Raw genomic sequence first — 53,553 nt, 5'->3', positions numbered from 1 at the left:
GGTGCGGCGCCGTTGCCGGGGCTCCGCCCCGGACCCCGCGCCTCAAACGCCGGCGGGGCTGAAGATCGGGGCTCCGCCCCGGACCCCGCGCCTCAAACGCCGGCGGGGCTGAAGGTGCCCCCGGCGGAGCTGAGGGTGCCGCGGCCGGGCTGAGGGTGCCCCGGGGGCTGAGGGTGCCCCCCCGGTGGGGCTGAAGGTGCGCCCGGCGGGGCTGAGGGTGCCCCCGGTGGGTCGGTGGTGAGTGTAGGGGGTTGGGACTAGTGCAGGGGGATGGGCGGATGAGCGGTGTGGAGAGGGTGGGCGGGGCTGTGGAGCCGGCGGGTGGCGAGCGGTTGCGGCGGTGGCGGATGGTGTTGGGCGGGGGAGAGGGGGACGGTACGGGCTGTGCCCTGGCCGGGCGGGACGCGGAGATGGACGCGGCGCTCGGGGCGCTGTACGGCGGGGGCGCGGGCGGCTCGCGGAAGGGGGCCGGGGCGCGCTCCGCCGGGCTCGGCGGGTCCGCGCCGAACGTGGCGCGCTGGCTCGGGGACATCCGTACGTACTTCCCCAGCTCGGTGGTCCAGGTCATGCAGCGCGACGCCATCGAGCGCCTCGGCCTGTCCGCGCTGCTCCTGGAGCCGGAGATGCTGGAGGCCGTCGAGCCCGACGTGCACCTGGTCGGCACGCTGCTCTCGCTGAACAAGGCCATGCCCGACACCACGAAGGAGACGGCCCGGGCCGTGGTCCGCAAGGTGGTCGAGCAACTGGAGAAGAAGCTCGGGGCGCGCACCCGGGCCACGCTCACCGGCGCGCTGGACCGCTCGGCCCGCGTCAGCCGACCCCGTCACCACGACATCGACTGGAACCGTACGATCCGGGCCAATCTGAAGAACTACCTGCCCGAATACCGCACGGTCGTCCCCGAACGGCTCATCGGCTACGGCCGGGCGGCGCAATCGGTGAAGAAGGAGGTGATCCTCTGCATCGACCAGTCGGGTTCGATGGCGGCCTCGGTCGTCTACGCCTCCGTCTTCGGCGCCGTCCTCGCCTCCATGCGCTCGATCGCCACCCGCCTCGTCGTCTTCGACACCGCCGTCGTGGACCTCACGGACCAGCTCGACGATCCCGTCGACGTCCTGTTCGGCACCCAGCTCGGCGGCGGCACCGACATCAACCGCGCGCTCGCCTACTGCCAGTCCAAGATCACCCGGCCCGCCGACACCGTCGTGGTCCTGATCAGCGATCTCTACGAGGGCGGCATACGCAACGAGATGCTGAAGCGGGTCGCCGCGATGAAGGCCTCCGGGGTCGAGTTCGTGACCCTGCTCGCGCTGTCCGACGAGGGCGCCCCGGCATACGACCGCGAGCACGCCGCAGCCCTGGCGGCCCTCGGCGCGCCCGCCTTCGCCTGCACCCCCGACCTGTTCCCGGACGTGATGGCCGCGGCCCTCGAGAAGCGGCCGCTGCCGGTGCCCTGAGGGGGCGCGGGAGTCCCGCGGGGAATGGGCCGATCGCACGAAGTTCCAGCTCAACCGTGAGGCGATCTGTGACAGGTATCACCGCTCAGGTGTGATCTGTGATTTAGGGACCTACGGCCCACGGGGATAACCTGCGGGACGGACATGCCGCGTCCACGGTCACCGTGTGCGCCTTCCTTGTGACAGCGCCGTCACGTTGCCCTCCGCGGCACGCCCACGCAGATAGCAGACAACCGCGAATCACTGCGAATCTTTAAAAAGACAAGGGACGGACGCGCGTGGACCTGTTCGAGTACCAGGCGAGGGACCTCTTCGCCAAGCACGGTGTACCGGTGCTGGCCGGTGAAGTCATCGACACGCCTGAGGCGGCTCGCGAGGCCACCGAGCGGCTGGGCGGCAAGTCGGTCGTCAAGGCGCAGGTGAAGGTCGGCGGCCGCGGCAAGGCCGGCGGCGTGAAGCTGGCCGCCACCCCGGACGAGGCTGTCGCCCGGGCGACGGACATCCTCGGCATGGACATCAAGGGCCACACGGTCCACAAGGTGATGATCGCCGAGACTGCTCCCGAGATCCTCGAGGAGTACTACGTCTCGTACCTCCTCGACCGGACCAACCGCACCTTCCTCGCCATGGCGTCGGTCGCGGGCGGCATGGACATCGAGCAGGTCGCCGAGGAGACCCCGGAGAAGCTCGCCAAGGTCCCGGTGAACGCCAACGAGGGCGTGACCATCGAGAAGGCCCGCGAGATCGTCGCGCTGGCGCAGTTCCCGGCCGAGGTCGCCGAGAAGGTCGCCGAGGTCCTCGTGACCCTGTGGGCGACCTTCATCGCCGAGGACGCGCTCCTCGTCGAGGTCAACCCGCTCGCGAAGGTCGCCAACGGCGACGTCATCGCGCTCGACGGCAAGGTCTCGCTCGACGAGAACGCCGAGTTCCGCCAGCCGGGTCACGAGGAGTTCGTGGACCACGCGGCCGCGAACCCGCTCGAGGCCGCCGCCAAGGCGAAGAACCTCAACTACGTCAAGCTCGACGGTGAGGTCGGCATCATCGGCAACGGCGCGGGTCTCGTCATGAGCACCCTCGACGTCGTCGCGTACGCCGGCGAGAACCACGGTGGCGTCAAGCCCGCCAACTTCCTGGACATCGGCGGTGGCGCCTCCGCCGCCGTCATGGCCAACGGTCTCGAGATCATCCTCGGCGACCCGGACGTCAAGTCCGTCTTCGTCAACGTCTTCGGCGGCATCACCGCCTGCGACGAGGTCGCCAACGGCATCGTCCAGGCGCTCCAGCTGCTGAAGGACAAGGGCGAAGAGGTCACCAAGCCCCTCGTCGTCCGCCTCGACGGCAACAACGCCGAGCTGGGTCGCAAGATCCTCTCGGACGCCAACCACCCGCTGGTGCAGCGCGTGGACACCATGGACGGCGCGGCCGACAAGGCCGCCGAGCTCGCGGCTGCGAAGTAAGGGCAGAGGTCACAGACTCACATGGCTATCTTCCTCAACAAGGACAGCAAGGTCATCGTCCAGGGCATGACCGGTGCCACGGGCATGAAGCACACCAAGCTGATGCTGGCTGACGGCACCAACATCGTCGGCGGCGTGAACCCGCGCAAGGCCGGCACCACCGTCGACTTCGACGGCACCGAGGTCCCGGTCTTCGGCTCCGTCGCCGAGGCGATGGAGAAGACGGGCGCCAACGTCTCCGTCCTCTTCGTCCCGCCGGCCTTCGCCAAGGCCGCCGTCGTCGAGGCCATCGACGCCGAGATCCCGCTGGCCGTCGTCATCACCGAGGGCATCGCGGTGCACGACTCCGCCGCCTTCTGGGCGTACGCGACCGCCAAGGGCAACAAGACCCGGATCATCGGCCCGAACTGCCCGGGTCTGATCACCCCCGGCCAGTCCAACGCCGGCATCATCCCGGGCGACATCACCAAGCCCGGCCGCATCGGTCTCGTGTCCAAGTCCGGCACGCTGACCTACCAGATGATGTACGAGCTCCGTGACATCGGCTTCTCCTCGGCCGTCGGCATCGGTGGCGACCCGGTCATCGGCACCACGCACATCGACGCCCTCGAGGCGTTCGAGGCCGACCCCGACACCGACCTGATCGTCATGATCGGCGAGATCGGCGGCGACGCCGAGGAGCGTGCGGCGGACTTCATCGCGAAGCACGTCACCAAGCCGGTCGTCGGCTACGTCGCGGGCTTCACCGCCCCCGAGGGCAAGACCATGGGCCACGCCGGCGCCATCGTCTCCGGCTCCTCCGGCACCGCGCAGGCCAAGAAGGAGGCCCTCGAGGCCGCCGGCGTGAAGGTCGGCAAGACGCCGACCGAGACTGCCAAGCTGGCGCGCGAGATCCTGAGCGCCGCCCAGTAGGCGCGCACGCGCACAAGGGCGTGGCCCGCACCCTCCGGGGTGCGGGCCACGCCCTTTCTCGTCTGGTCCCGGTGCGTCCCGCCGCTCACTCGATCCGCGGGGCGATCCGGGCCGGGCCGGCCTCCGGGTCGGCGCGCAGCTTGTCGTGGAGCAGCCGGCTCCGCTCGGTGAGCTGCTGGGGGCCGCTGAGTGGGGGTACGCCCGAGACGCTCTCGCCGGGCGCCCGCGGGGGCTCGTAGCGGGTGGGCGCGGTCGAGGCCGTGTAGGCCGTCGCGGCGGCGATCACGGCGGTGAGGCTGAGGGTCGCGCGGGTCCACTGCCGGGTCCGGCGCTCCCCGTGGCCGCGTACGGCCGAAGCCGGGCGCGGGTCGAGCACCACGGCCGGCCGCAGCGCGTCGAACAGGTCGCGCAGCAGCGCGGACTGCTCCTCGGGCGGTACGCCGGCCAGTTCCGGGATCCGGTCGGCGAGGTCGGCGTGCGCGTTGAGGAGGCGGTTCCCGGTCGCGGGCGTGCTGGCCTCGGTCTCGGCGGCGGTGTCGGGCAGGTCCAGGCCGACGCCGTCGTAGAGCAGGACCGTACGGCGGTGGACGGTCGGCAGGGCGAGCATCGCGTCGAGGAGGATCCGGTCGGCGGGCTCGGCGGGGGGCTTGTCCGGGTGGCGGTGGGCGCGCCGGAAGCGGTGCCAGGGGGAGAGGGCGTACTCGTACGCGGCCGCGCGCACCCAGCCCACCGGGTCCGGGTCGGCGGCCACGTCCGGCCACTGGGCCCAGGCCTGGCGGAACGCCCGCTCCACGGACTCCAGGGCGAGGCGGCGGCGGCCGGTGAGCAGGTAGGTCTGGCGGGCGAGGCCGGGGGCGGCCAGCGCGTACAGGGCGTCGAAGGCCTCGGCCGGGCCCCGGGGCGGTGCCGGTGCCCCTGCGGGGAGCCCGGCCGCGGCTTCGGCTTCGGCCTCCGCTTCGGCCGCGGGCTCGGCCATTCCGGTGGACTCGTCCGGGGCGGAGGTGTCCGTGGGCCCGTCCGGGGCGGCCGTTCGGGTCGGCTCGGCGGGGGTTGCCGCCCCCGTCGGCTCCGGCGGCTCCGTCCGGGCGGTGGCCCGCGGCTCCTCGGGTGTCGTGGCGATCGCCCGTCGCGCTGGTTCGGGCCCCGGCCCGTCCGCTGCCGCCGTCACCGCCACCGCGGCGGGTTCGGGGGCGTCCGGCCGGGGCGCGAGGCCGGCCAGGAAGTCCGCGTACAGCTCGCGCTTGCGCCCACGGGGGTGGGTGCGGCCCGATTCCCAGGAGCGGACCGTGCTCGTGGTGACGCCCATGGCCGAAGCGACCTGTTCGGGCGTCAGCTCCGCGGCTTCGCGCAGTCTTCGGCGCTCTTTCGGTGCGGGCAGGCCCTCGACGCGTTGTGTCATGCCACACTCCCCGCGACCCGGCAGCCCTGGGCGAAAAAGTACATAAGCGTATATTGAGCGACACCACGGGCATTCGCCTGTTACCCGCTCATAGCGCGTGTCGTTGGCACCATGGCGGGGTGACCCAAGTGACCGAACGCGGGACCCCGTTGTCCGTGGCCCCGCGAGCCGCCGGGCGGCGCCGCTCCCCGGCGGCGGCCGCGTGCGTGGTGGGCGGCGCCGTGGCCGCCGGACTCGGGCTCGGCTTCCTCGCCGTGCTCGTCATCGTGCTGTGGATCAGCTCCCCCTATCCCGACAGCGGCCCCGGCGGGGCCCTGCACCTCGCCGCCGGGCTGTGGCTGCTCGCCCACGGGACCGAGCTGGTGCGGTACGAGACCCTCTCCGGCGTGCCCGCGCCCGTCGGAGTGACCCCCCTGCTGCTCGTCGCGCTGCCCGTGCTGCTCATGCGGCGGGCCGCCCGGCTGGGCAGCGCCTCCGACGAGGAGCGGGAGGAGGTGCTGCCGGCCAGCGCCGTCTTCTCGGCCGTGCTCTGCGGCTATCTGGCCGTCGGGGCGCTGGCCACGGTGTACGCGGCGGGCGGGCCCATGCCGGCCGATCCGATCAGCGCGGCCTGGCACGTGCCGATGGTCGCCGTGCTCGCCGCCGCGGGCGGGGTGTGGGCGGTACGGGGCCGGCCGCTCGGGCCGCTGCCGGACTGGGTGCCGGGGGGCGTACGGAGGGCCTTCGCGCGCCCTCGGTACGCGCTGGCGCTGCGGGCCGGTGCGGGCGGGGCGCTCGTCCTGCTGGGCGGTGGGGCGCTGCTCGTCGGCGGCTCCCTCGCGTGGCACGGTGCCGAGGTCCAGGGGTCCTTCCTGGCGCTGACCGGGGTGTGGTCGGGGCGCTTCGCGGTGCTGTTGCTCGCGGTCGCGCTGATCCCCAACGCCATGGTGTGGGGGGCGGCGTATGCGCTCGGGCCCGGGTTCGCGCTGGGCGCCGGGGTGACCGCCACCCCGCTCGGGTTCACGGGCTCGCCCGCGCTGCCCCGGTTCCCGCTGCTGGCGGCGCTGCCGCCGGAGGGGCCGGGGACGCCGCTGACCTGGGCGGTCGCCGGGGTGCCGGTGGTGGCCGGGCTGGCGGTGGGCTGGTTCGCGGTGCGCCGGGCGAGGGAGGTCTCGTACGGGGAGACCGCGCTGACGGCGGCGCTGGGCGCGCTGGTGTGCGGGCTGGCCATGGCCGGGCTGGCGGCGGCTTCGGCGGGGCCGATGGGGTCGCGGGCGCTGGCCGACTTCGGGCCGGTGTGGTGGGCGACTGGGGCGGCGGCCTTCGCGTGGACGCTGGTGCCGGCCGTGCCGGTGGCGGTGGCGGTGCATGCGTGGCGGAACCGGCCTGCCGGTGCCGTCGATGACGGCTGGCACGACAGTGGGGTGCGGGAGCTTCGGTGGGCGGCGCTTCGCCATGCGGCCGGTGCGCTGGTGCCTGATATCGCCCCGGCGCCGCTTCCCCGGGCCCCGGCCGAAGCCCCGGCGGCGGTCCCGGGCCCGGGCCTGGCCCCGGTTCTGCCATCAGCCAAGGCCTCGGGGCAAGCCCCGGCCCCGGTGAGGCCGCCTCGGCAGGTGACCGTCGTGCCCGGGCTGCGCGTGGACCTGCTCGCGCCGAAGCCGGGCGTGCCGCCGCTGCCGGGCGTGCCGCCGCTGCCGGTGGCCGGTGGGGCCCGGGTGCTGCCCCGCCGCAAGCCCTCGGCCTAGCCGCGCCTCAATCGCCGGCGGGGCTGGATTTGCCGGTGCGGCTCAAGGATCGGGGCTCCGCCCCGGACCCCGCGCCTCAAACGCCGGCGAGGCTGGAATTGCCGGTGCGGCTGGGATTGCGCCGGCGAGGCCGGGGTTGGGCCGGCGGGGCTGGATTTGCCGGTGCGGCTCAAGGATCGGGGCTCCGCCCCGGGCCCCGCGCCTCAAACGCCGGCGGGGCTGGGTTGCGCCGCCGAGGCTACGGGCGAACCGCCGGGGGCTACTGGCGGACCTTCAGGATGTCGCCCAGGGGGTTGTCCGGGAGGAGGGAGTTGCACTGGAGTTCCGCCGTGTTCGTCAGGGCGTCGTCGCGGCAGACGTAGAAGTCCTTGTAGGCCAGCTGCACGGCGTACGAGCTCAGGGCCAGCAGGATCGCCAGTGAGGCCGTGACCAGGCCGCTCACCGCCGCCGTGCGCTGCGGCCGGGCCGCCTCGCCCAGGGCCGCCAGGCCGCCCGGCTCGTTCTGCCCGGCCTCGCCGGATTCCGGCTTCGCCGGCCGGCCGCGGAGCGCGCTGATGCCCCAGTACAGGGCGAGCGCCCCCAGCAGCAGGCCCACCGACGGGATGCCGAAGATCCCGAAGAAGAAGCCCCACATGCCGGCCAGCAGCGCGTAGCGGGCGCGGCGCTGGACCGGGTCCGTCGGGTCCCAGCGCGCCGGGCCGCCCCGGCCGCCGCCGCCCTGCGGGTCCGGCCGGCCGTCGCCGGGGCCACCGCCGGGGCCGTCGCCGCCACCGCGGCGCGGCTGCCACGGCTGGTCGGGCCGGCCTTCCGGGGGCGCCGCGAAGGGGTTGTCGTCGGTGGGGGAGTCGGGCTGGCGGCGGTCCGGCATCGGGTGTGTTTCTTCCCCTGTGTCATGGACGTCAGGGCGACGTCGCGGCGAAGGCCAGGTGGGTGAGGCCTGTTTGCGGCTTGTACGCCAGACGCTACCGCCCGCCCGTCACCCCGTCCCCCGGGGGCCGTCCGGTGTGCCGGTATCGTTGCAGGCGGTCGGTGGCTTCGTATGGTTCCCCGTATATCGGTACCCCGAAGTTTCGTATGACCACACAAAGACGAACGCCGCATTCCCGTGAGAAAGGGCCTCCCATGGCCGCCTCCCGCCTGGTCGTGCTGGTATCCGGTTCCGGCACCAACCTCCAGGCCCTGCTCGACGCCATCGACGCCCACCCCGGCGGACCCGAGGGCTTCGGCGCCGAAGTCGTCGCCGTGGGGGCCGACCGCGAGAACATCGCCGGTCTGGAGCGGGCCGAGAAGGCCGGGATCCCCACCTTCGTCTGCCCGGTCAAGGCGTACGGCAGCCGAGAGGAGTGGGACACCGCCCTCACCGAGGCGGCCGCGGCCCACGCCCCCGACCTCGTCGTGTCCGCCGGTTTCATGAAGATCGTGGGCAAGGCGTTCATCGACCGCTTCGGCGGCCGGTTCATCAACACCCACCCCGCCCTCCTCCCCGCCTTTCCCGGCGCCCACGGCGTGCGGGACGCGCTCGCCTACGGCGCGAAGGTCACCGGCTGCACCGTCCACTTCGTGGACTCCGGCGTGGACACCGGTCCGATCATCGCCCAGGGTGTCGTCGAGATCCGGGACGAGGACGACGAAGCCGCTCTCCATGAGCGCATCAAGGAAGTCGAGCGCCAGCTGCTCGTCGATGTCGTGGGGCGCCTGGCCCGGCACGGCTACCGCATTGAGGGACGAAAGGTAACAATCCAGTGACCGCCGTAGAGACCGCAGCGAGCAACGACCCGACCACGACCCAGCGGCCGATCCGGCGTGCGCTCATCAGCGTCTACGACAAGACCGGCCTGGAGGAGCTGGCCCGCGGGCTGCACGAGGCGGGCGTCGCGCTCGTCTCCACCGGCTCCACCGCCTCGAAGATCGCCGCGGCCGGGGTGCCGGTCACCAAGGTCGAGGAGCTCACCGGCTTCCCCGAGTGCCTCGACGGCCGCGTCAAGACGCTGCACCCGCGCGTGCACGCCGGCATCCTCGCCGACCTGCGCCTGGAGGACCACCGCAACCAGCTCGCCGAGCTGGGTGTGGAGCCCTTCGACCTGGTGGTCGTCAACCTCTACCCCTTCCTGGCCACCGTCCAGTCGGGTGCCACCCCGGACGAGTGCGTGGAGCAGATCGACATCGGCGGTCCGTCGATGGTCCGCGCCGCCGCCAAGAACCACCCGTCGGTCGCCGTCGTCACCAGCCCGGCCCGCTACGCCGACGTGATCGCGGCCGCCCAGGGCGGCGGCTTCGACCTCACCGCGCGCAAGCGGCTGGCGGCCGAGGCCTTCCAGCACACCGCCGCCTACGACGTGGCCGTGGCCTCCTGGTTCACGAACGCGTACGCGCCGGAGCCCGAGGCCGTGCTGCCCGAGTTCCTGGCCGGCGCCTGGGAGCGCAAGTCGACCCTGCGCTACGGCGAGAACCCGCACCAGGCCGCCGCGCTCTACACGGACGGCCAGCCCGGCGGGCTCGCCAACGCCGAGCAGCTGCACGGCAAGGAGATGTCCTTCAACAACTACGTGGACACCGAGGCCGCCCGCCGGGCCGCCTACGACCACGAAGAGCCCTGCGTCGCGATCATCAAGCACGCCAACCCGTGCGGCATCGCCGTGGACACGGACGTCGCCGCCGCCCACCGCAAGGCGCACGCCTGCGACCCGCTGTCGGCCTTCGGCGGGGTTATCGCGGTCAACCGCCCGGTGACCGTCGAGCTCGCCAAGCAGGTCGCCGAGATCTTCACCGAGGTCATCGCGGCCCCCGCCTACGAGGACGGCGCCGTCGAGATCCTCGCCAGGAAGAAGAACATCCGCGTCCTGAAGGTGGCCGGCACCCCGCACCAGCCGGGCGACCTCAAGCCGATCTCCGGCGGCGCACTGCTCCAGCAGTCGGACCTCTTCCAGGCCGAGGGCGACGACCCGGCCAACTGGACCCTCGCCACCGGCGACGCCCTCTCCGCGGAGGAGCTCGCCGGGCTCGCCTTCGCGTGGAAGGCCTGCCGCGCCGTCAAGTCCAACGCCATCCTGCTCGCCAAGGACGGCGCCTCCGTCGGCGTCGGCATGGGCCAGGTCAACCGCGTCGACTCGGCGAAGCTCGCCGTCGAGCGGGCGGGCGCCGAGCGCGCGCAGGGCTCGTACGCCGCCTCCGACGCCTTCTTCCCCTTCCCGGACGGGCTGGAGATCCTCACGGCCGCGGGCATCAAGGCCGTGGTCCAGCCGGGCGGTTCGGTCCGTGACGAGCAGGTCGTCGAGGCCGCGAAGAAGGCCGGCGTGACGATGTACTTCACCGGGACCCGGCACTTCTTCCACTGATCCGGGCCCACCCCGACACGGCGAAGGCCGCGACCCGCACTGCGGGTCGCGGCCTTCGCCGTGTACGGAACGCGTGGATCAGAAGCGCGGACGCTTGAACCAGGCGGCACCGGGCGCGGTGACCATGGCGGCGAGGATCAGGCCGCCGATGGCCAGGCTGATGACGCCGGCCGCGGGGCCGCCGCCCTCGGAGGCGGTGTTGGTGAAGTTGGCGAGGCCGCCCAGGATGGACAGCGCGGCGTAGACGATCGTCGTGATGCGCACGCCGTTGCCGCCCTTGGCGAACTTGGCGCCGAGGACGATGGCCAGCACGCCGAGGGCCAGCACGAACAGGCCGAGGGCGATCACGACGCCGCCGACCACGTCACCGGCCGCGCCGCTCTCCGTGGTGGACAGCGCGGCGCCGCCGAGGAGCGCGATGAGGCCGACGATGAGCTGCAGGCCGCCCACGACGAAGAGCAGGACGCGCGCGGTCTTCACCAGACCCGGCATCTGCGCGGGCGCGCCCGGGTAGCCGCCGGGGCCGCCGGGGTAGGCCGGGTAGCCCTGGCCGGCCTGCTGCTGCGGGTAGGCGTAGCCACCCTGGGGCGGGACGCCCTGGGGCGCCTGCTGCGGGTAGCCGTAGCCGGGCTGGCCCTGTGGGGCCGGGGGCTGCTGCTGGCCGTACGGGTTGTTCGGGTCGCCGAAGCTCATCTGGGGTGTTCCTCCGTGGAAGTGCGGGGACGCACGGCACGCACGGAGGAAAGCTGTGTTCTACGGTCCGCCCCCCGGCACTGCCCGCGGCACTCTTTTCCGGTCATCGTCGTCCGACCGGGCCGGACTTGTCCAGCCGGGCGCCGCGGGGCCGCTGACTTGTTGTGCAAGTGCAATGAACCCCGCTAACCCCGAGGGCCCGCGAGCGCCTTGACTGGAACCGGGGGCACTCCATCCGGGAGGATGGGCACATGACCGCCCAGATTCTCGATGGCAAGGCCACCGCCGCCGCGATCAAGTCCGAATTGACCGCCCGTGTGGCGGCCCTGAAGGCCCGGGGCATCACCCCCGGCCTCGGCACCCTGCTGGTCGGTGACGACCCGGGCAGCCGCTGGTACGTCAACGGCAAGCACAAGGACTGTGCCGAGGTCGGCATCGCCTCCATCCAGCGCGAACTTCCCGCGACGGCCTCCCAGGAGGACATCGAGGCGGTCGTACGGGAGCTCAACGCCAATCCGGAATGCACCGGCTACATCGTCCAACTCCCGCTCCCCAAGGGCATCGACACCAACCGGGTCCTGGAGCTGATGGACCCGCTGAAGGACGCCGACGGCCTGCACCCCATGTCGCTCGGCCGGCTGGTGCTGAACGAGCCCGGCCCGCTGCCCTGCACCCCGTACGGCATCGTCGAACTCCTGCGCCACCACGGCGTCGCCATCAACGGCGCGCACGTCGTCGTCCTCGGACGGGGCATCACCGTCGGCCGCTCCATCGGCCTGCTGCTCACCCGCAAGTCCGAGAACGCCACCGTGACGCTCTGCCACACCGGTACGCGCGACCTCTCCGGGCTGCTGCGCCAGGCGGACATCGTCGTCGCCGCGGCCGGCGTCCCGCACCTGGTCAAGCCGGAGGACGTGAAGCCGGGCGCGGCCGTGCTCGACGTGGGCGTCAGCCGCGACGAGAACGGGAAGATCGTCGGCGACGTCCACCCCGGAGTCGCCAACGTGGCGGCCTGGATCTCCCCGAACCCGGGCGGCGTCGGCCCGATGACGCGGGCCCAGCTGCTCGTCAACGTCGTCGAGGCCGCGGAACGGAACGCCAGTGCGGGCTGAGCGGGACGAAGAGCGCGCCGCGCCCGCCGCCGACGGCTCCCGGTCCCGGCGCTTCCCCTCCGTCACCCGGGACACCGCGCGTCCCGAGGGCAGCGGCCGGGCCGTGCCCGGGGCCGTGTCCACGCCCGCCCGCCAGTGGCCGATGCTCAGCGTGCTCACCGCGACCGCGGCCGGGCTGCTGGCCACGGCGATGGGGCAACCGCGCATCGGCTGCCTGGTGATCGGCGTGGCCCTGATCGCGGCCTCGGTCCTGCGGCGCGTACTGCCCTCGGTGGGCATGCTCGCGGTGCGCTCCCGCTTCACCGACATGGTCACGTACGGGCTGCTGGGCGTGGCGATCACGCTGCTCGCGCTGGCGATGGAGCCCAAGCCGCTGCTGAACATCCCGTTCCTGGAGACGGCGGTCCGCTTCACCGTCCGCTGACGCGCCGCACGGCGCTGCCGGAGTCGAACGGGCCCCCGGGGCTCCGGCGGCGCCAGGGTCCGATAGCCTGACCGCGGATGTCTCTTCACGTCAAGATTTACTGGGAAGCGTCGTCCTCCAGCACATGGGGCGGGGACGCCCCACCGCCAGCTGTCTAACGGAGAAGGCCATGACCCGCACTCCCGTGAATGTCACCGTCACCGGCGCCGCCGGCCAGATCGGCTACGCGCTGCTCTTCCGCATCGCCTCCGGCCACCTGCTCGGCGCGGACGTGCCGGTCAAGCTCCGCCTTCTGGAGATCCCCCAGGGCATGAAGGCCGCTGAGGGCACCGCCATGGAGCTCGACGACTGCGCCTTCCCGCTGCTCAAGGGCATCGACATCTTCGACGACCCGAACGCGGGCTTCGAGGGTGCCAACGTCGCGCTGCTCGTCGGCGCCCGCCCGCGCACCAAGGGCATGGAGCGCGGCGACCTGCTCTCCGCCAACGGCGGCATCTTCAAGCCGCAGGGCAAGGCCATCAACGACCACGCCGCGGACGACATCAAGGTCCTGGTCGTGGGCAACCCGGCCAACACCAACGCGCTCATCGCGCAGGCCGCCGCCCCGGACGTACCGGCCGAGCGCTTCACCGCGATGACCCGCCTGGACCACAACCGCGCGATCTCGCAGCTCGCCAAGAAGACCGGCGCCGACGTCACCGACATCAAGCGCCTGACCATCTGGGGCAACCACTCGGCGACCCAGTACCCGGACATCTTCCACGCGGAGATCGCCGGCAAGAACGCCGCCGAGGTCGTCAGCGACGAGCTGTGGCTCGCCGACACCTTCATCCCGACCGTCGCCAAGCGCGGCGCCGCGATCATCGAGGCCCGTGGCGCGTCCTCGGCCGCCTCGGCCGCCAACGCCGCCATCGACCACGTGCACACCTGGGTCAACGGCACCGCCGCGGGCGACTGGACCTCGATGGGCATCCCGTCGGACGGCTCCTACGGCGTCCCGGAGGGCATCATCTCCTCCTTCCCCGTCACCACCAAGGACGGCAAGTACGAGATCGTCCAGGGCCTGGACATCAACGAGTTCTCCCGCGCCCGCATCGACGCCTCCGTCGCGGAGCTCGTCGAGGAGCGCGACGCGGTCCGCGAGCTCGGCCTCATCTGATCGCGGAACCACCCCTTCCAAAGGCCCCGGCGCCCAGCGCGCCGGGGCCTTTTGGCGTGATCCGCCCTGTCCGGGCACCGCCCTGCCCCGTACGGTTTCCTCCCACACCTGAGGGGGGACCCGGTGAGTGGCAGAGATCCGGACGGCAGAACGCCCGTGCACCCGTCGCAGACGGAGGCCGGACGGCTCCTGTGCGCCGGCGTCTACCTCGACCCGGCCTACCGCGACCGGGTGATCGACGAGCTGTACGTCCACGAGGAGCGCTTCGTCGCGCCCTCCTACGGGTTCGACGCGGCCCGCGTCCTCGCCCACGCCCTGCGCGCCCGGCGCGTCGAGATCGCCTGGGCGGCGGCGGTGACGGCGGTCTGGGCCCTCGGCCTGCTGCTGCTCCAGACCTTCATCGTCTTCCTGATCGTCCCCGCGCTGCTGCTCGGCGGCGCGGGCCGGATCAGACGCCGCCGCGAGCGGACCGGCCGCGGCAGCCGGATCGTCGAGTACGTCCTGCGCGGATACGCCCTCTGGATGCTCGGCAACGTCCTGTGGGGCGTGGCCGCCGGATTCGCCGACGACCGCATCCCGCCGCTGCGCTTCGGCGACACGGACTGGTTCTTCCCGTTCCTCGGCGAGATCATCGTCAAGTACCCCTTCGGCTTCTTCCTGGAGTGGCCGCGGCTGGGGCGGATCCACGGCGAGGCCTACTCGTGGGTCGCCGTACTCGTCTTCCTCCTGCTCACGACCGTCGCCGGGCTCCAGCGCGGCCACTTCGCCCGGCTCCTGGACGATTCGCTGGACCGGGAGGGCTACGCCGCCGGCGCGGGCGACCTGGTGGTGACGGGCCGGCGCTTCGGGCGGGCCCGCGCACGGATCCAGCGGATCCAGTACGCGCCCCTGGTCCTGTACGACGTCGGCAACCCGTTCTGCGGCGCGGGCCGGGCCCACCGGCCGTGGCAGCTGACCGTCGAACTGCGCCCGCGCGGCGACGGCGAGGCGGAGGAGCTGGACAACGCGCAGATCGTGGACCGGATCCGGCCACAGCTGGAGGCCCTGCGCGTCCCGTCGCCGCACGGTTCGCCGGAGGCGGAGGCCTCCGTACTGGACCGGCTGCGCGAACTGGTCATCGACGAGTGCGTGTTCCTGCCGGCCGAGGGGCTGCCCGACGTCGACTCCCTGGACCTGTCGGACGAGGCGTTCGCCGAGCACCGCGCCGCCGCCATCGAGGAGGGCGGCGAGCGCCGACGGCACTTCCTGCGCGTGCGGATCGGCGGCTGGGACGAGAACCTCGTCGTCACCGTCTTCATCCGCGTCCACACGCAGGGCGGCATGCTGATGCTGGAGGTCGCGCCGCACGTGCTGCTGCCCGTCCGGCCGGACTTCCAGCGGGCCGACGACACCGTCCGGCGCCAGCAGCTCAACACCCCCTTCGCCAAAGCGGTCTGGGCGGCCGCGAACGGTGCGGGCGCCCTCGGCCCGGCGCTGCTCGCCCTGGTGCGCGCGGTCCGCATCCCGTGGCGGATGGCCACCGCGGGGTACGGGGTGGCCATCCCGGCCGGACCGGCCGTCTCGGTGCGCGAGCTGGCCTCGCAGGCCGACGCCTCGCTGTTCCAGCTGATGGACCTGGACCGGTATCTGAAGACCGTCCAGGAGCGGATCGTCGGCGGGGTGGCCGTGGCCCTGCATGAGGCGGGCTGGCGCACCAGGGAGTTCGCGGAGCGGGCCGTCAACGTGGCGGAGGGGGCGGTCTTCATCCAATCGGTGAACAACAGCGCCTTCGGCATCGGCGGAGTGAGCCACAACAGCGTCACCGGCCGCCAGGACCCCGACACGGGCAGGGAGAAGAAGGGGAGAAGCGGTGGCAACGAGCGGTGGTAGCGGCGCGGAGCAGCCCGCGGTACGGATCGGCGAGATCCACGGCAGCAGCTTCAGCATCGGCGGCGCCCACAACACCAACACCGTCCACGAGGGCGGCGGGGCGCCGGGTGCCGGTGCGAGTGCCGAGGACCTGCTGGAGGCCGTACGGGAGCTCCGGGCGGCCCTCGTACGGCTGCCCCGCAGCCCGGAACGGGCGGAGCTCGACGGCGAACTGGACGAGGTCGCGGGGGAGCTGGAGCAGGCCGGGGAGGTACGGGCGGGCCTGCCGGCCCGGCTGCGCGGGGCGCTGGAGCGGTGGGCCCCGCTGGTGGACTCGGTGAGCGCGGCCGCCGCCTTGGCCGCCCTGCTGACCTCCCTGGGCGGCTGACGATGCCCACGAACCAGGGCGAACCCCGCTGGAACCCCCGCTCACAACGCTGGGAACGCGCCCCGGGACCGACTGCGGGCCCGGGCCCCGCCCCCTCGGCACCGGGCTCGCCCCCGGGTGCGCAGCCCAGCGGGCCTCCGACCCCGGGCGCGCCTGCGGCCCCGGGCGCGGGCCCGAGCGGGCCTCCGGCGTTGGGTGCGCCTGCGGCCCCGGGCGCGGGCCCGAGCGGGCCTCCGGCCCCCGGCGCGAAGCCGGGTACGCCCTCGGGCGCGGAGTCGAGCGGGCCTTCGGCGTCGGGTGCGCCGTCGGGCGGGTCTCCGGCCCTGGGCGGGAAGCCGGGAGCGCCTGCGACCCCGGGCGCGCAGCCGGGCGGGTCTCCGACCCCGGGCGCGGATCCGGGTACGCCCACGGCCCCGGGCGCGCAGCCGGGCGGGTCTCCGACCCCGGGCGCGGATCCGGGTACGCCCACGGCCCCGGGCGCGGGGCCGAGCGGGCCTTCGGCGTCGGGCGCGGGGGCGGCCACGCCCACGGACGTGCCTCCGGCGGAGACCGCGGCCCCGCCCGCGGCTTCGTCCTCGGAGCCGAGTGGGCCTTCGGCCCCCGGCGCGAAGCCGGGTACGCCCTCGGGTGCAGGGGCGATCGGGCCTTCGGCGTCGGGTGCGCCCTCGGCTTCGAGTCCGGGGCCGGGCGCGGCAGCGGCCTGGGGTCCGGACGCGGCGCCGGCGGCCGGGCCCCGGCCGCCGGCGCCGGGGCCTAATCCGTATGCGTACCCGCCCGGTGGCCCGCACCCGTACGCCTACCCGCCGGGTATTCCGCGGCGCCGGCGAGGGCTGGTCGTGGCAGGTGTGGTGTTCGGGGTGGCCGGGCTGGGGGCCGTTGCCGTGGCCGGGTGGCTTTATCTGGGCGGCAGGGGCCCCGGCTCCTCCGGCCCCGGGCCGCGGCCCGGATCCACGCAGGCGCGCGACACGGCGGCCGGTTTCTCGGTCGGCATTCCCGAGGGCTGGCAGGCCAGTACCGGCGAGGGCGCGTACGGGACCGTCTACCGCCCCGCCGGGGGCGACCGCAGCGCGGGCATCCAGATCGTCCGGGCCACCGAGGACACCCTCACCGCCTGCGAGGTCCTGCGGGACACCACCGCGGAACTCGGCAAGTACTCCGGCTACCGGGAGATCTCCAGGGAGGAGGTCGGCACCGAGGGCTGCGAGCAGGTCTACGAGTTCGACGACCCGGCCACGGCCGAGCCCGCCGCCCACGCCATCGTCCGGCTCGTCGTGGCCGCCGACGACACCCGGTGGGTGGTCCTCGCCTTCGGCCCCGACACGGACGTCCCGCTCGTACGGGAACACCTCACGACGGCCGTCGAGTCCTTCCGGGTGGACTGACGGCCGAGGCGAGCCGACGCGAGTCGTGGCGGCCGACGCGCGCCGGGACGGCGGCGCCGCGCCGGGTCAGCTCTTGTACATGCCCGGCGTGTAGTGCCCCGGCACCATCCGCGTGGTGACGCCGAAGCGGTTCCAGACGTTGATCGTCGCGATGACGGAGATCAGCTGGGCCAGCTCGCGCTCCTCGAAGTGCTTCGCGGCCTTCTCGTAGACCTCGTCCGGCACGAAACCGTCGGTCAGCACCGTCACCGCCTCGGTGAGCTCGATCGCGGCGAGCTCCTTCTCGGTGTAGAAGTGCCGCGACTCCTCCCAGGCGCCCAGCTGCACGATCCGCTCGACGCTCTCACCGGCCGCGATGGCGTCCTTGGTGTGCATGTCGAGACAGAACGCGCAGTGGTTGAGCTGCGAGGCCCTGATCTTGACGAGTTCGACGAGGGCCGGGTCCAGGCCCTTCTTCGCGGCGATCTCCAGGCCCAGGACCGCCTTGTAGACCTCCGGGGCGAGCTTCGCCATGTGCAGGCGGGGGGTGTGCTCGGGGGCGTTCTGTGTGTTCGTCATGGCATCCACACTAGGTCGCAGGCGGCCCGCGACTATGGTCCATATCCATGAAGGAATCGTGGGCCACTTTCGGTGCCGACCTCCACCTCGACCTCTCCGCCGGCCGCGGCCTGCGGGCCGGGCTCACCGAGGCGCTGCGCGAGGCCGCCCGCAGCGGGCGGCTGGCGGCCGGGACGCTCCTGCCGTCCTCCCGTTCGCTCGCCGCCGACCTGGGGATCGCCCGGAACACGGTCGCGGAGGCCTACGCGGAGCTGGTCGCCGAGGGCTGGCTGACGGCCCGCCAGGGCTCCGGCACCAGGGTCGCGGAACGGGCCAGGCCGCGCCGGGCCGCGGCGGCCGTCCCCGTACGCCGCGCCGCGCGCCGGGGGCTCACGTACAGCCTGATCCCCGGCTCCCCGGACCTGAGCGGCTTCCCGCGGGCGGCCTGGCTGACGGCGGCCCGGCGGGCGCTGGCCGCCGCGCCGAACGAGGCCTTCGGCTACGGAGCCGACGGGCGCGGCCGCCCCGAGCTGCGGGAGGCGCTGACCGGGTACCTGGCGAGGGCGCGCGGGGTGTACGCGGACCCGGACCGGATCGTGCTGTGCGCCGGCTTCGGGCACGCGCTGACCTTGCTGGCCCGGGTGCTACGGGCGCGGCGGGTGCGGGAGATGGCGGTGGAGGCGTACGGCCTCGACATCCACCGGGACCTGCTCACGCGGGCGGGCCTGCGGACCCGGCCGCTGGGCGTGGACGGGGACGGGGCGCGCACGGGGGAGCTGACGGCGGGGCCCGGCGCGGTCCTGCTGACCCCGGCCCACCAGTTCCCGACGGGGGCCGCCCTGACCCCGGCCCGCCGGGCGGCGGCGGTGGACTGGGCCCGGTCCACGGGCGGGCTGATCCTGGAGGACGACTACGACGGGGAGTTCCGCTACGACCGCCAGCCGGTGGGCGCCCTGCAAGGGCTGGACCCGGACCGGGTGGTGTACCTCGGCACGGCCAGCAAGTCGCTGGCGCCGGGGCTCCGGATGGGCTGGATGGTGGTCCCGCCCGGGCTGCTGGACGAGGTCATGGCCGCCAAGGGGCCGGGCGACCGGACCTCCAGCGCGCTGGACCAGCTCACACTGGCGGAGTTCATCACCTCGGGGGCGTACGACCGCCACGTGCGCGGCATGCGCCTGCGCTACCGGCGCCGCCGCGACGAGCTCGTCGCGGCCGTCGGCGACCGGGTCGGCGTATCGGGGATCGCGGCGGGCCTGCACGCGGTGCTGGACCTTCCGGCGGGGACGGAGCGCTCGGTGCTCCAGTCGGCGGCCTGGCAGGACCTCTCCCTGGAGGGCCTGTCCGCCTTCCACCACCCGGAGGCGACCTTCCCGCCGCGCGACGCCCTGGTCGTGGGCTACGGCACCCCACCGGACAGCGCCTGGACCCCGACCTTGGCGGCACTCTCGGCGGCGCTGCCGTAGGAGGCGCAAACGCGGAGCCCCGGCCGCCGGCCGTCAGCGCACGGGCTCGGCCGCCGTCTCCGGGGGCTCCCCGAAGCGGGCCAGGGCCAGGGCTCCGGTCACGGCCACCGTGAAGCCGAGGACGGCCAGCCAGGTCAGGCCTTCGCGGGTGCGGTCGCCGAGCCAGGCGACGCCGACCACCGCCGGGCCGATGGTCTCGCCCAGGACCATGCCGGCCGTGGCCGCCGTCACCGAGCCGCGGGCCAGTGCCGAGGTGAGGAGGAGGAAGGCCGCGCCGCCGCCGAGCAGGAGGGCGTACAGGGCGGGGTTGCCCAGGTCCCGTACGGAGTCGATGAGGCGGACCGCGACCTCGACGACGCCGAAGCCGGTGCCCGCCGCCAGGCCGAGGACCAGCGCCCGCGGCCCGTCGGGGAGCCGGCCCGCCACCGCGCCGACCAGCAGGATCAGCCCCGTGACCGCCAGCAGCCCCAGCTTCAGGGCGAGCGAACCGGTGCCCGTGCCCTCCGCCCCGGAGGCCAGCCCCAGCATCAGCAGCCCCGCGCACACCACCGCCACCGCGCCCCACTCCGTGCGCGACAGCCGGACCTTCAGCAGCCGGGCCGCGACCACCGCCGTCACCGCGAGGCTCGCGGCCAGTGCGGCCCCGACCGCGTAGATGGGGATGTGGCGCAGCGCGATGATCTGGAGTACGAAGCCCATCGCGTCCAGCCCCAGGCCGGCCAGATACCGCCACTGCCGCAGCGCCCGCAGCAGCAGCGCGGCGTCCACCCCGGACCCCGTCCCGGGCTCCGCCGCCCGCGCCGCGACGGCCTGCAGAACGGACGCCGTGCCGAAACAGACCGCCGCACCGAGGGCGCAAATCATCCCAATGAGCACGAACTGACTCTAGGTCACGGATCTGAGGACGGCCGGATTCCATCGGCCGGGGGCTCCGCTCTAGTCTGTCGGGAGCACGCCAGGACATAGGGGGAGCAGCAGGTATGGACACCAGCAGCACCAACAAGCGCCGTATGCGCTCGGGCGCCGTCGCGCTCGGCGGTATGGGCCTGCTCGCGGCCACGCTCGTGGCATGCGGCAGCAGCGGCGAGCCGGACAAGCGCTGCGCGTCCCGCTCCACGCTGGACCACCTGAACAACAAGGACTGCAAGAGCGGCGGAACCGGCTCGTACTACTACGGCGGCACCGTCAAGAACGGCAAGGTCACCGGCGGCAGCTTCGACAAGTCCGCCGTCACCCGCGGCGGCATCGGAGGCCACTCCAGCTCCGGCTCCAGCGGCGGCTGAGGAATCCGGAACCCATGCAGCGGCACACCATCGAGCCCCGCCCCGACTGGCAGAAGACCGTCGAGGAACAGGGGCTGATCTACCCCCTGACCCGCTACCCCGACGACTCCCTGCGGCCCTACTGGGACGAGAGCGCGTACTACTCCTTCTCGCTCCCCGAGGTGGAGGCCCTGGAGAACGTGGTGGAGGAGCTGCACGCCATGTGCCTGGCCGCGGCCGCGCACATCGTCGAGCACGACCGCTTCGCGGACCTCGGCATCACCGACCCCAAGCTGGCCGCGCTGATCGCCGAGTCCTGGCGCCGCCGCGCCGAACAGCCCTCCCTCTACGGCCGTTTCGACCTGCGCTACGACGGCACCGGCAGCCCGGCCAAGATGCTGGAGTACAACGCCGACACCCCGACCTCGCTGGTGGAGGCGGCCAGTCCGCAGTGGTTCTGGATGGAGGAGCGGTTCCCCGGCGCCGACCAGTGGAACTCGCTCCACGAACGCCTCGTCGACGCCTGGCGCCGGCAGGCCGAGCTGCTGCCGCCCGGCCCGCTGCACTTCGCGCACTCCGAGACCGACGAGCTCGGCGAGGACCTGATGACGGTCGCCTACCTCCAGGAGACCGCCGAGCAGGCGGGCCTGGACACCCAGGCGCTGTCCGTCGAGCAGATCGGCTGGGACAGCCTGTCCGGCCGCTTCGTCGACGAGAAGCTCCGCTTCATCCGCAGCTGCTTCAAGCTCTATCCGTGGGAGTGGCTGGCCACGGACCAGTTCGGCCCCCAGGTGCTGGGCACCTACGACCACGGCGGCGGCTCCGGCACCACCTGCTGGATCGAGCCGCTGTGGAAGATGCTGCTGTCCAACAAGGCGCTGCTCGCGATCCTGTGGGAGCTCTTCCCGGAGCACCCGAACCTGCTGCCCGCCTACCTCGACGGCCCGCACGAGCTGGCCGAGGAGGGCGGTTACGTCGCCAAGCCGCTGCTCGGCCGGGAGGGCGCCGGGGTCACCCTGCACGAGCCGGGCGGCGAGCCGTTCGTGGCGCGGGACGACGAGAAGTACTGCTTCCAGGGCCTGGCCCCGCTGCCCGACTTCGACGGCAACCGGGTGGTGCTCGGCGCATGGGTCGTCGAGGACGAGGCGGCGGGGCTCGGCATCCGCGAATCGGCGGGGCCGGTCACGGACGAGTACGCCCGCTTCCTGCCCCACGTCATCCTCTAGCCGGTCGGCCCGGTCGGCCCGGTCGGCCCGGCGTGCCCGGCCGGCCCGGCCTGCCGGTCCGAGGCCGGCAGGTCCGAGGCCGGCAGGTCCGCGCGGCCGGCCGTTACGCGGACAGGACCGCGCGGAGCTGCTCCAGCCCCCAGTCCAGGTCCTCCTTGCCGATCACCAGCGGCGGGGCGATCCGGATGGTGGACCCGTGGGTGTCCTTCACCAGGACGCCCCGCTCCATCAGCTTCTCGGAGATCTCCCGGCCGGTCCCGTGCGAGGGCTCGATGTCCACGCCCGCCCACAGCCCCCGCCCCCGTACGGCGGTCACCGCGCCGCCGCCGACCAGCAGGCTCAGCTCCCGGTGCAGGTGGTCGCCGAGCTCGGCGGCGCGCTGCTGGTACTCGCCGGTCTTCAGCATCGCGACGACCTCCAGGCCGACGGCGCAGGCCAGCGGGTTGCCGCCGAAGGTGGACCCGTGCTCGCCCGGCCGGAACACGCCGAGCACGTCCCGGTCCGCGACCACGGCCGAGACGGGCACCACCCCGCCGCCGAGCGCCTTGCCCAGGATGTACACGTCGGGGACGACCTCCTCGTGGTCGCACGCGAAGGTCCGGCCGGTGCGGCCCAGCCCCGACTGGATCTCGTCCGCCATGAACAGGACGTTCCGCTCGCGCGTGAGCTCCCGTACGCCGCTCAGGTACCCGGCGGGCGGCACCAGCACCCCCGACTCGCCCTGGATCGGCTCCAGCAGCACGGCGACCGTGTTCTCGGTGACGGCGTGGGCCAGCGCGGTGAGGTCCCCGTACGGGACGATCTCGAAGCCCGGCGTGTACGGGCCGAAGTGGTCGCGCGCCTCGTGGTCCGTGGAGAAGGAGACGATCGTCGTCGTCCGGCCGTGGAAGTTGTCGGCGGCGACCACGATCTTGGCGTGGCCGTCCGGCACGCCCTTGACCTCGTACCCCCACTTGCGGGCCGTCTTCACGGCCGTCTCCACGGCCTCCGCGCCCGTGTTCATGGGCAGCACCATGTCCTTGCCGCACAGCGCGGCGAGTTCGGTACAGAAGTCGGCGAAGCGGTCGTGGAAGAAGGCGCGCGAGGTGAGCGTGACGCGGTCCAGCTGGGCGCGGGCGGCGTCGAGCAGGCGGCGGTTGCCGTGCCCGAAGTTCAGCGCCGAATAGCCGGCGAGCATGTCCAGGTACCGGCGGCCCTCCACGTCGGTCATCCACGCGCCGTCCGCCGTCGCGACGACGACGGGCAGCGGGTGGTAGTTGTGCGCGCTGTGCGCGTCGGCGGAGCGGATGGCATCAGCAGTTGTCGACACGGGGTCTCCGATCGTCCGTCAGGCCTGTGACGAGGGTGGCGTCACTTTCCATCCTCGCTCGCCGAGGGGACGGAGAAACCTTTCTCGTGGCGCGCCCGCTAAGGTGGGCGGTACGCACGGCGACTGGCGCACGGAGAACGAACTCCGGGGGAGCCGTGCGCGCACGACCGCTGACAGGGCCGCTCGCCTGGGCCTCGCGGGGTACCGATCACATCGACCCCGGAGGAGCCCGCCATGTCCGCGAGCCGCCATCCCGCCCTTTTCGCGACCGACCCCGAACTGGCGTCGTTCGTCGCGGCGGAGGAAAACCTGCAGGCCGAGACCCTGCGTCTGATCCCCAGTGAGAACTACGTGTCCGCCGCCGTCCTCGAGGCGTCCGGCACGGTGCTGCAGAACAAGTACAGCGAGGGCTATCCGGGCCGCCGCTACTACGAGGGCCAGCAGAACATCGACCGGGTCGAGGCGCTGGCCGTCGAGCGGGCCAAGGGCCTGTTCGGGGTGGACCACGCCAACGTCCAGCCGTATTCCGGCTCGCCCGCGAACCTGGCCGTCTACCTGGCCTTCGCCGAGCCGGGCGACACGGTCATGGGCATGGCGCTGCCGATGGGCGGGCACCTGACGCACGGCTGGGGCGTCTCGGCGACGGGGTCCTGGTTCCGGGGCGTGCAGTACGGGGTGCGGGCCGACACCGGCCGGATCGACTACGACGCGGTGCGCGACCTCGCCCTCGCCGAGCGACCGAAGATCATCTTCTGTGGGGGTACGGCCCTGCCGCGCACGATCGACTTCGCGGCGTTCGCGTCGATCGCCGAGGAGGCGGGCTCGATCCTCGTCGCGGACGTGGCCCACATCGCGGGCCTGATCGCGGGCGGGGCGCACCCGTCCCCGGCGGGGCACGTGGACGTGATCTCGACGACCACGCACAAGACGCTGCGGGGGCCGCGCGGGGCGATGCTGATGTGTCGCGAGGAGCACGCGAAGGCCATCGACAAGGCCGTGTTCCCGGGGCTGCAGGGCGGGCCGCACAACCAGACGACGGCCGGTATCGCGGTGGCGCTGCACGAGGCGGCGCAGCCGGCCTTCACCGCGTACGCGCACGCGGTCGTGGCCAACGCCAAGGCCCTGGCCGGGGCGCTGCTGGAGCGGGGCTTCGACCTGGTGTCGGGCGGTACGGACAACCACCTGATCCTGATCGACCTCACCTCGCGGGACGTGCCGGGGAAGGTGGCGGCCAAGGCGCTGGACCGCGCGGGGATCGTGGTGAACTACAACACGGTGCCGTTCGACCCGCGCAAGCCGTTCGACCCGTCGGGGATCCGGATCGGGACGCCGTCGCTGACCTCGCGGGGGCTCGGGGTGGGGCACATGGGGCAGGTCGCGGAGTGGATCGCGCGGGTGGTCGACGCGGCGGGCAAGTCCGACGAGGCCGCGCTGGCGGGGGTCCGGGCCGAGGTCGCGGCCCTGATGTCAGCCCACCCGGCCCCCGGCCTCCCCCTGTCCTGACCCGGGCGCCTCAATCGCCGGCGGGGCTGGATTTGGCTCGGGCCGGCGGTCGGGCGCGGCTGCTCGCCCCGCCGCCCCAAGACCGGGGCTCCGCCGCGGGTGTGGGCGGCGCCCTGCGGAGCCTCGCGCGGCGGCTTCGGGCGGGGGCTACCGTCGGGTATCGGGGCACCGGAAGGATCCGGCCGGCGGCGGGCCCGAGCCCGCCCCCGCACCTGAGAGAATGAAGCCATGGCTTCTGATCGTCCTCGCGCGCTCTCCGGCATCCAGCCCACCTCCGGCTCGTTCCACCTCGGGAACTACCTCGGAGCCATCCGCCAGTACGTCGCCCTCCAGGAGACGCACGACGCGTTCTACATGGTCGTCGACCTGCACGCGATCACCATGCCGCAGGATCCGAAGGAACTGCGCGCGAACACCCGCCTCTCCGCCGCGCAGCTGCTCGCCGCCGGCCTGGACCCCGAGCGCTGCACGCTCTTCATCCAGAGCCACGTGCCCGAGCACGCCCAGCTCGGCTGGGTCATGAACTGCATCACCGGCTTCGGCGAGGCCAGCCGGATGACCCAGTTCAAGGACAAGTCCGCCAAGCAGGGCGCCGGCAACGCCACCGTCGGGCTGTTCACGTACCCGATCCTCCAGGTCGCCGACATCCTGCTCTACCAGGCGAACGCCGTCCCCGTCGGCGAGGACCAGCGCCAGCACATCGAGCTGACCCGCGACCTGGCCGAGCGCTTCAACCAGCGCTTCGGCCAGACCTTCACGCTCCCCGCCGCGCACATCGTCAAGGAGGTCGCGAAGATCTACGACCTCCAGGACCCGGCGATCAAGATGTCGAAGTCCGCGTCCTCCCCCAAGGGCCTGATCAACCTCCTCGACGAGCCCAAGGTCACCGAGAAGAAGATCAAGAGCGCGGTCACCGACACCGAGGCCGAGATCCGCTTCGACACGGAGAACAAGCCCGGCGTCAGCAACCTGCTCACGATCTACTCCACCCTCACCGGCGAGACGGTCCCCGCCCTGGAGGCGCGGTACGAGGGCAAGGGCTACGGCGCGCTCAAGACCGACCTGGCCGCCGTGATGGTCGACTTCGTCACACCCTTCAAGCAGCGCACCCAGGAGTACCTGGACGACCCGGAGACGCTGGACTCGATCCTCGCCAAGGGCGCGGAGAAGGCCCGCGCGGTCGCCGCCGAGACCCTCGCCCAGGCGTACGACCGGCTCGGATTCCTGCCTGCCAAGCACTGACGGAGCGCCGGGGCGGACGCCGGGGGAGAGACGGCCCTGGCGAGACCGGGGGTACTGCCCTCACACTGGCGGCAGCAGTCCATCCAGACACACGGAGGAGAGATACGTGGGGACCGTAACGCTCGGCGTTTCGATCGCGGTCCCGGAGCCGTACGGCAGCCAGCTCCAGCAGCTGCGCGCCGGCTTCGGGGACGCCGCCGCGCACGGTATCCCCACGCATGTCACCCTCGTCCCGCCGACCGAGGTGGAGGCGGACCGGCTCCCGGCGATCCGCGCCCACCTGGCCGCGGTCGCCGCCGCCTTCCGGGCCTTCCGGATGCGGCTGGCCGGGACGGGAACCTTCCGCCCCCTCTCGCCGGTCGTCTTCGTCCAGGTCGTCGAGGGCGGCGAGGGCTGCACCCGCCTCCAGGGCGAGGTCCGCGACCCCGCCGGCCCGCTCGTGCGCGAGCTGGCCTTCCCGTACCACCCGCACGTCACGGTCGCCCACGGGATCTCCGAGGAGGCGATGGACGTGGCGTTCACGGCCCTCGGCGAGTACGCGGCCGAGTGGGTCTGCGCGGGCTTCGCACTCTACGAGCAGGGCTCGGACGGGGTCTGGCGCAAGCTGCGCGAGTACCCGTTCGGCACGGGTCCGGCGGGCGTGCCCGCGCAGCAGGGGTCGCCCGCCGACGAAGCGGCCGGCACGACCGCGCTGCCTTCCTGACGCAGCGGCCGCAGGACCTGATGCGTACGGAACCTGAGCCTGCGCAGGACCAGGGCGTGGAACGGGCGGTCCGTCCGGGGCACCTCGCGAAAAGTCACAGTCGACGACCGTAGTCCCAGAAACCGGCAATCCAGGCTATTTCCGACAGCTCAATTACGGTGACTTCATGGACTGGCTGACGAAACTCCCGGTGATCGGCCCACTGGCGGCCCGTCTGATGCGCACCCACGCGTGGCGTTCGTACGAACGCCTCGACCGCGTGCACTGGAGCCGGCTCGCCGCCGCGATCACCTTCATCAGCTTCCTCGCGCTCTTCCCGCTGATCACCGTGGCCGCCGCGGTCGGAGCCGCGCTGCTCAGCCAGAAGCAGCTGGACACGCTCCAGAAGAACCTCGCCGAACAGGTCCCCGGCATCTCCGACCAGCTCCACCTCGACTCGCTCGTCGCCAACGCCGGCACCGTCGGGCTCGTCGCCGGTGCCCTCCTGCTCTTCACCGGCATCGGCTGGGTCGGCTCCATGCGGGACTGCCTGCGCGCCGTCTGGGAGAAGGACGACGAGGACGAGGGCAACCCGATCCTGCGCAAGGGCAAGGACGGCCTGGTGCTCCTCGGCCTCGGCGGCGTCGGCCTCGCCTCGGCCGCCGCCTCCACCCTCGGCGCCACCGCGGTGGGCAAGTCCGCCGAGTGGCTCGGCATCCCGCGCGAGGGCGCGGGCGGCGCACTGCTGCGCTCGGGCGGCTTCCTCATCGGCGTGCTGGCCGCGTTCCTGCTGCTGCTGTACCTGCTGACCCTGCTCCCCGGCGTCGAACCCCCGCGCCGCCGCCTGATCCAGGCGGCCCTCATCGGCGCGGCGGGCTTCGAGCTGCTGAAGCTCCTGCTCAGCGGCTACATCAGCGGGGTCGCCACGAAGAGCATGTACGGGGCCTTCGGCGTGCCGATCGCCCTGCTGCTGTGGATCAACTTCACGGCGAAGCTGCTGCTCTTCGTCGCGTCCTGGACCGCGACCCGGGACGACGAGGCCGAAGGCGAACCCGAGGAGGGAACCGGGGACGGACCCGGGGACGGACCCGGGGGCGAGGCCGGGGGAGAAGTGCGCGACGGGCAGGCGCCGGCGGGGCCCCGCGCCTAGGCCGGTACTCCTTCGGGTGAATCCAGAGATCGTCCGCATGGGCCTGGGTAGGCCTGCCGCGAGGTTCCGTGCACGATGCAACGGGATCGATGGGAACGATCGTCCTGGCCGCCCCTGGAGGGCTCATGACCGCTTCACGCCGTATGCGCAAGCTCCTCACCACGACCGCCGCCGCCCTGCTCCTCTCCGTCGCCGGAGCCGGCCTCGCCGCCTCTCCGGCATCACCTCCGACCTGAACAACCCGAACAGCCAGGCGACCTGGCGCTCCGACCGGACGTTCTGACTGGACGTGCTGACCGGGACGTGCTGACCGGGGCGTTCTGACCGGGCGGAACGGCCGGAGGCCCCCGTGGACGGGGGCCTCCGGCCATCGGCTCCGACCGGGTCGGACCGGACGGGACCGGACCCTCAGACCAGGTCCTCGCCCCGGCCCCGCCGGCCCCGCGGCCAGCGCCGGTTGACCACGAACGCGCCGCCCGCCAGCACGGCCAGCGCGCCGCCCGCGACCCCGAGCGCGGTACCGATCCCGCCCGAGCCCGCCCCGCCCGCCGACGGGTTGTTCTCGTGGGACTGGGCCGGGGAGCCGTGCGAGGAGGTGTCCGCGCTCTTCGGCGGCACCAGCTCACCCACCGGCTTGACCTTCCCGGCCGCCGCGAAACCCCAGTCGAAGAGCGCGGCGGTCTCCTCGTAGACCGAGTTCGCCCCGCCCGCGCCCGGGTTCATCACCGTGACCAGCAGCTTGCGGTCGCCGTGCTGCGCCGCACCGGTGAAGGTGGAGCCGGCCATCGTCGTGTTGCCGTTCTTCACCCCGGCGATGCCCTTGTACGGGGAGAGGCCGCCCGCGCCCGTCATCAGCCGGTTGGTGTTCGTGATCTCGAAGTGGTCCCGCGGCTTCCCGGGCTCCTGGAGACCCGGGAACTTGGCCTCGACCGTGCCGCAGTACTCCCGGAAGTCCTGCTTCTGCAGCCCGGAGCGGGCGATCAGCGTGAGGTCGTACGCGCTCGACACCTGCTCGGGGGCGTCGTAGCCGTCGGGCGACACCACGTGGGTGTCCAGCGCCTGGAGCTCCTCCGCGTGCGCCTGCATGTCCTTGACGGTCTTCTCGATGCCGCCGTTCATGGCCGACAGCACGTGCACGGCGTCGTTCCCCGACCGCAGGAACACCCCGAGCCACAGGTCGTGGACGCTGTACTCGTGGTCCTCCTTGACCCCGACCAGGCTGCTGCCCGGGCCCACGCCCTCCATGTCCTGGTCGGTGACCTTGTGGACCTGGTCCTTGGGGAGGCCCGGCAGCACGGTGTCCGCGAAGAGCATCTTCATGGTGGAGGCCGGGGGGAGCCGCCAGTGCGCGTTGTGCGAGGCCAGCACCTCGCCGGACTCGGCGTCCGCCACGATCCAGGAGCGCCCCGTCAGGTTCGACGGCAGCGCGGGCGCGCCGGGCAGCAGGTTGACCTGGGTCCCCGGCTGGCCGAGCAGGGCACCGCCGACCGTGGACATCGACGCGGGGGGCGCGGGCGCGGCCGGCGCCTTCGGGGCCTTGGGCGGCTGCCCCTTCCCGTCGGCCGGCGCGGCCGGCGGGGTCGGCGCGGCATGCGCGGGGGCCGCGAGCATCGCGGGCACCAGCAGCGCGGCGGAAAGGACCGTCAGCGCGGTCTTCTTAACAGACACGCAGGTGAAAGTACCTTCCGATCGGCTGGACGGTGGCGCTGACCGGCCAAGTCGGTGCAACCACCGCCGGGACAGCCCACCCCGGCGCGTCCGTCCTGGGGACCGATCCGATACTGGGGCCATGAGACTCAGCCGTACCGCCTCCTGGTTCCTGCTCTCCTTCGGAGTGTGGAGCTGGTTCATCTGGGTGTCTTTCGTCCGGAACCTGTGGAAGAACGGCAGCGGGCAGGCATTCGATGCGGCGGGCGACCCCACGGCCTACTTCTGGGTGCACCTGACGCTCGCGGTGACGTCCTTTCTCCTGGGGACGGCCGTCGGAGTGATCGGGTTGCGCGGTGTCCGGGCGCTGCGGCGTGAATCACGTAAGGAGCAGAACGCATGAGAGCCGCCGTCTTCGCGCTGGTCGCGCTCGCGGTCATCGCCCTCCTGGTGCTGGTCCACCGGTGGCTGTGGACCCGCCTGGTCCGCGACACCACGGCCCCCGGCGGCCTGCCCCGCCGCATCGGCACCGCCTTGGCCATCGCCCTGCCCCTCCTCTCCCTGGCCGCGCTGACCGCGGGCCGCGCGGGCGTTCCCTTCCCGCTCCAGCAGGCCGTGTCCTGGCCCGGGTTCCTCTGGCTCGCGGTACTCCTGTACCTGACCCTGACGATGCTGGTCGCGGAGCCGATCCGCGCGCTGTTGCTCCGCCGACTGGCCCACCGCGTCCCCTCCCGGGTGGCGGAGACGGCCTCCGGGGACGCCCGCCAGGACGGCGCCGGCACGGCCGCGACGACCACCACCGCCGTCGCCCCGCCCGTCGCACCCGTCGTCCCGGACGAGCCCGCCGCGCCCGCCGCGGGCGAGCTGACCCGCCGCCGGTTCGTCGCGCGCACCCTCGGCGGCGCGGCCGCCGCCGTGGCCCTCGGGACCGTCGCGAACGGGGCGTACGGATCGCACGGCGTCCTGCGCGGCCCCAGCGTCCGCCGCGTGCAGGTCCCCCTGGCCAAGCTGCCGCGCGCCGCGCACGGCTTCCGGATCGCCGTCGTCAGCGACGTCCACCTCGGCCCGATCCTGGGCCGTGCCCACACCCAGCGCATCGTCGACACCGTCAACCGGACCCAGCCCGACCTCATCGCCATCGTCGGCGACCTCGTCGACGGCGACGTCCGGGACCTCGGTCCGGCCGCCGAGCCGCTGCGCGGGCTCACCGCCCGCCACGGCACGTACTTCGTGACCGGGAACCACGAGTACTTCTCCGGCGCCCAGCAGTGGGTCGACCACGTCCGCGAGCTCGGCCTGAACCCGCTGGAGAACGCCCGCCACGCCCTCCCGTACTTCGACCTCGCCGGGGTGAACGACATCGCGGGCGAGAGCGAGGGCCACGGCCCCGACTTCGCGGCGGCGCTCGGCGACCGCGACCGCGCCCGTACCGCCGTCCTCCTCGCCCACCAGCCCGTCGTGATCCACGACGCCGTCAAGCACGGCGTCGACCTCCAGCTCTCCGGCCACACCCACGGCGGCCAGCTCTGGCCCGGCAACTACCTTGCCGAGCTCGCCAACCCCACCGTCGCGGGTCTGGAGCGGTACGGCGACACCCAGCTGTGGGTGTCGCGCGGGGCCGGTGCGTGGGGACCGCCGGTGCGGGTCGGCGCGCCGTCCGACATCACGGTCGTCGAACTCGCCTCATATCAGGCCTGACCGCCGCCAACCGCCGCCAACCGCCGGTGACCCGCCTGCTAACCGCCGCCGAAGCGCCGGGAATCAACCTTCCGGACGCCAAAATTCCGTGATGGGATGACCGGTAATCGGACAGTGCGTCGCTGTCAGCGGTACAGGGGTGGGGTTCAGGGATGCGGTCTGTCCGCTCGAAGATCATCGCGGCCGGGCTGGTCCTGGCCGCGGCCGGCGTCGGTGCCTGGCAGCTGCTGCCCGCAGCGGGCAGCGGCGGCGGCGCCATCCGGGTCGGGACGAGCGACGTCGTCTCCTCCCTCGACCCCGCGGGCGCGTACGACGCCGGCTCCTGGGCCCTGTTCGGCAACGTCTACCAGTCCCTGCTGACCCTGAAGTCCGGCTCGTCCACCCCCGTGCCGGACGCCGCCACCTCCTGCGCCTTCGTCGGCCAGAAGCTCACCACCTACCGGTGCGAGCTCCGCCCCGACCTGAAGTTCGCGGGCGGCCGCGCGATCACCGCCGAGGACGTCAAGCACTCCTTCGACCGGATCAAGGCCATCAACTCCGACCAGGGGCCGGCCCCCCTCTTCAACACCCTGGACTCGGTCAAGGCGGAGGGGCTCACGGTCACCTTCAACCTCTCCGCGGGCGACGCCACCTTCCCCTTCAAGATCGCGACGGGCGCCGCCTCCATCGTCGACAAGGACACCTACCCGGCTAAGACCCTGCGCGAGGACGGGAAGATCGCCGGCTCCGGCCCGTACTCCCTGGCTGCGTACAAGGCGGGCACGAGCGCCGAGCTGAGGCCCAACCCCTCCTACAAGGGCCAGGCCAAGCCCGCCCGCGCACCCGTCACCGTCCGCTACTTCAAGGACTCCGCGCAGCTCGACCGGGCCTGGAACGAGCGCGAGGTCGAGGTCGCCCACCGGGAGATGCCCCCGGCCGTGCTCGCCGCCCTCAACCCGGGCCTGAAGGACACCCGCTACCAGGCCTCCGGTGGCTCCGAGACCCGCTCCGTGGTCTTCAACGTCCGCCCCGGCTCGGCCGCCGCGCCCCTCGCCGTCCGCCAGGCCGTGGCCGCCGTGCTCGACCGCTCCAAGCTGGCGAGCGAGGTCTACTCGGGCACCGTCACCCCGCTGTACTCCCTGGTGCCGGCGGGCATCGCCGCGCACGGCACGCCGTTCTTCGACACCTACCCGGCGCCCAGCGGGGCCACCGCCAAGAAGCTGCTCAAGGACGCCGGCATCACCGCCCCCGTCCCGCTCACCGTCGGGGTCAACGCGCGCGGCGCGAACCTCGCCGAGGCCGACGAGCTCAAGCGGCAGTTGGAGTCGACCGGGCTCTTCCAGCTGAACGTCAAGCCGGTGGAGCAGTGGGCCGACTTCCAGAAGGCCTACGCGGCGGGCGAGTTCGACGCCTACACGATCGGCTGGATCGCCGACTTCCCCGACGCGGACAACTTCCTCGCCCCGCTGGTCGGCACCGACTCCTCCATGAACAACGGCTTCTCCGACCAGGCCGTGGACGGCCTGGTCGCCCGTACCCAGTCGCACTCGGACCGGGCCGGGGCGGCCGCCGACTTCCGCGAGCTGCAGAAGCTGGTCGCCCAGCAGGTCCCGATGGTGCCGATCTGGCAGAAGAAGGACTACGTGATGTCCCGCGAGGCCGTCACCGGTGCCCAGTACCTGTCCGACGGGACGGGCGTGTGGCGCCTGTGGGAACTCGACTGGCTGTAGGGGTGTCCAGGGCCTACGCGGACTTCGGGCTCCCGGACTTCGGGCCCCCGGACTTCGAGCGCGCCGACTTCCGGCCCGCCGCCTTCGAGTCCGCGTGGTCCGCCTTCGAGTCCGCGTGGTCCGGCTCCGGGCCGAGGTCCGGCCCGGGCTCCGGGTCCGGGTCCGAGGCCCGCTTGCGGGCGCCCGCCGTGGCCGTCTGCGCCATGCCGGGCAGGAAGTCCGCGAACAGTTCGTGGACCTCGCGCACCAGCGGCCGCAGCACCCTGAACCGGGCCAGCACGATGCCCCGCGTCGTCAGCTGCGCACCGCGCTCGGCCAGCCGCCGCGTCTTCTCGCTGTTCGGCGACCGGTCGAAGACCCAGTACAGGACCAGGCCCATCTGCGAGAGCCACATCAACTCGGGCAGTACGTCGGCCAGCTCGGCCGGCACCTTGGTCTTCGCCCCCGCGAGCACCTCGCGGTGGACGTTGATCGCCGCCTGCCGCGCGTCCTCCGACTCCGGCGAGAACGGGCTGAGCGGACTTTCGGGGTCCGCCGCGTTCTTGAAGAACTGCGAGGCGAACTCGTGGTACGGGGCCGCGATGTCCATCCAACTGGTCAGCACGCCCGCGAGCCGCTTCTGCAGATCGGTCTCGTTGTCCAGGATGGGCCGGACCGCCGCCTGGTGGGCGGCCCCGATCCGGTCGTAGAAGCCCTGGACGAGGTGTTCCTTCGACTCGAAGTAGTAATAGGCGTTGCCGACCGAGACACCGGCCTCCTTCGCGATACCCCGCATCGTCGTCTTGTCGAAGCCGCGCTCCTGGAAGAGACGGAGCGCGGTTTCGAGGATGAGCGTGCGGGTCTGCTCGCTCTTGGGAGCCTTCTGATCAGTCACGGTGCACGAGCCTATCGGGGGACGGAGCACTGGTCGTCACAGGCCGGGTCCTGCGCCCCCTGGGGGTGACCCTCGGTCCGTACCGCAGCCCGCCACTTCGAGGCGGTGTGCATGGCGGCGCGGGCGAACGGCCGCCCGGCGGGGGTGGCGAGCCAGTTGGCCTTCGGCCGGTGTTCGACCAGCGCCCACAGGCACACGATGAAGGCGTCGGTCCCGGTCCACACCTGCCCGGAGTCCCCGATCACGGTGATCTCCCGCAGCGTCGACTCGTGGTCGAGCCCCGGGAACCGGCGCCGCGCCTCGAAGGACGCGGCCGGGACGAGCCGCAGCGGTACCAGCCATCGCTGGGCGAGCAGCCAGTGCCTGATGTGCACGCAGAGCGGACAGTTCGCGTCGTAGAGCACGGTCAGGTGGCGCACCGCCGACCCGGGGGCGGCCATCGGTCAGGCCCCGGCCGGAGCGGTCCACCCCTGCGGGGCGACCGGCGGGGTCTGCTGGCGCTCCATGAGGCCGCGGCGGCGCATCTTGTTCAGGACCCAGACGTTGCCGAGGTGCATGACCCCGAGGACGAGCAGGACGACGCCGAGCTTGACCGAGAGCGCCTCGAAGAGGTGGCGGGCCTCGACTATCTCCTCGCCCGAGCGGAGGTAGAGGGTCACGAAGCCGATGTTCACGAGGTAGAAGCCGACCACCAGGAGCTGGTTGACCGCGTCCGCGAGCTTCTCGTTCCCCTGGAGGACGTCGCCGATGAAGACGCGGCCGTTACGGCTGAGCGTACGGGCGACCCAGACGGTGAGCCCGATGCTGATGAGCAGGTAGATGACGTACGCGATCACGGTGAGGTCCATGCCCTCAGCCCCCTTGAACGTGTTCAACTGCTGACGAGGATCACTGTAGGGCCTTTTTTGAACAGGTTCAAGCAAATGTCGCGGCGGGCCGTCGCGCCCGTGCCGCGGAACGCGAAAGCCGCGCCCCGCGCCTGGGCGGCGGGACGCGGCTCGAAGCCGTGCGGAGGGATGCCGGGCAACCGGGGGCCGGCCGAAGCGGGCCCGGAGGCGGCGGCCGTCAGAGCTTGAACACCACTCCGCGCCAGGTCCATCCGGCGGCGAGGACGGCCTCGCGCAGGGGGTCCTTCAGCTGGGCGGTGTCGAAGTCGAAAATCTCCGTCCGGCGCATCTCGCCGTCCTCCCCGCGCTCGACCGACCACCGCTTGGACACCGTCCTCACCTGGCCGCGGGACTGCTCGGCCGCGATCGCCAGCCGCGGCGTGTTCCCGGCCCACGTGACGTCCCACCGCTCGTCGACGGCGCGGACCTCGTTCTTCTCCGGGACCAGGCGCTTCCGGATCTTGAGGGTGCGGCTCAGCCGGGTCCGCAGGAAGAAGGTGTTCCAGGCCGGCTCCAGGATCAAGCCCGGCACGGTCGTGTTCACCACCGCCGTCATGGCCCGGGCGGTCGTCGACCGGATGAAGGAGACACCGGCCACGACCGGCTGACGCCTGCCCGGACCGGCCGGACCGGCCGGGCCGCACAGGCCGTCCGGGCCCGCCTACACCGCCTGGCGCGGCTGCACCCACAGGGCCTCGGCGAAGGCGCAGAGGTCGCCGTCGGCCGTGGCCAGGGCCGTGCCGACCGTGTACTTGCGGCCCTCCGAGCCGAGCAGCCACGCGTAGGTGACCAGGCCTTCGCCGACCGGAACCGGCCGCAGCAGCCGCGCCGTCAGCGCCGCCGTGACCGCGCCGGCCGCGCGGCCGCCGAGCAGGCGCCCGGCCGCGTTCCCCGGGCAGTCCAGCGACCCCCACACCAGCTCCGGCGGCAACAGCCCGTCAGGACCGGCGAGTTCGGGCGCGGGGGTCCAGGCGGTGGCGACCAGGCCGGCGCCACCGCCGCCCGGCACCAGTCCGCAGTGCTGGCGCAGTCCCGTGGCGGGCGTACGGTCCAGACCGCAGCCGAAGCAGTCCGTCGACCCGTCCGGCGGGGCCGCCCGGTAGGCCTCGGCCGCGGCCGAGGCCGCCGCCCAGGACGGCGCCTCGGGCACGTCGGATGCGTCCGTACCCAGCCCGGCGGGCGTGGCGACGGCCAACAGCAGCTCACCTGAGGTGAGTTCGGCGCCCCCGTCGGCCGTACCGGCCAGCAGGACCGGCACCCCGGTCGGCGCCGGCCGGCGGAAGTCCACCCGTACGGTCTTCGCAGCGGCCCGCCCGGCGAGCAGTCCCGCCACGTAGCCGCCGAAGGCGACGCCCGGGTATCCGCAGAGGTGGTCCGGAACCGTGATCGTCTCGAAGTCGGTCATGGAGCCACTCCATCACAGACCGGCTCCGGCGCCCCGGGGCCCCCGCGAATTCGGTGGACAGCCCACGCACCCCTGTCCGATAGTCCGCCGTATGACTTCTCTCGTACGACACCTCACGTTCGACTGCTCCGACGCCTACGCCCAGGGGCAGTTCTGGGCCGGCGTCCTCGACGGCAAGCTGTCCGACGAGGATTTCCCGGGCGACCCCGAGGCACTGGTCACGACGCCCGGCGCGGACCTGCTGTTCGTGACGGTGCCCGACGCCAAGGCCGTGAAGAACCGCGTGCACGTGGACCTCCAGCCGCAGGACCGCACGCGCGACGAGGAGGTGGAACGCATCATCGCCCTCGGCGCCACCGTCGTCGGCGACCACCGCAACCCCGACGGCACGGGCTGGGTCACCCTGGCCGACCCGGAGGGCAACGAGTTCTGCGTGGAACGCAGCGCGTCCGAACGCAAGCAGTGACCCGGCCCGCCCTGCGCCGGGCGGGATGGACAGACAGTGCGTCTGCCGGCGGTGGCGAACGTACCCGCGTGGTGCCCCTCGGCGACGCCGAAGCAGTCCTGTGACGTGCGAACGGCAGCCCTAGGAGGTCTCCTCCGAGGCCGGCGGAACGGCCTTTTTGCGCGGCTGCGGCCGACCCGTAGCCAGGAGTTCCCCGACATCGAGCGTCACCTTGGCCCCGAGGGAGTCGGGGAGGGTGGCGAGCTCGCCGGCGGCAAGGACGCGGTGGCTGTCGTACGTCCCGCCGGCGGGGTCGGTCAGGACGTGCAGCCGCTGGTGCTTGCGGTTGACGATGACATAGACGGGGACCCGCGCCTGGGCGTAGGCGGCGGCCTTGGCGCGCAGGTCGTTGTTGTAGTTCGACGAGGTGACTTCCAGGACGAGGCGGAAGGCCGCCGGGTCGTAGCAGTTGAACTCGATCAGATGCTCGTCGATGTCGGCGTTGACCACGGAGAGGTCGGGGATCGCGTAGTCCTCCGGACCGTCGGGTAGCCACAGGCCGACGCCCTGTACGACCTGGGACTCGGGTCCGTGCAGGCCGGCGCTCAGGAACGGCAGCATGAGGTCGGTCAGGACTCGCGCGTGCGGGAGGTCCGGGGGCGGGGTCACGGTGAGGATGCCTCCGATGATCTCGACGCGGTAGCCGGGGTTCCGCTCCATGAGCTGGGCGGCCTCTTCGAGGAGGGTCAGAGACTCCTCCCCGCCGGCGTACTCAGGGTGCTCGACGGGCGCTGTGGACATTCCGGACCTCCCGTGGGCTGGGTCGAGAGCATCATCGTAGGACGGTGGCACGCGCGCGTCCCGTAAGCGGGCTGCTCACCGGATCGGGTGAAGGGACTCCGGCGGCCTCCTCCCCCGCCCGCCACCGCGTTTCGGGGCCGGTGTCCTCAGATGCTCAGCGACCGGGCGAAGTTGAGCTGGGACATCACCCACGGGTACGTGTTCTGGTCCTGGGCCGGGATCATCGTGGAGTGGTGGCGGCCGCCGCTGGTCACCGTGATCTGGATGTAGCCGGTGGTCTTCTTCTCCTTCATCAGGAGGAACAGCAGGCCGAGCAGGCAGAACAGGAAGAAGATGACCGCCAGGATGATCGCGTGGGTCGGGATCTTCTCCTCGGTGCGCGAGAAGTCCGTCGCGTTCCACATCGCGCCCCGCAGCGGCATCGTGCCCGACGGGGTGATGATCTGGTCCCCCGCGATGGTGATGTCGCCGAGGGACATGCCCGCACCGCCGCCGCCGGGCGCGGGGACCGGGGCCGGCATGCCGGCGCCCATGGTCGGCTGGTAGGCCGGGGCCGCCGGGTAGGGCTGCGGGTAGCCGTAACCGGCCTCGCCCGGGCCCCACTTGTAGTCGCCGTGGCCGGGCTGACCGGGCTGGCCCGGCTGTCCCGGCCGGCCGGTGTAGCCCGGATCGCCTGCGTACGGATTCGGCTGCTGCTCGCTCATGTGGCCGATCCTTCCACAGCGCGCACCAAGCCTGTACCCCGTAACCGGGTAAGCCGCGGAGCACGCGCGAGGCCCCGTACCCGGAGCAACTCCGGGTACGGGGCCTCGTGTACGGGCCGGGGGCGCCGAGGGGATCAGAAGCGGCGCGTGATCAGCGCACGCTTGACTTCCTGGATCGCCTTCGTGACCTCGATGCCGCGCGGGCACGCGTCGGTGCAGTTGAACGTCGTGCGGCAACGCCACACGCCGTCCTTGTCGTTGAGGATCTCAAGACGCTGCTCGCCCGCCTCGTCACGGCTGTCGAAGATGAAGCGGTGCGCGTTCACGATCGCCGCCGGGCCGAAGTACTGGCCGTCGTTCCAGAACACCGGGCACGAGGACGTGCACGCGGCGCACAGGATGCACTTGGTGGTGTCGTCGAAGCGCTCGCGGTCCTCGGCGGACTGCAGGCGCTCGCGCGTCGGCTCGTTGCCCGTGGTGACCAGGAACGGCATGACGTCCCGGTACGCCTGGAAGAAGGGCTCCATGTCGACGACGAGGTCCTTCATCACCGTGAGGCCCTTGATGGCCTCGACGGTGATCGGCTTCTCCGGGTTGATGTCCTTGATCAGCGTCTTGCAGGCGAGCCTGTTCTTGCCGTTGATCCGCATCGCGTCGGAGCCGCAGATGCCGTGCGCGCACGACCGGCGGAAGGTCAGCGTGCCGTCGAGGTCCCACTTGATCTTGTGGAGACCGTCGAGCACGCGCTCCTTCGGGTCGATCTCGATCTGGAAGTCCTGCCACTGCGCCTCGTCCGAGATCTCGGGGTTGTAGCGGCGGATCCGGAACGTGACCGTGATGTACGGCGAGGCCGCGGCCGCGGCCTCCATCGCGTCCGTCTTGGACAGGGTGGGGGTGGCCATCAGTACTTACGCTCCATCGGCTGGTAGCGGGTGACGACGACGGGCTTGTAGTCCAGCCGGACGGAATCCTTGCCGTCGGCGCCGACCTCGCGGTACGCCATGGTGTGGCGCATGAAGTTGACGTCGTCGCGGTTCGGGTAGTCCTCGCGGTAGTGACCGCCGCGGGACTCCTTGCGCGCCAGCGCGGACACGGCCATGACCTCGGCCAGGTCGAGCAGGTTGCCCAGCTCGATGGCCTCGAGCAGATCCGTGTTGAAGCGCTTGCCCTTGTCCTGCACGGACACGTTCTTGTAGCGCTCGCGCAGCTCGGCGATCTTCTCGACCGCCGTCTTGATGGTCTGCTCCGTACGGAACACCATCACGCACGCGTCCATCGTCTCCTGGAGCTCCAGACGCAGGTCGGCGACCCGCTCGTTGCCCGTGGAGCCGCGCAGCTGCTCGACGAGGTCGACCACCTGCTGCGCCGGGTTCTCCGGCAGCTCGACGTAGTCGTTCTCCTGCGAGTACCTGGCCGCGGCGATGCCCGAGCGCTTGCCGAAGACGTTGATGTCCAGCAGCGAGTTGGTGCCCAGGCGGTTCGCGCCGTGCACCGACACGCAGGCGACCTCGCCGGCCGCGTACAGGCCCGGGACGACGGTGGTGTTGTCGCTGAGGACCTCACCCTCGACGTTGGTCGGGATGCCGCCCATGGCGTAGTGCGCGGTGGGCTGGATCGGGATCGGGTCCGTGTACGGCTCGATGCCCAGGTAGGTGCGCGCGAACTCGGTGATGTCCGGGAGCTTCGCGTCGAGCTGCTCCGGCGGCAGGTGCGTCAGGTCCAGGTACACGTGGTCGCCGGCCGGACCGCAGCCGCGGCCCTCGCGGATCTCGGTGTAGATGGAGCGCGAGACGACGTCACGGGACGCGAGGTCCTTCATGACCGGCGCGTACTTCTCCATGAAGCGCTCGCCGTCCTTGTTGCGGAGGATGCCGCCCTCACCGCGGGCGCCCTCCGTCAGCAGGATGCCCATGCGCCAGATGCCCGTCGGGTGGAACTGGAAGAACTCCATGTCCTCCAGCGGCAGGCCGCGGCGGTAGCAGGCCGCCTGGCCGTCACCCGTGAGGGTGTGCGCGTTGGAGGTCACCTTGAAGAACTTGCCGGTGCCGCCGGAGGCGTAGATGACGGCCTTCGCCTGGAACACGTGGATCTCGCCGGTGGCGAGCTCGTACGCGACCACGCCGGCCGACTTCTTGACGCCGTCCTCCTCGACCAGGAGCTGGTCCAGGACGTAGAACTCGTTGAAGAACTCCACGCCCTCCTTGACGCAGTTCTGGTACAGCGTCTGGAGGATCATGTGGCCGGTGCGGTCCGCGGCGTAGCAGGACCGGCGGACCGGGGCCTCGCCGTGGTTGCGCGAGTGGCCGCCGAAGCGGCGCTGGTCGATGGTGCCGTCCGGGGTGCGGTTGAACGGCAGGCCCATCTTCTCCAGGTCGAGGACCGCGTCGATGGCCTCCTTCGCCAGGATCTCGGCGGCGTCCTGGTCGACCAGGTAGTCACCGCCCTTGACCGTGTCGAAGGTGTGCCACTCCCAGTTGTCCTCTTCCACGTTGGCCAGCGCGGCGGCCATGCCGCCCTGCGCGGCGCCCGTGTGGGAGCGGGTGGGGTAGAGCTTCGTCAGCACGGCGGTGCGGCTGCGCTTCGTCGACTCGATGGCGGCGCGCATGCCCGCGCCGCCCGCGCCGACGATGACGGTGTCGTACTTGTGGATCTTCATTGGTTTCGCCTCAGCCCCGTTGCCTAGCGGATGTTCGGGTCGAAGGTGAAGATCACCAGCGTGCCCAGAAGGATGGTGAACACCGTGGCGGTGTAGAGCAGGCCCTTCAGCCACAGCCGCGTGTTGGCGCGCTCCGCGTAGTCGTTGATGACGGTGCGCAGGCCGTTGGCGCCGTGCAGCATCGCCAGCCACAGCATCAGCAGGTCCCAGATCTGCCAGAACGGGGACGCCCAGCGACCGGCCACGAAGGCGAAACCGATCTTGGAGACGCCGCCGTCGAGCACCAGCTGGATCAGCAGGTGGCCGATGACGAGGACGACGAGCACGATGCCCGAGAGGCGCATGAAGAGCCACGCGACCATCTCGAAGTTGCCGCGGGTCGAGCGCGGGGTCTTGCCCGTGCGCTTGCGCGGGGCCTCGATGTACGGCGCCGGGTTGTCGACGTCGTAGAGGCTCACGCCTTCAACGTCACCGATGACCTTGGCGGAAGAAGTGTCAGAAGACATGCGTGTCACTTCCCGAACAGTTCAAGGTAGGCGTGGCTGAGGATGGGGTAGATGGCCCCGATCATCAGCGCGATCCAGATGCCCACGACGTACCAGAGCATGTGCTTCTGGTAGCGCGGGCCCTTGGACCAGAAGTCCACTGCGATGACGCGCAGGCCGTTCAGCGCGTGGAACAGGATTGCGGCGACGAGGCCGTACTCCAGCAGCGCGACGATCGGCGTCTTGTAGGTAGCCACCACATCGTCGTACGCCTCGGGGGAGACGCGGACGAGTGCGGTGTCGAGGACGTGTACGAACAGGAAGAAGAAAATGAGGACGCCGGTGACTCGATGAGCCACCCATGACCACATTCCTTCCCGGCCGCGGTACAACGTTCCAGCCGGCACGGAAAACCCTCCGGAAGCGGGGCGGGGGCCAGCCGGCTTCTTTGTCGGTCGGGCCCGGCCGGGTACGGTCCTCCGGCCCCGGACATCGTAGCGACGCTTTGTCGGTTCCTTCGCGCGGGGGCCATCGGTGTGATCAAACAGGCTCGGACGGACTATCCGACAGGGGCGAATAGCCCCATTTCCGCCCCAGTCAGGCCATCGGAAGACGTCAGCCAATGTGTCAGGTCGCACAGTCGGGCCTGGGCGAGGCGGCGCAGCTCGTCGGCGGAGAGGGAGCGCTCCTCGTCCACGTCGTGCCCCATCCGGCGCCGGATCGCCGCCAGCAGCTGGTCGGCCTGCTCCTCCGGCGTGCGCCCTTCGAGGCAGATGACGAAGGCGTGGCCGAACTTGCGCTCGTACTCCGCGTGCCCCGCGTCGAGGGCGAGCAGGGCGGCGTACGGTGCCCCGTGCTCCAGTTCCGCGGAGGACTCGGCGGCCAGGGCCTCCGTCAGGTCCGCCTGCGAGAGGTCGTACGAGGCCTCGTCCGCGGCGGCGAGCAGCGCGCCGGAATCGGGGTACGGGCGGTGTATCGCGACCCGGTGGGCCCAGCGCCGGCTGCCGCAGCAGTGCATCAGCGCCGCCTCGGCCGCCTCGGGGGTCAGGGCGTTGAACCGCGCCAGCCCGGGGCCGTGGAAGGGGTCGGAGCTTCCGCGGGCCTGTGCCGGAAGGTGGCTGGACAGCGGGGGGCTCCTCGTGGCGTGGCGCGGGTGTGCTGCCACGCTATCGACGCCGGGTGGGGTGTGTCGTACGCATTCGGGGAATTCACCCGGAAGTGAGCCGAAAGGATGACGGGAGCATCATGGATGCGAACCGAAGGGGGGCCGGGAGGGGGAGACGGCCCGGGGGAGGGGAGGGCGGCCGAGGCCGCCACCCCCGGCCGCACTAGTACACAAAGGGGCCCCTGACCAGGTGTTTCTCCCCTGATCGGGGCCCCTTGGCTTGTGCCGGCTGATGCCTCGATCACAGCACTTCAGGCTATTTCTGGGTGCTGTTGGTCACGCGTTGGCCATGAGCCCAACGCGTGCTCCCGGTTCACCGTCGGCGTCAATGGTGGTCAGCGTGTCGGTGATCGGCGCGAAGGGTTCGACCTGCGCCTCACTTTCACGTGCCTGTGTGACCTTACTCACCGCCGCCACGCTCCATGGCGGTCAGCGCCGCTCACGGCCGAGCTGGAGAAGCCGCTCGGGGTCGAGGCCGAGAGCCTCCAGTAGGTCGAGGCAATCGGCCCAAGAGCGGGCGTGGCTTGCGGCCCGCATGGCCGCTCGATCCCGCTCTTCTTGGGATGCGCCCCGCGCTGTCGGCACACTGCTTTCGATGGGCCGTAGCCGATCATTGTGGTAGTTACTGGCGCGAGCCACGCTCTCCTCCTGCCTGTCGTGCCGAGCTCCCGCCCATCGCGGCCCTTGATCCGGTGGCAGCCCCTCATGGCGGCCTGGCCCGCCCCAGTCAGAGGGCTCACTGTTGCGAAGACTCGCAGATTTGAGCGTGTCGCCATGGCTGGAGTGGGCTGGCGAGCCCTACGAGAGGCTGCCGACGAGTTCGCCCAGATGGGCCGGGGAGCTGGTGCCGGGAATCGGAGCGACGTTCTCCCCGAGGTCGAGTAGCCACCGCAGCGCCTTGGACGCACCGCCGTCCTGCGCCAGCGCGCCGGCACCGAGCGGGGCGTAAGGGACGTAAGGAATCCCCTGGGTCTCGCAGTATTCAGCAGTTCGGGTGTCGTTCGGCTGGGCCTCGCTCAGCTTGTTCTGCACGGCCGCAACCGTGACGAGCGTCGCGGCGAGGTCGATCTCCGCCGTGCTGACCTTGGACAGGCCGATGTGGGCGATCTTCCCCTCCTCCTGGAGGCTGGCCAAGGTGCCGACTTGATCCAGGAACGGAACCCGGGGGTCATTGCGGTGCAGGTAGCAGAGGTCGAGGCAGTCCACTCCCAGGCGGCGAAGGCTGCCTTCGACGCTCGCCCGAAGGTAAGCGGGGTGGCCATGCGGAGTCCACTCGTTCGGGCCGGTGCGGAGCATGCCGACCTTGGTGGCGATCACCAGCCGGTCCGGGTAGGGGTGCAGGACGCTACGAATCAGTTGTTCAACGGTGTGGGGGCCGTAAGAATCAGCGGTGTCGATGTGGGTGATGCCGTGCTCGTGGACCGCGTCGCGTAGGAGTGCAGCGGCTGCTCCGACGTCGGCCGGGTCGCCCCAGGTACCGGGCCCGGTCAGACGCATGGTGCCCAGGCCGACCCGGGAGACCTGCCTTCCAGCGAGGGTGATGGTGCCCGCGGGCGGCTTCACGCTGCCGCCTTGGCGGTGATGCGCTCCACCAGGACGGCCACCGCGTCACCTTCGAAGTCGGCGCTGGTGATCTTCTTGTGCGGCAGGTTGAGACTGTGGATCAGGGAGTGCACGTTCCGGTCGACGGCCGCCCGGTACTCCAGGTCACGGTCACGGGTGTCTCCCAGCGGGATGGATGGGTCCAGGATGGTCGCCACGAGGTGGTCGTACGTGGCGGTCTGGGCCTTGACCAGGCCGACGAGCCGGTCCATCACGGCCGGATCGGGTTCCTGGCCGGAGCGCTCCAAGGCGGCCATGTAGTAGGCGACGGGGTCGACGGCGGAGCGGTCGACGAGCACCACGTCAGCGGTCAGCGTTGCTTCGACGGCGGCGGCTGCGGAGGCGGCGATGATCCATTCGGTGCACTCGGGCGTCTGGTTCTGGAGCTTCGGGAAGCCGAGTTCGGCGGCCTTCGCGGCGAAGGAGGCAGGGGTGCGGGCCACGGTGCGGCCGGTGGCCCGCAGTTCCATCTCCAGACGCCGCAGGAGGGTGGTCTTACCGGTGGAGTGCGTGCCGGCTACGGCGAGGCGGATCGGGTTGGTCACCACAGTGTCTGCTCCTCTGGTTCGGGGGTCGGTGCCAGGCCAGGCATGCCCGGAGGGACCGCTCGCGCGGCCAGGGCCTCCCACGTGTCGTAGTGGGCGGCGAGGTGGTGCAGCAGGAGAGCGGTTGCGTGGGCGTCGTATCCGGCGCGATGCCGGGCACCAGACACGTCGTCCAGGCGGATATCGGTGTGAGCGATGAGCGCGTCGAGGCCGAAGCCCTTGTGGCCTGGGTACGTGGCTCGTGCCAGGCGAAGGGTGTCGATGACGCCTGCGGGCTTCCAGGTGGGCATGTGTCGGGTCAGAACGCTGTACTCGACGGATGCGGAGTGCGCGCAGATCCAGGCGCCGTCCAGCAGGGCGTGTACCTGCTCGGCCACATCAGGCCAGGTGGGGGCGTCAGCCGTCATCTCGTTGGTGATGCCGTGAATGCGGCTGATCCGCGAAGGGATCGGCACCGGGGGCCTGACCAGCCACGTGCGGGCCGCGTTCGGCTGGGGTTCGCCGTTCTCGACGGGGATGGCGGCGACTTCCACCAGGTCGGGCGGGGTGCCCCCGTTCCCCTCTACGTCAACGACGAACAGGGGGCGGGGCCAGGTGGAGAAGTTCACGGGGTGGGGGCTCCTTGGTCCCCTCCGCTCCAGCCGATCTCGGCGCGGCCGTGTCGGCGCTCGCGGTGGGGATGGGCGCGGTCGTGGACCTGGAAACCGTAGCCGTGCTGCATGAAGTAGCGAGGCTGCTCGTCCAGGCCCTCGGTGATGATCGCCCGTTCGGTGATTTCCACCGGGCCCGTTGCCCCCAGCTCAGCGGCCAGTCGATCCGCGTCCGGCTTTGCCGGCGCGTTCCACGCTGTCGCGCACAGCCCGAGTTGACGCTTGGGGCAGATGTCGCACAGTTCCTTGATCCCAAAGTGGCCGTTGTAGTCAGCCAAGCCATGGGCGTACGCCACAGCGCAGGAGGTCTTACGGAACAGCGGCCCCCACGGTTCCTCGCTGTCGGCCGGGCGCCGGAACAGGTCGAGAATTCGACTCTCGGTCTGCTCGGGCATGATCTTGCGGCGGGCGGTGTCCTCGTACGGCGAGGGCAGGCCGTTCTCCTGGTAGTACGCGGCGATCTCGTCGCGGAAGAACAGGCCGGTGAAGACCGACGCGTGGGCGTGCTCGGAAAGTCCCCTGGCGGTGGCGAGGTGCTCGTGGGTGTCGTTGAGGCCGGGCACGATGGGCCGCCAGTAGAAGATCGTTCGGTACGACTCGGCATGCTCGTACAGGGTCTTCAGGCTGGTGGCGGCGATGTCCGAGGGCACCGGCTCGATCCCGGTGTGTGCGATACCGGAGTACGTGACCAGGATTGTCAGCTTGATGTTCTTGAAGCCATTGAGGATGGCACAGTCCTCGGGAGTAACCCGCCATCGCGTGATTACGAGCACGTGATTGGTCAGGCCCTGCTCGTCCAACAGGCGAAGGGAGTCGAACGTGTGCGGCTTGACGACCGGGAGCATCGGGTCGGTTGCCTTGTTGAACAACTGAACCGGGGTGATGTGCGGCCGGAAGTATCGGTGGCTCGTAAGTGCGGCCACGGCCTCCTCGTCCGACATCAAGGCTCGAGGGTTCTTCATGTCGAAGTTCGAGTACAGGTGGCGAATGCAGTAGCCACACTCCAACGGGCAGCCGATCACGTGGTTGAGCGACAGGCCCGACTTCCGGTACTCGATCACGTCCGCGAGCTTCGGCTTCAGCGCGTCGATCTGCGCGGCCGACAGGAGCGGTAAGAACTTGCGCCCGTACGCCGCTGGCGGGGCCGCGGCGACCTGGGTCTTGGCCATGAGCTGCACCTCTTCTGATCTGGTCAGATCCCCGTGCTCGGGGCTGAACGAAAGGGAGCATTTCTGGTGGGGGCATTGGCGAAGGCGTCGGGCCCTGCGGCCCGAGGCGCGCCCCCTCGAGGGGGGATACGCACACACCCGGCGGTGGGAGGGGGGTGTGTGGGAGGGGGCGCGCGCCGGGCCGCAGGGAGAAGCCGGTTAGACCCACAAGGGATCTCCGAGCCGCAGCTCCTCGCGGGTCTTGATCACCCGGAGGTCTTTGGGATGCTCGGCGACCTTGGTGTGCCCGCCACCGCCGTATACAGGGCGAGGATGACGACCCCGTCAGGCCGCCGGTCCGTATAGACCCAACTGCCAGGCTCGGGCCCGTCATGGACGAGGTCACCGATCCTTGCGGTCGTCACGACCGCCTCCCTCAGTGAGGGCCTGGCCGTCATCCGGATTGGGGCGCTGTCTCGCGGCGGACGCGCCGGCAAAGAAGGCAGCTACGTTGGTGTACGCCGGATGGGGGTGGTCGTGGCCCGGTCATCGGTACCCCGCTGGCATGTCCGGCGGGATGGGGCGGATGGGCTGGAGTTCTTCTACTTCGGCGGTCCACTCGCGGCCCGAGGAGTCCAGGGGCCGCATGTGTGCGACGGTCCTGATCAAACGGCCGCTGATCTTGGCGCGATGTTCCAGGATCAGGGAGACCACTCCCTTGCGGCCGGTTGCCAGATGGGCGACCTCACGGCCGCTCAGCCGATGATCAGTGATTTCCGTGAGGTGGTGGTCGAGTTCCCCGGTCACCTGACGGCCCCGCCGTCCTCCGGCTGGTCGACGGGGTCCACGAGGCGGGTGACGGGAGCGCTCCAGCCCTCGCCGCCGCCCTCGGGCACGAGCTGGTGCAAGCTGGTGCCCGTGTCTTCGGGCAGCCCGACCACCACGCCACTCACATGGCGAAGGGTGTCGTAGGCGAGGTCCCCGCGCTGGGGGTTCCAGCCGGCCGCGGCGTCGGCAAGCTCGCGGCGGCGTACGCGGTCCTGGTCAGTGCGACGCGTAGGTGTCATGTGGCAGACCGTAGGGACGGTGGAAGGGCCGAAAATTCCGCCAGGGAATATCCGCAGTTCAGCGCATGGAAATTGGGGGTGCACGCAGGTTGCGTGCACCCCCAATTGACCAACAGGTGAGGCTGGTTCAGGTGTCGATGTGGAAGCGGCTCGCCATGAGTCGCTGCGCCTCCCGAGTCGCGGAGCGTTCAGAGTGAAGGATCTTGCGGAGCGTCGCGCGGGCAACCGGATGGTTGGTGACCAACTCGCGAGCCAACCGCTCAGCCTCGGCCAACTCGGTGAACGCCTTGTCGCGTTGGTTCTCCCACATGTAGGCGCGCGCCAGATCCATGTGATGGTGCCCGCGCCGGGAGTTGGGCAGGGTTGCGATCTGCTGGGGGTTGGCCTGCTCGTTGAGATCCAGGGCGTTGACGTGGTTGCCCATCTCAAGCTCTACCGCAATGCCATGGATGGTGACGTTGCCCGTGCTGAAGTTCAGGTTGTAGCGGTCGAAGGGTCGCTCGGTCAGAGCGTCCATGCGACTCGCGGCTTCTTTGGCGTAGCCGATACGGGCGGCGGTCTCGTCCCGATTCCCGTCTCTGGAAGCGGAAACGGCCGCGCGGAGCTGCGCTGCGCCCCACACGCTCAGGGCAAGCGGGTCACCAGCCTCGTAGGTGTCCTGAATGCCGACCAGGGACTTGTCGCCCAAAGCCAAGGCGTCGTCGTAGTCGGCCGATGCCCACATGCTGGATACGCGTACACCAGCGGCGACGGTCTGCATAAGCGGATCGCCTGAGAGCCGGGCCGCCCACTCCGCCCGCTCGCAGGCCAGGGCCGTCAGCTCGGCATGTCCGAGGGCGTTTGCGGCAGTATGGGCAAACTTGCACAGAACCGCGTACATGGCCCACGCGTCTTCCTGCTCGCTACCGCTGGCGACCTCGGCCAGGGCTCGGCTCTCCCTCAGCAGGTCAGGAACGGACTTCATGACGGCCGTCGACGCAGCGGCATCTCGAAGTCGGGACAAGCGCACCGTTTCCCGCCACAGGTCGGCGGCCGGCCGGGGCGTTCCGACGAATGTGGGGGCCAGGTCGTATCGGCGCAGCTCTCGGACAATGAGCAGGGCGGACTCCTGCCAACGGTTCTCGCCGGTCGGGCGATGGTCGTACGGGCGGCGGATCAGGTCGTTGGGGTGGCAGTGCAGCGCGGCTGCCAGGCGGCTGATCAGTGCGGACCGATCCAGCTCGATGAGCCCCTTCTCCACCTTCGACACCCAGCCCTGGGTCTTCCCTAGGGCCGCGCCGAGGTCGGCCTGAGTCAGGCCCATCATCAGTCGGCGCCGACGAATCCGGCCGCCGATCTCCTCTTGCTCCTCCAGCACGCGGGGCATACTCGTATCCACTCTCCTGGGACGTGAGACCTCACGAAGAGCGTACGGCGCCGGACGCCCCGAGCGATCTGTTCCTGTACCCGCTGCGCGTCAACTCGCCGTCTCTAGCGACTGGTCTACACGGGGCGACCCTGAAGGGTCGACGCGCCGCCCCTTCCCCATGGTGGCCGGGGCGGCGAATCTCTTGCAACTGGCAATTCTCAATCGGCAAGATGGGCAAACAAGATCCCGGCGGACTTCTTGTCGACCGTGCCTTTCGGAATGTCGCTATCGGGCGCCTGCGGATTGCGGATGCCGTACGCGGCCTCTACGTCCCAGACGGCTGGCAGAAGTCTCACCAAGGACGGGGACGACTCCGCGATCATCTATGTCGACCAGGCGCTGATGAGCGTCTTGAAGGTTCAGCGGGAGCGCCAGGAGATGTGGAAGGAGAAGGTTGGCGCAGTCTGGGACGATCACGACCCGATCTTCGCGCGGGACGGATACATGCCCCGCAAAGACGGGATCACCCCCTGCCGAATGTGAGGCATCACTCGCCTGGCTACACAATGGCGCAGTACGGAAAGCACCGGGTGGAGGGGCGCGCAAGCTGGCGGCGGGAACGGCTCAGCGCATCGGTTTGGGGCGGATCGGATGAGCCACCGGACGCGTTGGTCACGCGGTTGGCCATGCGGACGGGGTGGGTACCACAAACCGGCAGGTCAGAGCCTTAGGGAAGGGGAGGGCGGCCGAGGCCGCCACCCCCCACAGGAGAGGCCCCGGCCACCATCCGTCACGGGCTCGTGCGACAAGCCCGTATCCCTGTCAGCGTCCCGAGTGCGTTTTGTGTCACACCTCGCTCCGCGCAGGGATGGTTGCTCGTTGTACAACGCGTGGACGGCGGTGCTTGAAAGCCGTAACGTGCTGATTTGCGCCAGACGTACAGGACAGTGAACGGGTTGGGGACTTTGCTGGGGGACGACGCGGAGCTGACCGCCGCGGTGCTCGCGGCACAGGACGGCGAAGAGAACGCGTTCCGTGCTGTGTACCGCGCCGTGCACCCACGCCTGCTCGGATACGTACGCACGCTCGTCGGCGACGGCGACGCGGAGGACGTGGCGTCCGAGGCCTGGCTGCAGATCGCCCGCGACCTGGACTCCTTCACCGGCGACGCCGACCGCTTCCGCGGCTGGGCCGCGCGCATCGCCCGCAACCGGGCCCTCGACCACATCCGCATGCGCGGCCGCCGCCCCGCCATAGGCGGCGACGACACCGAGCTCACCGGCTGGGCCGCGGACTGTGACACCGCGGGCGCCGCGATGGAGTCCCTGTCCACCGGCAGCGCCATGGCGCTCATCGCCCAGCTGCCCCAGGACCAGGCGGAGGCCGTCGTCCTGCGGGTCGTCGTCGGCCTGGACGCCAAGAGCGCGGCCGAGACCCTCGGCAAGCGGCCCGGCGCGGTACGGACCGCGGCCCACCGCGGTCTGAAGAAGCTGGCCGAGCTGCTCGGCCCGGAGGGCGCGGAGGGCGGCTTCGAGCCGGACTCGGACCACGAGGGGGGCCGGGGCTCGGATCCGGGCGCCCGCGTCGGCCATAATGCCGGTGGCCAGGCACGGGGCGGCAGGGGCGGGAGGGATCTCGATGCCGTACCCGCGCAGCGCGGCCACGGCGGGGGCCTCGTGGAAAAAACCGGTGTGACGCATTCACGTTGGCGGACGCAGAAGGACATGTGATGGCCGACGAGCGCGACAGGTGGCTGGACAAAGCCGCCGCCGACAGACTGCTGCGCGGCGAACCGGTGGAACCTGTGGGTCCGGCCGCCGATCCGCGTGCCCGGAGCGAAGCCGCCCGGCTGCGGGCCGCCCTCGACAGCCTCGCCCCGGCCGCTCCGGCGGCCGGCGAACTGCCCGGCGAGGCCGCCGCGCTGGCCGCCTTCCGCGCGGCGCACGCCGCGGGCGCGCCCGCGTCCTCCGGACTCCCCGCCTCCGGGCCGCCCTCCGCGACGACGGACCGCTCCGGCGAACCCCTGGTAGCCCTCGGCCGCGCCGCTGCCCTGCGGGTGCCCGCACCCCGGCGCACCCGGGCGGTGCGCTTCGGCCTGGCCGCGGCCCTGGCGAGCGTCGCGGTCGGCGGTCTCGCCGCGGCGGCCGCGGCCGGCCTGCTGGACCGGCCCGGGCACGACACCGCGGGTCCGGGTCCCGCGATGTCGGTGAGCGCCGACGGCGACCCGGCCCAGGGCGACGGCGCCGGGGGCTCGACGCTCGACCCGCAGCTGCGGCCCACCCCCCTGCGGGAGGGCTCCGGTCCCACGCTCGTCCCGGGCACCCCGCAGCCTCCCGGTACGGAGGGCTTCACGGGATCCGGCGGCGACACTCAGGGCGGCGGCTCGTCCGGTACGTCCGCCGTCGGCGGCACGGGCGGCGGCGAGCACGGCCGGGACGGCAAGGACGGGGAGAAGGACGGCACGTTCCGTACGGACGGACTGCCGGACGGCTCCGGCGGCGAGAGCACCAGCCGCGACCGCGACCGGGACCGGGAGAACCAGCGCCGGGCGGTGGACCTGTGCCACGACTACCGGGCCGGACACCTCAACGACGACCGGCGCGAGCGGCTGTCCCGCCTGGCCAAGGGCCTGTCGCGCATTCCGTTCTACTGCGAGGCGCTGCTGGACGGCGTCGTCCACGACGACGGGCGCACGAACGGCCCGAGCGCTCCGGCGGACAGCCCCCCGGTCGGCCGGATGCTGAGGGATCCGGCTCCGGTCGCGTCCCGCCTGTAACACTTTTCGAATCCGTGGCGCAGTACATAACGAGCCGACTGGTCATCGGCCGCGCATGAGCCGGGGTTCCCCCCGTACCCCTGGGCTCTGCGCAACCGGCGCGGGCGGGGCACGTTCCCCCGGCCCTGCCCGCGCCTCTGACATTCGGACCACGCGGACCGAGCGGTCCGCGCGGCCCCCGGTCTCACCAGTAGACGACGACCTTGTCGCCGGCCTGCACCTGGTTGAAGACGGCGGCCAGCTTGCCCTTGTCCCGGACGTTCACGCAGCCGTGCGAGGCGCCGGCGTAGCCGCGGGCCGCGAAGTCGGCCGAGTAGTGCACGGCCTGGCCGCCGCTGAAGAACATCGAGTACGGCATGGACGTGTGGTAGAGCGTGGACGTCCACTCCTTCTCCTTGCGGTCCACCTTGAAGACGCCCTCGCGCGTGGGGGTGTTCTCCGAGCCGAAGCGCACGTCCATGGTGGAGATGATCTTGCCGTCGATCATGAAGGCGAGCGTGCGGCTCTCCTTGCTGATGCACATGACCCGGCCCTCCATGCAGCGCGGGTCGGGCGCGTCGGCCTCGTTCACCGTCGGCGGGCGCAGCTCGTCGGCGGTCGGCTTCTTCGTGGCGCCCTGGATCTTCTTCCAGGTGGCCTCGTCGACCGAACCGGTGGGGTTCAGCCCGTTCTTCGACTGGTAGGACTTCACGGCCGCGGTGGTCTTGGTCCCGTAGAAGCCGGTCGGCGCGACCGACATCAGCTTGAGCTGCTTCAGGCGGGCCTGGAGCTCGCGCACCTGCTCGCTGTCGTCGCCGTTGGCCATGACCTGCTTCACCGTCGGCGAAGGAGAGGCGGACGGGGACGCGGAGGCGGAGGCGGAGGCCGACGGGGACGGCGAGGCCGGCTTGTTGTCGGTGGACGGGGAGGATTCGGGGGAGGCGCCCGCCGCGGGCGTAGAGGGGGCCGATGAAGCGGAGCCCGCGGACTCCGACTTCTGCGGCCCACAGGCGGTCGCGGCGAGCGCGACGGCGGTGGCCACCCCGAGCGTGCGGAATATGACTCTCTGGCGGTGCATGAGCTGTCCCCCGATTTCTACGTTGTGTATCTAGGTGATGCCTCGCACGCGTGGAGAGTTGCACTGGGTCCCGGGATGTTGCGCCATTGTGACCAGCAGCCGACCGCAGGCTTACGAAGCGGAACGGTTGTACCAGTCCCGGGCCCGGTTGCTCCACGGAGGTCTTCGTCACATGGCACGCACCGAGAGCGGAATTCCGATCGAACCCGTCTACGGGCCCGCCGACCTGACGGGGTGGATCCCGCGGTTCGAGCTGGGCGCGCCGGGGGATTTCCCCTACACCAGGGGGATTTATCCGACCATGTACACCGGTCGGCCCTGGACCATGCGGCAGTACGCCGGCTTCGGCACGGCCGCCGAGTCCAACGCCCGCTACCGGCAGCTCATCGAGGGCGGCGGGACCGGGCTGTCCGTCGCCTTCGACCTGCCGACGCAGATGGGCCACGACTCCGACGCGCCCCTCGCGCACGGCGAGGTCGGCAAGGTCGGGGTGGCCGTCGACTCCCTCGACGACATGCGGACGCTGTTCGACGGGATCCCCCTCGACCGGGTCTCGACCTCCATGACCATCAACGCGCCCGCGGCGCTGCTCCTGCTGCTCTACCAACTCGTCGCGGAGGAACAGGGCATCTCGGGCGCGCAGCTGACGGGCACGGTCCAGAACGACGTGCTGAAGGAGTACATCGCGCGCGGCACGTACATCTTCCCGCCCGGGCCCTCGCTGCGGCTGACGGCCGACACCTTCCGCTACTGCCGGGCCGAGATCCCCAAGTGGAACACCATCTCCATCTCCGGCTACCACATGGCCGAAGCGGGTGCCTCGCCCGTGCAGGAGGTGGCCTTCACCCTCGCCGACGGCATCGCGTACGTCCGTACGGCCCTCGAAGCCGGGATGGCGGTCGACGAGTTCGCGCCCCGGCTCTCCTTCTTCTTCGTCGCCCGCACCACCCTGCTCGAAGAGGTCGCGAAGTTCCGCGCGGCCCGGCGGATCTGGGCCCGGGTCATGCGCGAGGAGTTCGGCGCGCGGGACCCGAAGTCGCTGATGCTGCGCTTCCACACCCAGACGGCCGGGGTCCAGCTGACCGCGCAGCAGCCCGAGCTGAACCTCGTACGGGTGGCCGTGCAGGCGCTGGCCGCCGTACTGGGCGGCACGCAGTCGCTGCACACCAACTCCTTCGACGAGGCGATCGCGCTGCCCACCGAGAAGTCGGCCCGCCTCG

General features: G+C 71.7%; 55 protein-coding genes and 1 riboswitch (1 of these 56 only partly in view). Of the genes, 27 read left to right on the top strand and 28 right to left on the bottom strand.

Features of this window, described 5'->3' with window-relative positions:
• The first annotated feature begins 278 nt into the window (after window positions 1-278).
• From ACFWP3_RS06325 to sucD, 3 genes are all read left to right on the top strand, one after another.
• The gene (locus ACFWP3_RS06325; RefSeq protein WP_384216739.1) at window positions 279-1,457 is read left to right on the top strand and encodes a VWA domain-containing protein; all 1,179 of its coding nucleotides are present in this window, start codon (window positions 279-281) and stop codon (window positions 1,455-1,457) included.
• 278 nt (window positions 1,458-1,735) lie between these two features.
• Window positions 1,736-2,914 (top strand): ADP-forming succinate--CoA ligase subunit beta, encoded by a 1,179-nt coding sequence (sucC, locus tag ACFWP3_RS06320; RefSeq protein ID WP_361771006.1) that lies wholly within the window; start codon window positions 1,736-1,738, stop codon window positions 2,912-2,914.
• 21 nt (window positions 2,915-2,935) lie between these two features.
• Window positions 2,936-3,826: a succinate--CoA ligase subunit alpha gene (sucD, locus tag ACFWP3_RS06315; RefSeq protein ID WP_384216737.1), complete on the top strand. Its 891-nt coding sequence runs from the start codon at window positions 2,936-2,938 to the stop codon at window positions 3,824-3,826.
• Between the two features lie 85 nt (window positions 3,827-3,911).
• On the opposite strand, the gene ACFWP3_RS06310 is transcribed toward sucD, so the two are convergent.
• Window positions 3,912-5,225, bottom strand: a complete 1,314-nt coding sequence (locus tag ACFWP3_RS06310; protein WP_384216735.1) for a helix-turn-helix domain-containing protein — start codon at window positions 5,223-5,225, stop codon at window positions 3,912-3,914.
• A 119-nt stretch (window positions 5,226-5,344) separates the two neighbouring features.
• On the opposite strand from ACFWP3_RS06310, the gene ACFWP3_RS06305 reads away from it, so the two are divergent.
• Window positions 5,345-6,949 carry a DUF6350 family protein gene (locus ACFWP3_RS06305; RefSeq protein ID WP_384216733.1) on the top strand — a complete coding sequence of 535 codons (1,605 nt, stop codon included), beginning with the start codon at window positions 5,345-5,347 and terminating at the stop codon, window positions 6,947-6,949.
• A gap of 259 nt (window positions 6,950-7,208) precedes the next feature.
• On the opposite strand, the gene ACFWP3_RS06300 is transcribed toward ACFWP3_RS06305, so the two are convergent.
• A complete protein-coding gene (locus ACFWP3_RS06300) occupies window positions 7,209-7,817 on the bottom strand; it encodes a hypothetical protein (RefSeq protein WP_384216731.1) in 609 nt (202 codons plus the stop codon).
• A 254-nt stretch (window positions 7,818-8,071) separates the two neighbouring features.
• Here ACFWP3_RS06300 and purN point away from each other — a divergent pair, with 254 nt between their 5' ends.
• Entirely contained in the window at window positions 8,072-8,695 is a 624-nt protein-coding gene (gene purN / locus ACFWP3_RS06295; protein ID WP_384216729.1) for a phosphoribosylglycinamide formyltransferase, read from the top strand.
• Window positions 8,692-10,284: a bifunctional phosphoribosylaminoimidazolecarboxamide formyltransferase/IMP cyclohydrolase gene (gene purH, locus ACFWP3_RS06290; RefSeq protein WP_384216727.1), complete on the top strand. Its 1,593-nt coding sequence runs from the start codon at window positions 8,692-8,694 to the stop codon at window positions 10,282-10,284. The genes purN and purH overlap by 4 nt, the downstream gene beginning before the upstream one ends.
• 78 nt (window positions 10,285-10,362) lie before the next feature.
• Here the strand turns inward: purH and ACFWP3_RS06285 are convergent, their stop codons facing one another.
• On the bottom strand, window positions 10,363-10,977 hold the full coding sequence (locus ACFWP3_RS06285; RefSeq protein ID WP_384216725.1) for a hypothetical protein: 615 nt from the start codon (window positions 10,975-10,977) through the stop codon (window positions 10,363-10,365).
• A 251-nt stretch (window positions 10,978-11,228) separates the two neighbouring features.
• On the opposite strand from ACFWP3_RS06285, the gene ACFWP3_RS06280 reads away from it, so the two are divergent.
• The 6 genes from ACFWP3_RS06280 (at window position 11,229) to ACFWP3_RS06255 (ending at window position 17,290) form a co-directional block, all read left to right on the top strand.
• Window positions 11,229-12,089, top strand: a complete 861-nt coding sequence (locus ACFWP3_RS06280; protein WP_384216723.1) for a bifunctional methylenetetrahydrofolate dehydrogenase/methenyltetrahydrofolate cyclohydrolase — start codon at window positions 11,229-11,231, stop codon at window positions 12,087-12,089.
• Window positions 12,079-12,513, top strand: a complete 435-nt coding sequence (locus tag ACFWP3_RS06275) for a DUF3017 domain-containing protein (RefSeq protein ID WP_384216721.1) — start codon at window positions 12,079-12,081, stop codon at window positions 12,511-12,513. The genes ACFWP3_RS06280 and ACFWP3_RS06275 overlap by 11 nt, the downstream gene beginning before the upstream one ends.
• Before the next feature lie 169 nt (window positions 12,514-12,682).
• Window positions 12,683-13,672 carry a malate dehydrogenase gene (locus tag ACFWP3_RS06270; protein WP_359169666.1) on the top strand — a complete coding sequence of 330 codons (990 nt, stop codon included), beginning with the start codon at window positions 12,683-12,685 and terminating at the stop codon, window positions 13,670-13,672.
• A gap of 123 nt (window positions 13,673-13,795) precedes the next feature.
• Window positions 13,796-15,541 carry a hypothetical protein gene (locus ACFWP3_RS06265; RefSeq protein WP_384216719.1) on the top strand — a complete coding sequence of 582 codons (1,746 nt, stop codon included), beginning with the start codon at window positions 13,796-13,798 and terminating at the stop codon, window positions 15,539-15,541.
• Window positions 15,522-15,908 carry a hypothetical protein gene (locus tag ACFWP3_RS06260; RefSeq protein ID WP_384216717.1) on the top strand — a complete coding sequence of 129 codons (387 nt, stop codon included), beginning with the start codon at window positions 15,522-15,524 and terminating at the stop codon, window positions 15,906-15,908. Before ACFWP3_RS06265 ends, ACFWP3_RS06260 begins: the two co-directional genes overlap by 20 nt.
• Before the next feature lie 836 nt (window positions 15,909-16,744).
• Window positions 16,745-17,290, top strand: coding sequence for a hypothetical protein (locus ACFWP3_RS06255; protein WP_384216715.1), 546 nt, complete (start codon window positions 16,745-16,747; stop codon window positions 17,288-17,290).
• 66 nt (window positions 17,291-17,356) lie between these two features.
• On the opposite strand, the gene ACFWP3_RS06250 is transcribed toward ACFWP3_RS06255, so the two are convergent.
• Window positions 17,357-17,848: a carboxymuconolactone decarboxylase family protein gene (locus tag ACFWP3_RS06250; RefSeq protein ID WP_384216713.1), complete on the bottom strand. Its 492-nt coding sequence runs from the start codon at window positions 17,846-17,848 to the stop codon at window positions 17,357-17,359.
• A gap of 47 nt (window positions 17,849-17,895) precedes the next feature.
• Here ACFWP3_RS06250 and ACFWP3_RS06245 point away from each other — a divergent pair, with 47 nt between their 5' ends.
• Window positions 17,896-19,290: a PLP-dependent aminotransferase family protein gene (locus tag ACFWP3_RS06245; protein WP_384216711.1), complete on the top strand. Its 1,395-nt coding sequence runs from the start codon at window positions 17,896-17,898 to the stop codon at window positions 19,288-19,290.
• 33 nt (window positions 19,291-19,323) lie between these two features.
• Here the strand turns inward: ACFWP3_RS06245 and ACFWP3_RS06240 are convergent, their stop codons facing one another.
• Complete coding sequence (locus ACFWP3_RS06240) at window positions 19,324-20,154, bottom strand: hypothetical protein (RefSeq protein WP_384216753.1); 831 nt, start codon at window positions 20,152-20,154, stop codon at window positions 19,324-19,326.
• Window positions 20,155-20,270: 116 nt separating this feature from the next.
• Between ACFWP3_RS06240 and ACFWP3_RS06235 the strand changes: the two genes are divergently transcribed.
• The gene (locus ACFWP3_RS06235; protein ID WP_384216709.1) at window positions 20,271-20,573 is read left to right on the top strand and encodes a hypothetical protein; all 303 of its coding nucleotides are present in this window, start codon (window positions 20,271-20,273) and stop codon (window positions 20,571-20,573) included.
• A gap of 14 nt (window positions 20,574-20,587) precedes the next feature.
• Window positions 20,588-21,778 (top strand): glutathionylspermidine synthase family protein, encoded by a 1,191-nt coding sequence (locus ACFWP3_RS06230; protein WP_384216707.1) that lies wholly within the window; start codon window positions 20,588-20,590, stop codon window positions 21,776-21,778.
• A 103-nt stretch (window positions 21,779-21,881) separates the two neighbouring features.
• On the opposite strand, the gene rocD is transcribed toward ACFWP3_RS06230, so the two are convergent.
• Window positions 21,882-23,087, bottom strand: coding sequence for an ornithine--oxo-acid transaminase (gene rocD / locus ACFWP3_RS06225; protein WP_384216705.1), 1,206 nt, complete (start codon window positions 23,085-23,087; stop codon window positions 21,882-21,884).
• A 109-nt stretch (window positions 23,088-23,196) separates the two neighbouring features.
• Window positions 23,197-23,287: riboswitch (ZMP/ZTP riboswitch) on the top strand.
• A 34-nt stretch (window positions 23,288-23,321) separates the two neighbouring features.
• Between rocD and glyA the strand changes: the two genes are divergently transcribed.
• The 4 genes from glyA (at window position 23,322) to ACFWP3_RS06205 (ending at window position 27,664) form a co-directional block, all read left to right on the top strand.
• The gene (glyA, locus tag ACFWP3_RS06220; protein WP_384216703.1) at window positions 23,322-24,590 is read left to right on the top strand and encodes a serine hydroxymethyltransferase; all 1,269 of its coding nucleotides are present in this window, start codon (window positions 23,322-23,324) and stop codon (window positions 24,588-24,590) included.
• Window positions 24,591-24,818: 228 nt separating this feature from the next.
• On the top strand, window positions 24,819-25,832 hold the full coding sequence (gene trpS / locus ACFWP3_RS06215; protein WP_384216701.1) for a tryptophan--tRNA ligase: 1,014 nt from the start codon (window positions 24,819-24,821) through the stop codon (window positions 25,830-25,832).
• 106 nt (window positions 25,833-25,938) lie between these two features.
• Complete coding sequence (locus ACFWP3_RS06210; RefSeq protein ID WP_384216699.1) at window positions 25,939-26,535, top strand: 2'-5' RNA ligase family protein; 597 nt, start codon at window positions 25,939-25,941, stop codon at window positions 26,533-26,535.
• A 166-nt stretch (window positions 26,536-26,701) separates the two neighbouring features.
• The gene (locus ACFWP3_RS06205; protein WP_384216697.1) at window positions 26,702-27,664 is read left to right on the top strand and encodes a YihY/virulence factor BrkB family protein; all 963 of its coding nucleotides are present in this window, start codon (window positions 26,702-26,704) and stop codon (window positions 27,662-27,664) included.
• Between the two features lie 408 nt (window positions 27,665-28,072).
• Here the strand turns inward: ACFWP3_RS06205 and ACFWP3_RS06200 are convergent, their stop codons facing one another.
• Window positions 28,073-29,332, bottom strand: a complete 1,260-nt coding sequence (locus ACFWP3_RS06200; RefSeq protein WP_384216695.1) for a D-alanyl-D-alanine carboxypeptidase family protein — start codon at window positions 29,330-29,332, stop codon at window positions 28,073-28,075.
• Window positions 29,333-29,453: 121 nt separating this feature from the next.
• Between ACFWP3_RS06200 and ACFWP3_RS06195 the strand changes: the two genes are divergently transcribed.
• From ACFWP3_RS06195 to ACFWP3_RS06185, 3 genes are all read left to right on the top strand, one after another.
• Complete coding sequence (locus ACFWP3_RS06195) at window positions 29,454-29,714, top strand: SCO4848 family membrane protein (protein WP_384216694.1); 261 nt, start codon at window positions 29,454-29,456, stop codon at window positions 29,712-29,714.
• Window positions 29,711-31,009 (top strand): metallophosphoesterase, encoded by a 1,299-nt coding sequence (locus ACFWP3_RS06190; protein WP_384216692.1) that lies wholly within the window; start codon window positions 29,711-29,713, stop codon window positions 31,007-31,009. Before ACFWP3_RS06195 ends, ACFWP3_RS06190 begins: the two co-directional genes overlap by 4 nt.
• Window positions 31,010-31,161: 152 nt before the next feature.
• Window positions 31,162-32,718 (top strand): ABC transporter substrate-binding protein, encoded by a 1,557-nt coding sequence (locus ACFWP3_RS06185; protein ID WP_384216690.1) that lies wholly within the window; start codon window positions 31,162-31,164, stop codon window positions 32,716-32,718.
• Window positions 32,719-32,731: 13 nt separating this feature from the next.
• Here ACFWP3_RS06185 and ACFWP3_RS06180 read toward each other — a convergent pair whose 3' ends face one another.
• The 5 genes from ACFWP3_RS06180 to ACFWP3_RS06160 form a co-directional block, all read right to left on the bottom strand.
• On the bottom strand, window positions 32,732-33,592 hold the full coding sequence (locus tag ACFWP3_RS06180) for a TetR family transcriptional regulator (RefSeq protein WP_384216688.1): 861 nt from the start codon (window positions 33,590-33,592) through the stop codon (window positions 32,732-32,734).
• An 11-nt stretch (window positions 33,593-33,603) separates the two neighbouring features.
• Window positions 33,604-34,032 carry a thiol-disulfide oxidoreductase DCC family protein gene (locus ACFWP3_RS06175; RefSeq protein ID WP_384216686.1) on the bottom strand — a complete coding sequence of 143 codons (429 nt, stop codon included), beginning with the start codon at window positions 34,030-34,032 and terminating at the stop codon, window positions 33,604-33,606.
• A 3-nt stretch (window positions 34,033-34,035) separates the two neighbouring features.
• Entirely contained in the window at window positions 34,036-34,440 is a 405-nt protein-coding gene (locus tag ACFWP3_RS06170) for a hypothetical protein (protein WP_384216684.1), read from the bottom strand.
• 217 nt (window positions 34,441-34,657) lie between these two features.
• Window positions 34,658-35,077 carry a hypothetical protein gene (locus ACFWP3_RS06165; protein WP_384216682.1) on the bottom strand — a complete coding sequence of 140 codons (420 nt, stop codon included), beginning with the start codon at window positions 35,075-35,077 and terminating at the stop codon, window positions 34,658-34,660.
• A gap of 63 nt (window positions 35,078-35,140) precedes the next feature.
• Complete coding sequence (locus ACFWP3_RS06160) at window positions 35,141-35,884, bottom strand: PaaI family thioesterase (RefSeq protein WP_384216681.1); 744 nt, start codon at window positions 35,882-35,884, stop codon at window positions 35,141-35,143.
• Window positions 35,885-35,975: 91 nt separating this feature from the next.
• On the opposite strand from ACFWP3_RS06160, the gene ACFWP3_RS06155 reads away from it, so the two are divergent.
• Window positions 35,976-36,350: a VOC family protein gene (locus tag ACFWP3_RS06155; RefSeq protein ID WP_384216679.1), complete on the top strand. Its 375-nt coding sequence runs from the start codon at window positions 35,976-35,978 to the stop codon at window positions 36,348-36,350.
• A 120-nt stretch (window positions 36,351-36,470) separates the two neighbouring features.
• Here the strand turns inward: ACFWP3_RS06155 and ACFWP3_RS06150 are convergent, their stop codons facing one another.
• The 15 genes from ACFWP3_RS06150 to ACFWP3_RS06080 form a co-directional block, all read right to left on the bottom strand.
• A complete protein-coding gene (locus ACFWP3_RS06150) occupies window positions 36,471-37,130 on the bottom strand; it encodes a Uma2 family endonuclease (protein WP_384216677.1) in 660 nt (219 codons plus the stop codon).
• A 146-nt stretch (window positions 37,131-37,276) separates the two neighbouring features.
• Window positions 37,277-37,834, bottom strand: coding sequence for a hypothetical protein (locus ACFWP3_RS06145; protein ID WP_384216675.1), 558 nt, complete (start codon window positions 37,832-37,834; stop codon window positions 37,277-37,279).
• A gap of 134 nt (window positions 37,835-37,968) precedes the next feature.
• A complete protein-coding gene (locus ACFWP3_RS06140) occupies window positions 37,969-38,736 on the bottom strand; it encodes a succinate dehydrogenase iron-sulfur subunit (protein ID WP_384216673.1) in 768 nt (255 codons plus the stop codon).
• Entirely contained in the window at window positions 38,736-40,490 is a 1,755-nt protein-coding gene (gene sdhA / locus ACFWP3_RS06135) for a succinate dehydrogenase flavoprotein subunit (RefSeq protein WP_384216671.1), read from the bottom strand. Before sdhA ends, ACFWP3_RS06140 begins: the two co-directional genes overlap by 1 nt.
• 23 nt (window positions 40,491-40,513) lie before the next feature.
• Window positions 40,514-40,996: a succinate dehydrogenase hydrophobic membrane anchor subunit gene (locus ACFWP3_RS06130; RefSeq protein ID WP_384216669.1), complete on the bottom strand. Its 483-nt coding sequence runs from the start codon at window positions 40,994-40,996 to the stop codon at window positions 40,514-40,516.
• 5 nt (window positions 40,997-41,001) lie between these two features.
• Window positions 41,002-41,382, bottom strand: coding sequence for a succinate dehydrogenase, cytochrome b556 subunit (gene sdhC, locus ACFWP3_RS06125; RefSeq protein ID WP_384216667.1), 381 nt, complete (start codon window positions 41,380-41,382; stop codon window positions 41,002-41,004).
• Window positions 41,383-41,534: 152 nt separating this feature from the next.
• Entirely contained in the window at window positions 41,535-42,140 is a 606-nt protein-coding gene (locus ACFWP3_RS06120; RefSeq protein WP_384216665.1) for a 2-oxo-4-hydroxy-4-carboxy-5-ureidoimidazoline decarboxylase, read from the bottom strand.
• A gap of 276 nt (window positions 42,141-42,416) precedes the next feature.
• Window positions 42,417-42,548, bottom strand: coding sequence for a hypothetical protein (locus tag ACFWP3_RS06115; protein ID WP_384216663.1), 132 nt, complete (start codon window positions 42,546-42,548; stop codon window positions 42,417-42,419).
• A gap of 390 nt (window positions 42,549-42,938) precedes the next feature.
• A complete protein-coding gene (locus tag ACFWP3_RS06110) occupies window positions 42,939-43,703 on the bottom strand; it encodes an aldo/keto reductase (RefSeq protein ID WP_384216661.1) in 765 nt (254 codons plus the stop codon).
• Window positions 43,700-44,287 carry an AAA family ATPase gene (locus tag ACFWP3_RS06105; RefSeq protein ID WP_384216659.1) on the bottom strand — a complete coding sequence of 196 codons (588 nt, stop codon included), beginning with the start codon at window positions 44,285-44,287 and terminating at the stop codon, window positions 43,700-43,702. Before ACFWP3_RS06105 ends, ACFWP3_RS06110 begins: the two co-directional genes overlap by 4 nt.
• Entirely contained in the window at window positions 44,284-44,895 is a 612-nt protein-coding gene (locus tag ACFWP3_RS06100; protein WP_384216658.1) for an exonuclease domain-containing protein, read from the bottom strand. The genes ACFWP3_RS06105 and ACFWP3_RS06100 overlap by 4 nt, the downstream gene beginning before the upstream one ends.
• Window positions 44,892-46,106: a radical SAM protein gene (locus ACFWP3_RS06095; RefSeq protein WP_384216656.1), complete on the bottom strand. Its 1,215-nt coding sequence runs from the start codon at window positions 46,104-46,106 to the stop codon at window positions 44,892-44,894. Before ACFWP3_RS06095 ends, ACFWP3_RS06100 begins: the two co-directional genes overlap by 4 nt.
• A 525-nt stretch (window positions 46,107-46,631) precedes the next feature.
• A complete protein-coding gene (locus ACFWP3_RS06090; RefSeq protein ID WP_384216654.1) occupies window positions 46,632-46,892 on the bottom strand; it encodes a hypothetical protein in 261 nt (86 codons plus the stop codon).
• Window positions 46,889-47,152, bottom strand: coding sequence for a hypothetical protein (locus ACFWP3_RS06085; RefSeq protein ID WP_384216653.1), 264 nt, complete (start codon window positions 47,150-47,152; stop codon window positions 46,889-46,891). Before ACFWP3_RS06085 ends, ACFWP3_RS06090 begins: the two co-directional genes overlap by 4 nt.
• 127 nt (window positions 47,153-47,279) lie before the next feature.
• Window positions 47,280-48,509: a helix-turn-helix domain-containing protein gene (locus ACFWP3_RS06080; protein ID WP_384216651.1), complete on the bottom strand. Its 1,230-nt coding sequence runs from the start codon at window positions 48,507-48,509 to the stop codon at window positions 47,280-47,282.
• 249 nt (window positions 48,510-48,758) lie between these two features.
• On the opposite strand from ACFWP3_RS06080, the gene ACFWP3_RS06075 reads away from it, so the two are divergent.
• The 3 genes from ACFWP3_RS06075 (at window position 48,759) to ACFWP3_RS06065 (ending at window position 51,276) form a co-directional block, all read left to right on the top strand.
• A complete protein-coding gene (locus ACFWP3_RS06075; protein WP_384216649.1) occupies window positions 48,759-49,043 on the top strand; it encodes a hypothetical protein in 285 nt (94 codons plus the stop codon).
• Window positions 49,044-49,465: 422 nt separating this feature from the next.
• Entirely contained in the window at window positions 49,466-50,230 is a 765-nt protein-coding gene (locus ACFWP3_RS06070) for an RNA polymerase sigma factor (RefSeq protein ID WP_384216751.1), read from the top strand.
• Window positions 50,230-51,276, top strand: coding sequence for a hypothetical protein (locus ACFWP3_RS06065; RefSeq protein WP_384216647.1), 1,047 nt, complete (start codon window positions 50,230-50,232; stop codon window positions 51,274-51,276). Before ACFWP3_RS06070 ends, ACFWP3_RS06065 begins: the two co-directional genes overlap by 1 nt.
• 184 nt (window positions 51,277-51,460) lie before the next feature.
• Here ACFWP3_RS06065 and ACFWP3_RS06060 read toward each other — a convergent pair whose 3' ends face one another.
• A complete protein-coding gene (locus ACFWP3_RS06060) occupies window positions 51,461-52,333 on the bottom strand; it encodes a peptidoglycan-binding protein (RefSeq protein WP_384216645.1) in 873 nt (290 codons plus the stop codon).
• A 172-nt stretch (window positions 52,334-52,505) separates the two neighbouring features.
• Here ACFWP3_RS06060 and ACFWP3_RS06055 point away from each other — a divergent pair, with 172 nt between their 5' ends.
• A protein-coding gene (locus ACFWP3_RS06055) for a methylmalonyl-CoA mutase (protein ID WP_384216643.1) crosses the window boundary here: on the top strand, window positions 52,506-53,553 show its 5' portion. It continues 536 nt past the right edge of the window; only the first 1,048 of its 1,584 coding nucleotides appear in the window; it begins with the start codon at window positions 52,506-52,508; its stop codon lies off the right edge, out of view.

The sequence above is a fragment of the Streptomyces sp. NPDC058525 genome, assembly GCF_042719495.1.
Lineage (GTDB): Bacteria > Actinomycetota > Actinomycetes > Streptomycetales > Streptomycetaceae > Streptomyces.
Note: the sequence above shows the minus strand (reverse complement) of the source record. Positions and strands in the feature narration are given on the sequence as shown.

Bases quoted from the DNA above. Each gene is read 5' to 3' on its own strand.
- ACFWP3_RS06325 (WP_384216739.1), top strand. From the start codon at position 279: ATGAGCGGTGTGGAGAGGGTGGGCGGGGCTGTGGAGCCGGCGGGTGGC.
- sucD (WP_384216737.1), top strand. From the start codon at position 2,936: ATGGCTATCTTCCTCAACAAGGACAGCAAGGTCATCGTCCAGGGCATG.
- ACFWP3_RS06310 (WP_384216735.1), bottom strand. From the start codon at position 5,225: ATGACACAACGCGTCGAGGGCCTGCCCGCACCGAAAGAGCGCCGAAGA.
- ACFWP3_RS06300 (WP_384216731.1), bottom strand. From the start codon at position 7,817: ATGCCGGACCGCCGCCAGCCCGACTCCCCCACCGACGACAACCCCTTC.
- purN (WP_384216729.1), top strand. From the start codon at position 8,072: ATGGCCGCCTCCCGCCTGGTCGTGCTGGTATCCGGTTCCGGCACCAAC.
- ACFWP3_RS06285 (WP_384216725.1), bottom strand. From the start codon at position 10,977: ATGAGCTTCGGCGACCCGAACAACCCGTACGGCCAGCAGCAGCCCCCG.
- ACFWP3_RS06280 (WP_384216723.1), top strand. From the start codon at position 11,229: ATGACCGCCCAGATTCTCGATGGCAAGGCCACCGCCGCCGCGATCAAG.
- ACFWP3_RS06270 (WP_359169666.1), top strand. From the start codon at position 12,683: ATGACCCGCACTCCCGTGAATGTCACCGTCACCGGCGCCGCCGGCCAG.
- ACFWP3_RS06250 (WP_384216713.1), bottom strand. From the start codon at position 17,848: ATGACGAACACACAGAACGCCCCCGAGCACACCCCCCGCCTGCACATG.
- ACFWP3_RS06245 (WP_384216711.1), top strand. From the start codon at position 17,896: ATGAAGGAATCGTGGGCCACTTTCGGTGCCGACCTCCACCTCGACCTC.
- ACFWP3_RS06240 (WP_384216753.1), bottom strand. From the start codon at position 20,154: ATGATTTGCGCCCTCGGTGCGGCGGTCTGTTTCGGCACGGCGTCCGTT.
- ACFWP3_RS06235 (WP_384216709.1), top strand. From the start codon at position 20,271: ATGGACACCAGCAGCACCAACAAGCGCCGTATGCGCTCGGGCGCCGTC.
- ACFWP3_RS06230 (WP_384216707.1), top strand. From the start codon at position 20,588: ATGCAGCGGCACACCATCGAGCCCCGCCCCGACTGGCAGAAGACCGTC.
- glyA (WP_384216703.1), top strand. From the start codon at position 23,322: ATGTCCGCGAGCCGCCATCCCGCCCTTTTCGCGACCGACCCCGAACTG.
- trpS (WP_384216701.1), top strand. From the start codon at position 24,819: ATGGCTTCTGATCGTCCTCGCGCGCTCTCCGGCATCCAGCCCACCTCC.
- ACFWP3_RS06205 (WP_384216697.1), top strand. From the start codon at position 26,702: ATGGACTGGCTGACGAAACTCCCGGTGATCGGCCCACTGGCGGCCCGT.
- ACFWP3_RS06195 (WP_384216694.1), top strand. From the start codon at position 29,454: ATGAGACTCAGCCGTACCGCCTCCTGGTTCCTGCTCTCCTTCGGAGTG.
- ACFWP3_RS06190 (WP_384216692.1), top strand. From the start codon at position 29,711: ATGAGAGCCGCCGTCTTCGCGCTGGTCGCGCTCGCGGTCATCGCCCTC.
- ACFWP3_RS06185 (WP_384216690.1), top strand. From the start codon at position 31,162: ATGCGGTCTGTCCGCTCGAAGATCATCGCGGCCGGGCTGGTCCTGGCC.
- ACFWP3_RS06175 (WP_384216686.1), bottom strand. From the start codon at position 34,032: ATGGCCGCCCCCGGGTCGGCGGTGCGCCACCTGACCGTGCTCTACGAC.
- ACFWP3_RS06170 (WP_384216684.1), bottom strand. From the start codon at position 34,440: ATGGACCTCACCGTGATCGCGTACGTCATCTACCTGCTCATCAGCATC.
- ACFWP3_RS06160 (WP_384216681.1), bottom strand. From the start codon at position 35,884: ATGACCGACTTCGAGACGATCACGGTTCCGGACCACCTCTGCGGATAC.
- ACFWP3_RS06155 (WP_384216679.1), top strand. From the start codon at position 35,976: ATGACTTCTCTCGTACGACACCTCACGTTCGACTGCTCCGACGCCTAC.
- ACFWP3_RS06150 (WP_384216677.1), bottom strand. From the start codon at position 37,130: ATGTCCACAGCGCCCGTCGAGCACCCTGAGTACGCCGGCGGGGAGGAG.
- ACFWP3_RS06145 (WP_384216675.1), bottom strand. From the start codon at position 37,834: ATGAGCGAGCAGCAGCCGAATCCGTACGCAGGCGATCCGGGCTACACC.
- ACFWP3_RS06140 (WP_384216673.1), bottom strand. From the start codon at position 38,736: ATGGCCACCCCCACCCTGTCCAAGACGGACGCGATGGAGGCCGCGGCC.
- sdhA (WP_384216671.1), bottom strand. From the start codon at position 40,490: ATGAAGATCCACAAGTACGACACCGTCATCGTCGGCGCGGGCGGCGCG.
- ACFWP3_RS06130 (WP_384216669.1), bottom strand. From the start codon at position 40,996: ATGTCTTCTGACACTTCTTCCGCCAAGGTCATCGGTGACGTTGAAGGC.
- ACFWP3_RS06095 (WP_384216656.1), bottom strand. From the start codon at position 46,106: ATGGCCAAGACCCAGGTCGCCGCGGCCCCGCCAGCGGCGTACGGGCGC.
- ACFWP3_RS06085 (WP_384216653.1), bottom strand. From the start codon at position 47,152: ATGACACCTACGCGTCGCACTGACCAGGACCGCGTACGCCGCCGCGAG.
- ACFWP3_RS06065 (WP_384216647.1), top strand. From the start codon at position 50,230: ATGGCCGACGAGCGCGACAGGTGGCTGGACAAAGCCGCCGCCGACAGA.
- ACFWP3_RS06060 (WP_384216645.1), bottom strand. From the start codon at position 52,333: ATGCACCGCCAGAGAGTCATATTCCGCACGCTCGGGGTGGCCACCGCC.